51 protein-coding genes and 1 pseudogene (2 of these 52 cut by a window edge) are annotated in these 57,671 nt (G+C 63.7%); 26 read left to right on the top strand and 26 right to left on the bottom strand.

Annotated features, from left to right (window positions below):
- Together BM167_RS13200 and BM167_RS13195 are read right to left on the bottom strand one after the other, a co-directional pair.
- Positions 1-192, bottom strand: the 5' portion of a protein-coding gene (locus tag BM167_RS13200) for a gluconate 2-dehydrogenase subunit 3 family protein (RefSeq protein ID WP_245781365.1). 240 nt of this gene lie to the left of the window's left edge; 192 of the gene's 432 nt are visible here — the first part of the coding sequence; its start codon is at positions 190-192; the stop codon falls past the left edge of the window.
- Between the two features lie 205 nt (positions 193-397).
- Positions 398-1,273, bottom strand: coding sequence for a hypothetical protein (locus BM167_RS13195; protein ID WP_143095509.1), 876 nt, complete (start codon positions 1,271-1,273; stop codon positions 398-400).
- Positions 1,274-1,711: 438 nt separating this feature from the next.
- Between BM167_RS13195 and BM167_RS13190 the strand changes: the two genes are divergently transcribed.
- The 5 genes from BM167_RS13190 to BM167_RS13170 all read left to right on the top strand — a co-directional run bounded on the left by BM167_RS13190 (position 1,712) and on the right by BM167_RS13170 (position 6,983).
- Entirely contained in the window at positions 1,712-2,839 is a 1,128-nt protein-coding gene (locus BM167_RS13190; protein ID WP_143095508.1) for a polysaccharide lyase, read from the top strand.
- Between the two features lie 218 nt (positions 2,840-3,057).
- The gene (locus BM167_RS13185) at positions 3,058-4,158 is read left to right on the top strand and encodes a polysaccharide lyase (protein ID WP_092893190.1); all 1,101 of its coding nucleotides are present in this window, start codon (positions 3,058-3,060) and stop codon (positions 4,156-4,158) included.
- Positions 4,155-4,358: a hypothetical protein gene (locus BM167_RS13180; RefSeq protein WP_092893189.1), complete on the top strand. Its 204-nt coding sequence runs from the start codon at positions 4,155-4,157 to the stop codon at positions 4,356-4,358. The genes BM167_RS13185 and BM167_RS13180 overlap by 4 nt, the downstream gene beginning before the upstream one ends.
- 12 nt (positions 4,359-4,370) lie before the next feature.
- Entirely contained in the window at positions 4,371-5,069 is a 699-nt protein-coding gene (locus tag BM167_RS13175; RefSeq protein WP_092893188.1) for a hypothetical protein, read from the top strand.
- A gap of 150 nt (positions 5,070-5,219) precedes the next feature.
- Positions 5,220-6,983: a carbamoyltransferase family protein gene (locus BM167_RS13170; protein ID WP_092893187.1), complete on the top strand. Its 1,764-nt coding sequence runs from the start codon at positions 5,220-5,222 to the stop codon at positions 6,981-6,983.
- A 65-nt stretch (positions 6,984-7,048) separates the two neighbouring features.
- On the opposite strand, the gene BM167_RS13165 is transcribed toward BM167_RS13170, so the two are convergent.
- A complete protein-coding gene (locus BM167_RS13165) occupies positions 7,049-8,500 on the bottom strand; it encodes a flippase (RefSeq protein ID WP_092893186.1) in 1,452 nt (483 codons plus the stop codon).
- A 199-nt stretch (positions 8,501-8,699) separates the two neighbouring features.
- Between BM167_RS13165 and BM167_RS13160 the strand changes: the two genes are divergently transcribed.
- Positions 8,700-9,335, top strand: a complete 636-nt coding sequence (locus BM167_RS13160) for a metal-dependent hydrolase (RefSeq protein WP_092893185.1) — start codon at positions 8,700-8,702, stop codon at positions 9,333-9,335.
- Between the two features lie 63 nt (positions 9,336-9,398).
- Here the strand turns inward: BM167_RS13160 and BM167_RS13155 are convergent, their stop codons facing one another.
- Complete coding sequence (locus BM167_RS13155) at positions 9,399-10,334, bottom strand: hypothetical protein (protein ID WP_092893184.1); 936 nt, start codon at positions 10,332-10,334, stop codon at positions 9,399-9,401.
- A 131-nt stretch (positions 10,335-10,465) separates the two neighbouring features.
- On the opposite strand from BM167_RS13155, the gene BM167_RS13150 reads away from it, so the two are divergent.
- The gene (locus tag BM167_RS13150) at positions 10,466-11,281 is read left to right on the top strand and encodes a hypothetical protein (RefSeq protein ID WP_143095507.1); all 816 of its coding nucleotides are present in this window, start codon (positions 10,466-10,468) and stop codon (positions 11,279-11,281) included.
- Positions 11,282-11,336: 55 nt separating this feature from the next.
- Here the strand turns inward: BM167_RS13150 and BM167_RS13145 are convergent, their stop codons facing one another.
- Positions 11,337-13,517, bottom strand: coding sequence for a HEPN domain-containing protein (locus BM167_RS13145; protein ID WP_177213370.1), 2,181 nt, complete (start codon positions 13,515-13,517; stop codon positions 11,337-11,339).
- 193 nt (positions 13,518-13,710) lie between these two features.
- Between BM167_RS13145 and BM167_RS13140 the strand changes: the two genes are divergently transcribed.
- From BM167_RS13140 to BM167_RS13130, 3 genes are read left to right on the top strand one after another with little or no spacing between them, the layout of a single operon-like run.
- Positions 13,711-15,192 carry a DUF58 domain-containing protein gene (locus tag BM167_RS13140; protein ID WP_092893181.1) on the top strand — a complete coding sequence of 494 codons (1,482 nt, stop codon included), beginning with the start codon at positions 13,711-13,713 and terminating at the stop codon, positions 15,190-15,192.
- Complete coding sequence (locus BM167_RS13135) at positions 15,193-15,699, top strand: DUF8163 family membrane protein (RefSeq protein ID WP_092893180.1); 507 nt, start codon at positions 15,193-15,195, stop codon at positions 15,697-15,699.
- Entirely contained in the window at positions 15,696-16,607 is a 912-nt protein-coding gene (locus BM167_RS13130; RefSeq protein ID WP_092893179.1) for a DUF7982 domain-containing protein, read from the top strand. The genes BM167_RS13135 and BM167_RS13130 overlap by 4 nt, the downstream gene beginning before the upstream one ends.
- Positions 16,608-16,646: 39 nt before the next feature.
- Here BM167_RS13130 and BM167_RS13125 read toward each other — a convergent pair whose 3' ends face one another.
- The 9 genes from BM167_RS13125 to BM167_RS13085 form a co-directional block, all read right to left on the bottom strand.
- Positions 16,647-17,657 (bottom strand): AAA family ATPase, encoded by a 1,011-nt coding sequence (locus tag BM167_RS13125; RefSeq protein WP_092893178.1) that lies wholly within the window; start codon positions 17,655-17,657, stop codon positions 16,647-16,649.
- 124 nt (positions 17,658-17,781) lie between these two features.
- On the bottom strand, positions 17,782-18,684 hold the full coding sequence (locus BM167_RS13120; RefSeq protein ID WP_092893177.1) for a DUF4350 domain-containing protein: 903 nt from the start codon (positions 18,682-18,684) through the stop codon (positions 17,782-17,784).
- Between the two features lie 453 nt (positions 18,685-19,137).
- Positions 19,138-19,689 (bottom strand): metal-dependent hydrolase, encoded by a 552-nt coding sequence (locus BM167_RS13115; protein WP_092893176.1) that lies wholly within the window; start codon positions 19,687-19,689, stop codon positions 19,138-19,140.
- Positions 19,690-19,780: 91 nt separating this feature from the next.
- Positions 19,781-20,707, bottom strand: coding sequence for an NAD-dependent epimerase/dehydratase family protein (locus BM167_RS13110; protein ID WP_092893175.1), 927 nt, complete (start codon positions 20,705-20,707; stop codon positions 19,781-19,783).
- Between the two features lie 205 nt (positions 20,708-20,912).
- Positions 20,913-21,743, bottom strand: coding sequence for a fumarylacetoacetate hydrolase family protein (locus tag BM167_RS13105; RefSeq protein ID WP_092893174.1), 831 nt, complete (start codon positions 21,741-21,743; stop codon positions 20,913-20,915).
- Positions 21,744-22,106: a cupin domain-containing protein gene (locus BM167_RS13100; protein ID WP_092893173.1), complete on the bottom strand. Its 363-nt coding sequence runs from the start codon at positions 22,104-22,106 to the stop codon at positions 21,744-21,746.
- Between the two features lie 88 nt (positions 22,107-22,194).
- Positions 22,195-22,467: a DUF7521 family protein gene (locus BM167_RS13095; protein ID WP_394327243.1), complete on the bottom strand. Its 273-nt coding sequence runs from the start codon at positions 22,465-22,467 to the stop codon at positions 22,195-22,197.
- 29 nt (positions 22,468-22,496) lie between these two features.
- Positions 22,497-22,826 (bottom strand): hypothetical protein, encoded by a 330-nt coding sequence (locus tag BM167_RS13090; protein WP_092893172.1) that lies wholly within the window; start codon positions 22,824-22,826, stop codon positions 22,497-22,499.
- 1 nt (position 22,827) lies between these two features.
- Positions 22,828-23,172 carry a winged helix-turn-helix domain-containing protein gene (locus BM167_RS13085; RefSeq protein ID WP_092893171.1) on the bottom strand — a complete coding sequence of 115 codons (345 nt, stop codon included), beginning with the start codon at positions 23,170-23,172 and terminating at the stop codon, positions 22,828-22,830.
- Positions 23,173-23,404: 232 nt separating this feature from the next.
- On the opposite strand from BM167_RS13085, the gene BM167_RS13080 reads away from it, so the two are divergent.
- Positions 23,405-24,268 carry a CPBP family intramembrane glutamic endopeptidase gene (locus BM167_RS13080; RefSeq protein WP_245781364.1) on the top strand — a complete coding sequence of 288 codons (864 nt, stop codon included), beginning with the start codon at positions 23,405-23,407 and terminating at the stop codon, positions 24,266-24,268.
- Between the two features lie 33 nt (positions 24,269-24,301).
- Complete coding sequence (locus BM167_RS13075) at positions 24,302-24,520, top strand: DUF8141 family membrane protein (protein ID WP_092893170.1); 219 nt, start codon at positions 24,302-24,304, stop codon at positions 24,518-24,520.
- A gap of 371 nt (positions 24,521-24,891) precedes the next feature.
- Here the strand turns inward: BM167_RS13075 and BM167_RS13070 are convergent, their stop codons facing one another.
- From BM167_RS13070 to BM167_RS13060, 3 genes are all read right to left on the bottom strand, one after another.
- Entirely contained in the window at positions 24,892-25,671 is a 780-nt protein-coding gene (locus BM167_RS13070; protein ID WP_092893169.1) for an SDR family NAD(P)-dependent oxidoreductase, read from the bottom strand.
- 43 nt (positions 25,672-25,714) lie between these two features.
- On the bottom strand, positions 25,715-26,746 hold the full coding sequence (locus BM167_RS13065; protein WP_092893168.1) for an NAD(P)-dependent alcohol dehydrogenase: 1,032 nt from the start codon (positions 26,744-26,746) through the stop codon (positions 25,715-25,717).
- A gap of 551 nt (positions 26,747-27,297) precedes the next feature.
- Positions 27,298-28,092 carry an IclR family transcriptional regulator gene (locus tag BM167_RS13060; RefSeq protein WP_092893167.1) on the bottom strand — a complete coding sequence of 265 codons (795 nt, stop codon included), beginning with the start codon at positions 28,090-28,092 and terminating at the stop codon, positions 27,298-27,300.
- Positions 28,093-28,233: 141 nt separating this feature from the next.
- Here BM167_RS13060 and BM167_RS13055 point away from each other — a divergent pair, with 141 nt between their 5' ends.
- From BM167_RS13055 to BM167_RS13010, 10 genes are all read left to right on the top strand, one after another.
- A complete protein-coding gene (locus tag BM167_RS13055) occupies positions 28,234-29,334 on the top strand; it encodes an ABC transporter ATP-binding protein (protein ID WP_092893166.1) in 1,101 nt (366 codons plus the stop codon).
- A gap of 5 nt (positions 29,335-29,339) precedes the next feature.
- A complete protein-coding gene (locus tag BM167_RS13050; RefSeq protein WP_092893165.1) occupies positions 29,340-30,143 on the top strand; it encodes a creatininase family protein in 804 nt (267 codons plus the stop codon).
- 81 nt (positions 30,144-30,224) lie between these two features.
- The gene (locus BM167_RS13045; RefSeq protein WP_394327242.1) at positions 30,225-31,574 is read left to right on the top strand and encodes an ABC transporter substrate-binding protein; all 1,350 of its coding nucleotides are present in this window, start codon (positions 30,225-30,227) and stop codon (positions 31,572-31,574) included.
- Positions 31,575-31,583: 9 nt separating this feature from the next.
- The gene (locus tag BM167_RS13040; protein WP_092893164.1) at positions 31,584-32,522 is read left to right on the top strand and encodes a carbohydrate ABC transporter permease; all 939 of its coding nucleotides are present in this window, start codon (positions 31,584-31,586) and stop codon (positions 32,520-32,522) included.
- Positions 32,519-33,364 (top strand): carbohydrate ABC transporter permease, encoded by an 846-nt coding sequence (locus BM167_RS13035; protein ID WP_092893163.1) that lies wholly within the window; start codon positions 32,519-32,521, stop codon positions 33,362-33,364. Before BM167_RS13040 ends, BM167_RS13035 begins: the two co-directional genes overlap by 4 nt.
- Positions 33,365-33,433: 69 nt before the next feature.
- Positions 33,434-34,579 carry a hypothetical protein gene (locus BM167_RS13030; protein WP_092893162.1) on the top strand — a complete coding sequence of 382 codons (1,146 nt, stop codon included), beginning with the start codon at positions 33,434-33,436 and terminating at the stop codon, positions 34,577-34,579.
- A gap of 87 nt (positions 34,580-34,666) precedes the next feature.
- A complete protein-coding gene (locus BM167_RS13025) occupies positions 34,667-35,833 on the top strand; it encodes a mandelate racemase/muconate lactonizing enzyme family protein (protein WP_092893161.1) in 1,167 nt (388 codons plus the stop codon).
- A 129-nt stretch (positions 35,834-35,962) separates the two neighbouring features.
- Complete coding sequence (locus tag BM167_RS13020; protein WP_092893160.1) at positions 35,963-36,805, top strand: SDR family NAD(P)-dependent oxidoreductase; 843 nt, start codon at positions 35,963-35,965, stop codon at positions 36,803-36,805.
- Positions 36,802-37,476 (top strand): carbohydrate-binding family 9-like protein, encoded by a 675-nt coding sequence (locus tag BM167_RS13015; RefSeq protein ID WP_092893159.1) that lies wholly within the window; start codon positions 36,802-36,804, stop codon positions 37,474-37,476. Before BM167_RS13020 ends, BM167_RS13015 begins: the two co-directional genes overlap by 4 nt.
- A 31-nt stretch (positions 37,477-37,507) precedes the next feature.
- Positions 37,508-37,882, top strand: coding sequence for a Rid family detoxifying hydrolase (locus tag BM167_RS13010; protein ID WP_092893158.1), 375 nt, complete (start codon positions 37,508-37,510; stop codon positions 37,880-37,882).
- 419 nt (positions 37,883-38,301) lie between these two features.
- Here BM167_RS13010 and arcD read toward each other — a convergent pair whose 3' ends face one another.
- The 5 genes from arcD to hutU all read right to left on the bottom strand — a co-directional run bounded on the left by arcD (position 38,302) and on the right by hutU (position 45,818).
- Positions 38,302-39,777, bottom strand: a complete 1,476-nt coding sequence (arcD, locus tag BM167_RS13005) for an arginine/ornithine antiporter ArcD (RefSeq protein ID WP_092893157.1) — start codon at positions 39,775-39,777, stop codon at positions 38,302-38,304.
- Positions 39,778-40,383: 606 nt separating this feature from the next.
- Positions 40,384-41,958 (bottom strand): histidine ammonia-lyase, encoded by a 1,575-nt coding sequence (gene hutH / locus BM167_RS13000; RefSeq protein WP_092893156.1) that lies wholly within the window; start codon positions 41,956-41,958, stop codon positions 40,384-40,386.
- A complete protein-coding gene (hutI, locus tag BM167_RS12995) occupies positions 41,951-43,168 on the bottom strand; it encodes an imidazolonepropionase (RefSeq protein WP_092893246.1) in 1,218 nt (405 codons plus the stop codon). Before hutI ends, hutH begins: the two co-directional genes overlap by 8 nt.
- Positions 43,165-44,079 carry a formimidoylglutamase gene (gene hutG, locus BM167_RS12990; protein ID WP_092893155.1) on the bottom strand — a complete coding sequence of 305 codons (915 nt, stop codon included), beginning with the start codon at positions 44,077-44,079 and terminating at the stop codon, positions 43,165-43,167. The genes hutI and hutG overlap by 4 nt, the downstream gene beginning before the upstream one ends.
- Positions 44,076-45,818: a urocanate hydratase gene (gene hutU, locus BM167_RS12985; protein ID WP_092893154.1), complete on the bottom strand. Its 1,743-nt coding sequence runs from the start codon at positions 45,816-45,818 to the stop codon at positions 44,076-44,078. Before hutU ends, hutG begins: the two co-directional genes overlap by 4 nt.
- 86 nt (positions 45,819-45,904) lie before the next feature.
- Between hutU and BM167_RS12980 the strand changes: the two genes are divergently transcribed.
- The 3 genes and pseudogenes from BM167_RS12980 (at position 45,905) to BM167_RS12965 (ending at position 48,641) form a co-directional block, all read left to right on the top strand.
- Positions 45,905-46,549, top strand: a complete 645-nt coding sequence (locus tag BM167_RS12980; RefSeq protein WP_092893153.1) for a helix-turn-helix domain-containing protein — start codon at positions 45,905-45,907, stop codon at positions 46,547-46,549.
- A 331-nt stretch (positions 46,550-46,880) separates the two neighbouring features.
- Positions 46,881-47,238 (top strand): annotated as a pseudogene (locus BM167_RS18965) (type II toxin-antitoxin system PemK/MazF family toxin).
- A 308-nt stretch (positions 47,239-47,546) separates the two neighbouring features.
- Positions 47,547-48,641, top strand: a complete 1,095-nt coding sequence (locus BM167_RS12965) for a tyrosine-type recombinase/integrase (RefSeq protein ID WP_092893152.1) — start codon at positions 47,547-47,549, stop codon at positions 48,639-48,641.
- 52 nt (positions 48,642-48,693) lie between these two features.
- Here the strand turns inward: BM167_RS12965 and BM167_RS12960 are convergent, their stop codons facing one another.
- The 4 genes from BM167_RS12960 to BM167_RS12945 all read right to left on the bottom strand — a co-directional run bounded on the left by BM167_RS12960 (position 48,694) and on the right by BM167_RS12945 (position 56,662).
- A complete protein-coding gene (locus tag BM167_RS12960; protein WP_092893151.1) occupies positions 48,694-50,127 on the bottom strand; it encodes a cohesin domain-containing protein in 1,434 nt (477 codons plus the stop codon).
- Positions 50,124-51,989: a DNRLRE domain-containing protein gene (locus BM167_RS12955; protein ID WP_092893150.1), complete on the bottom strand. Its 1,866-nt coding sequence runs from the start codon at positions 51,987-51,989 to the stop codon at positions 50,124-50,126. The genes BM167_RS12960 and BM167_RS12955 overlap by 4 nt, the downstream gene beginning before the upstream one ends.
- A 408-nt stretch (positions 51,990-52,397) precedes the next feature.
- Positions 52,398-53,561 (bottom strand): hypothetical protein, encoded by a 1,164-nt coding sequence (locus BM167_RS12950; protein ID WP_218153799.1) that lies wholly within the window; start codon positions 53,559-53,561, stop codon positions 52,398-52,400.
- 344 nt (positions 53,562-53,905) lie between these two features.
- Complete coding sequence (locus BM167_RS12945; protein ID WP_092893149.1) at positions 53,906-56,662, bottom strand: bacterio-opsin activator domain-containing protein; 2,757 nt, start codon at positions 56,660-56,662, stop codon at positions 53,906-53,908.
- Between the two features lie 179 nt (positions 56,663-56,841).
- Between BM167_RS12945 and BM167_RS12940 the strand changes: the two genes are divergently transcribed.
- A protein-coding gene (locus BM167_RS12940; protein WP_092893148.1) for a hypothetical protein crosses the window boundary here: on the top strand, positions 56,842-57,671 show its 5' portion. It continues 148 nt past the right edge of the window; 830 of the gene's 978 nt are visible here — the first part of the coding sequence; it begins with the start codon at positions 56,842-56,844; its stop codon lies beyond the right edge, outside the window.

Here is a 57,671-nt window from a genome sequence, read left to right as displayed (position 1 = left end):
AGCGGAGAACGGACGCCCCCGCTCTCGTCGGGCGTGCGCGTCGAGCGATCGAACGGTGCGAAGGACGGCCTGCGTCCGCGGTCCGGGAAGTCCGCCGACGTAGTTCTCGACGAACTCGCCGGTCGGGGTCACCTCCGACGGATAGACGACGTCGGCGACAGCGACGAGAGTACGTACGTCGTCGCTTGCCATCTGCCCTCCGTTCGAGGCACCGGCGTCGTCGAGGGACATCCGAGAGATACCGATTCCCAGCCCACCACCGGCGAGAAGAGCACTAAGCGCGTCTCGTCGTGTCAACATCATGGCGAGTAATTCGGACACGCGGCATTAGGTTTAACGCCGATAGTGGGTCCAGACACTACCCGGCTTGGAATCGAGACGACGGCACCGACTGTCGCTACTGCGGTCGAACGGCGTTCCAACGATAGAGCATCGCGACGAGGAGTACCAGACACGCTGCACCGCCCGCCGCCAAGACAGTCGTGCCGCCCCGTCCGAACAGCCACGTCTCTTTGAATACGGTCAGCGCACCGAGGCCACGGAGGCGAAAGTGGAACCTCGGGACGAGCTCGACGGTTTGAAATCCGATACTGACGGTGCTCCCGACGAGAAACCACGCGAACGGAACCGCCAGAATTTCGAACCGGAACGCCCGGGTGGGACGCTCTGTCAGTTCGATAAGGGGCTGGACGCGCCTGAGAGAGGCGAGGAGTCCGTCCGTACCGGAGAGTCGCTCGAACGCTACGTACACCGCTCCACCGAGCGTCAGAGTAGAGAACAGTGCATCGACCGTGAAGAAGGCGAACGCCGGGAAGAACCGACCCCGCCCGGCCAGTTCGAGTCCCCACGTGGTGAGCGTGGCCGCCCAGAGCGATGCCGTCGCCGCGACGATAGCGAAGTGGAGGTACCTTCCCGCCGCGGTGTCACCGGAGTACGCAGAGCGGGCGCCGTGCCAGAAGACAACGACGAGCGCTCCGAGAAGCAGATAGCCAGCCGTCTCCCAGAGAGCGAAGACGCCGTAGACGAACTGGTAACAGAGGTAGCCGACGATTGTACCGACGACTGCGGCGGGGCCAGCGACGACGGCGCCCGCCGCGACGAGTCCCGGGAGCGGCTGGAACGTGAACGGCCCGACGGACGCCCACGTCACGCCGAACAGTTCCAACAGAACCAGCGTGAGCGCGCTCACCGCCGAGCCGACGACGACCGTTCCCACGATAGCTCTGAAAGAGACCGCCGAGTGTGCCGAGAGCGCCTCGTGACTCTCTGCCATCACTACGAGGGGTTCGACGGATAGGGTGATAGACATTTCGATGGGGAGGACGCTGGACCGAACGACACCGCATCGACGGAGTACGCTCGAAATCTCTCTCGGACGTACCAATGATATGTGTGGGAGTGAAAAGAGAGACTGATGCCCCTCTCTCGTCGTCAGTTCGGCGCGCTGGTTGCCCTCTCCGGCATGTCTCTAACAGCGGGTTGTTTCGGCCAGTCGGAGGAGTTAACGATTCAGTTAGAGGCGAACGACGTCGTGGTCACCACCGCAACGGGGAAAGTCCGCACCGTCAGCGCCGCGCCGACCGTCGCCCTCCAGTGGAGCGAAGTGAGGCCTACCAGTGTTGATCTCACCTGGTTCGTGAAGGGTCCTCGCGGTTCCCCGTGGACGCGTGTCGGGTCGGCTGCACGTGCGATCGACGAGTCTGAGAACGAGATGGTCGTGTCACAATCTCGGTTCGACCTGTTCGATAGAGAGACGCAGACGTCCCTCCCGTCTGCGAGTTCGTTCGACGTCGAACCGAAACGTGGGCGGGCCACGAAGACGGGCCGTATACTGCTTCACGCCGCTTTGCACGACGCAGAAGGGAACGTCCTCGCAGAGAACGACGCGAGCGCGTCCTTCGATGTAACGGTTACCCGTGACCCCTCTGTGAAATCCTCGTCGAACCGGACGCAGACCGAGAACGCGGGCGTCGAGAGCGACGCGGTGTCTGCGAACCTCAGAGCCGTTCCGATGAACGAAGGCGTTAGCGTTAGCGGCCTGACCCCGATACAACGGCTCTCGTTCGACGACCAACCGAAGTTCGGCGGAGCCTTCGATCCACAATCGAACTGGTCGTACGCCGACCTCCAACCGAAGGAACATCTCGAACTCGTCTCTGATGACCGCGCCCACCGTGGGCAGTCCTTACGTGTCGCGTTAGACGAGGGGAACCACAAGGGCTGTATCGCGGATTTCCAGTTCTCAGATACTGTCGGACATAGCCTCGAACGCGCTCACGCCCGGTACTACGTTCGATTCTCGGACGAGTTCGAGGTGATCGAAGCGGGGGGGAAACTCCCCGGATTCGGCGGGAAGTACGGATGTGGCTCCGGAGGAGACGGCCCGTGCGACGGGACTGACGGTTGGTCCGCCAGGGGCGGTTTCGACCGGCCCGAACGCCATGGGTTCGACGAAGACGAGGGCAAAATTCAGCTCGCGTACTACCTCTATCACGCGGACATGGAAGACAAGTACGGGAACAAAGACCCGTGGGGAGTCAACGACAACGCAGGCGCGATCGAACGGGGGAAGTGGTACCGACTGGACTGTTACGTCGAGATGAACACGCCGGGGAAGAACGACGGTATCCTCCGCGGGTGGGTCGACGGAACGTTGGCCTACGACCGGACCGAACTGAAGTTTAGGGCCGAGGGATACGAGAATATCGGTGTCAAAAGTTGGTTGCACGAGGTGTACTACGGCGGCGGGTGGCCGTCCCCGCGGGACCAGGCCGTATTCATCGACGGAGTCGAGATGTTCGACCGTCCATTACTCGATGCTGAGGGGGAGCGTAGTTAGACCTAGTTCCGGAACATCAGAAAACGCCTCGGATACATATTCGAGTTGACAATGTCGAGGTAGTTCCGTACCTCCCGGTCTCTTTTCTCTCAATCGGTTTCACGGGCGCTCGTGGCGACGATATCGACGAACAGTCTAGCTGCATAGTGAGTATTCTGTTGACAAACTCTATATTTACTTATAATTGATATGTGCGTGTAGGGGTGAGGTTGTGCTGAATGACTTTAAATCACGACTACGGGACGCCAGCAGAAGGGACAACTGACTGGCACGTCCCGCTGAACGAAAACTTCGCGTCGATAGATGCTGACGTCGAAGTCCGCGATACGGAGGATGCCTTGTCCCAATACGCGCCGAACGAAGGGGCGAAGTTCTTCGCGGTGGACACGGGACGGAGATATCTCGGAAACGGAACCGACTGGGTCGATATCCCCTCGCACTCGCCATCCGAGACTACCCTTCCACGGGAGACGGAAGACCCCGCTGACGCGCCCGTCGGTGCGCTGTGGTACCGAACGGACGTCGACGAGGTGCGCGCGCGCCTCGACTCCGGCGTCGTCACACTCGCCGGCGGACCGGCCCCGAAAACGAACGACGCCAAGACGCACGTCACGTTCGACGGCGACGCGTGGCGCAGCGCTTTCACGGGTATCAAGGACGACCACAACGACACCGTGTCTGCGCCGTCGCAGTCGGGGCGTGCCCTCCGCGTCCAACTCTACGAGGGCGAACGCACCGGAGCGAACATGCACTTTCGCTTCGCCGACAACTGGAGCCGACGGCCCGACACCGTCCACGCGAGATACTGGTTGTATCTCGGCGAGAACTGGGGCCTCGGAACGCACGATAAGCCGTGGGACGTGAACGGGGGCAAGTTGCCCGGATTCGCCGACCTCACGCACGGGTCGGCCCACGGCGGCGGGAGCGTCGATGATTCGTGGTCGACGCGGGGGTCGTTCCGGCCGCCCAAGAGCGGAGGCGACACTCGGTTAGGATGGTACAGCTACCTGCCGGGGAAAGATGGCGGCTACGGCAGTTCCGACGACTGGAACGAGAACGGGGAGATTCGATTCGGGCAGTGGTACCGCATCGACCAGTACGTCGAGGTAAACGACGTCGGAAGCTCGAACGGCGTGTTGCGGGCGTGGGTGGACGGAAAACTCGCTTACGAAGACACGTCGGTGCGCTTCCGAACGATGGACAGCGTCGCCGTCGGTGAATGGTGGCTGGACGTGTTCATGGGCGGCGGCTGGACGCCTGGTAACGATATGGCGCTGTACATCGACGACGTACAACTCTGGGAGAATCAGCAACTGTGATTCGCATCGCCTCGGACGAGAACCTCGAACAGGGGCCGCGTGAGGATGCCCACCAGGAGTCCACGACGGATATGGGTCTCGCGGAGACGGGGGTTGACGAGGAGAGCACCGACCGGGACGGGAAGCCGTCCCCAGCGAACAACAGGGCGTACTTCGACGAGAAACGGGTCTCGGACGAACGAATAGACGAGAACATCTGACTATACGAACCAATGACCGACAATCACAACTACAGCCTGCCTGAAAAGGGAGCGACCGACTGGCACGTACCGCTGAACGAAAACTTCGAGAAGATCGACACCGACGTCGAAATCCGCGACGTCGAGGGGAACACCGCCGAGTATACGCCGAAAGAAGGCGCGAAGTTCCTCGCGACCGATACCGGCCGACGCTTCTTGGGCGACGGTGAGCAATGGGTGGAAGCGACGCCGCAACCCCGACAGGACTTCGCCGTCGAATCCACGACGAACGACCCGACCGACGGCGAGACGGGTCGAATCTGGTACCGATCCGACACTGACACGTTGAAAGTGCAGCTAGACAGCGGCGTCGAGTCCCTCGCCGTGGGAACTGGTGGAACGTCCGACGGGACGGATAGTTCCTCAGATACCACGGACGGTTCGACCGCCACGACGGACGGCACACATCTACTGGAGATTGTCCCCGCAGACGGTGCGTCGTGGAGTACGTACAGGATAGTCATCGACGGCGAGTTGCTGAACACCACGAATCTCAACTCGGGCGACACCGTCACGACCCAAAGCGACGGAACTGTCCTAATCGAAGGTGGCATCAAAGGTGGTAAGCGACCTGAGACGTTCGAGTTCGATGGAACGCTCGCCAGTCTCTCACTACAGGTCGACGGAAGCGCGGTTCTGGACGGACAGACCATCGACCCGAGCGACTACTGAACCGGTCGAGTAGCCCGAATTTTTCGGCGTGAAACCGTCTCCGAGGCGTGCCGACGGGCGATTCGGGACCTATCGGCGCGGCTCCGGACCGACGAAACGGAGTGGTCGTCCGCGGTAAGTATTTTAATGACAACCGTATGTATAGAATTGATGACTCAGTACGTACTCTCGATAAACCCAGGAGTGGGGGGAGCGGGTTCGCACGATCCTGCCGCGGTCCTGTTCGAGGACGGCAAGCCGGTCTTCGGTATAGAGGAAGAGCGACTCACGCGTCAGAAGCACGCGATGAACACCTTCCCCCGCCAGGCCATCGGCGCGTGTCTCGACTCGCGAGATATCTCGCTTTCCGACGTCGAGAAGGTCGTCGTCCCGTGGAAGCCGTCGCTGTTTCCGCGGATGGTCCCGAACCTGGTCCAACAGATGGTCTCCCAGGACGGACCAGTGCTCGACCGGGCGAAACACGCCGGTTGGCGGGTTAGCTCGGAACTCCGCTCGGGAGTGTTCGGCAAACGGACCGTCGAGAGCCACCTCCGAGATGTGGACCCCTCACCGCCCCCCGTCGTAACGCGCGAACACCACAAGTCGCACGCGGCGAGCGCGTTCTACCCGACGTCGTTCGACGAGGCACTCGTCGTCACGATGGACGCCCGCGGCGAACGCGACGCGACAGTCGTCTGGTGGGGCGACGAATCGGGGCTCACACGACTCAAGACGCACGACTACACGAACAGCCTCGGGTACTTCTACGGAGCGGTGACCAAGTTCCTCGGTTTCTACCCGAACAACGGAGAGGGGAAGGTGATGGGACTCGCGCCGTACGGCGAGAAGAACGAGAACATCGAGAGAGCTCTCCGAAGCCTCGTCGAGACGGGAGCGGACTACGACATCACGGAACTCTCGCAGGGCTTCGAGTACGCGACGAGCCGTCTCGAAGAACTCTTCGATCGCCCGCGAAAGCAGTCGGCCTCGGAGTTCAGCCAATGGGAGAAAGACCTCGCGTTCACCGCCCAGTCGCTGCTGGAGGAGATAGTCGCGAACATCGTCGATACGTACTGCGAACGCCTCGGGGTTGGAAACGTCGCACTCGCCGGAGGAGTGGCGCTCAACTGTAAGATGAACAAGCGCGTCATGGAGCTAGACCGCGTCGACGAGTTGTTCATCCAGCCGGTGTCGAACGACGCCGGAAGCGCACTCGGTGCGGGGATGCTCGAATACCGTCCCGAGGACGTCCCCGAAATGAGCACGGTCTACTGGGGACCGGAGTACACGACAGAACAGATCGAAGCGAAGTTAGACGTCAACAAGATAGAGTACTCGGCGCCGGACGACGTAGAGCGGATGGTCGCAGAGCGACTCGCCGACGGCGCGTTGGTCGGGTGGTTCCAAGGACAGTTGGAGATGGGCCCGCGAGCCCTCGGTAACCGCAGTATCCTCGCCGACCCCCGAACGAGAGACTCTCTCGACCGGGTCAACGAGTTCGTCAAACACCGCGAAGAGTGGCGCCCGTTCGCGCCGTCGATGCTCGAAGAAGCCATCGACGACTACCTCGAAAACCCGGAACCGTCGCCGTACATGATAAAGACGTTCGACGCGAGAGAGGAGAAGAAAGACGACGTCACCGCAGTGCTCCACCCCGCGGACGAGACGACGCGGCCCCAGACCGTCCGAGAGGACCAGAACCCCCGGTACCACCGGTTGATCTCCGAGTTCGAGGATATCACCGGCGTTCCGGTCGTCCTGAATACCTCGTTCAACGACCACGGCGAACCGATCGTGAACACGCCGTCGGAGGCCATCAAGGACTTCTTCGGGATGGGGCTCGACCTCCTCGTCCTCGGCGACCGCGTCGTGGAGAAAAAACAGATCGACCGCGGAGAGGTTCGGCGCGAAGAGGCGGCGGAACCCGCCAAGTAAACAGCGACGACGGGGTTCTCCGCTCGTGACGCGAACGAGCGTGGTCTCCGATCGAGAGGGTCGCGTCAGTCGTCACCGTTCGTCGGGTCGGTCCGCGGTTGGTCCGACCGCAACAGTCGCGCACTGCGCTGTATCTGCTCGCGGAGCGGTGGCGACGCGAGGACGAATCCGGCGTAGGCGACCACTCCGACGCAGATGACGAACGCGAGTCGGACGAGAGAGTCAACGCGGACCGTAGACTGCACGACGAGAAGCACCAGCGTCATCCCGAGAGACGACGCGAGTACCCAACCGAGGTCCGTCCACGGAATCGTAACGTCGATGAACCGAGAGAGATAGCGGACGCAGAGGAGTGCGTTGACCACGAACGAGATGCCGGTCGCCACCGCGGCCCCGGCGATGCCGTACAACTGGATGAGCGGCACGTTCAAAGCGAGATTGATGGCGATGGCGATAATCGCCGCGCGGGCGGCGAGATTCGGGTAGTCGATGGCCTGAAGCGAACGCCCGGTGATATTGTGAACTGCTTGGAATATCTTCTCGCCCATCAGGATGATGAGCACCAGCCACGCGACCGTGTACTCCGACCCGAAGACGAGTCCGAGAATCTCTCGGGAGAACAACAGCGTGCCGAAGAACGCGGGGACAACCAGAATGAGCGACGGGAGGACCGTCCGCGGAATGAGCCGCTCGATTCGGTCTCTCGCTTGGTCGGCGTCCCACCGACTGACTTGCGGGAAGATGGTCTGGGCGATCGCCGTACTCCCCAACACGGCGACTGCGCTCACCCGCCACGCGGCCTCGTACGTGCTGACGTGAGAGGTGGTCAAGAACAGGCCGATGAGAGCGACGTCCATCCAACTGTAGAAGTATCCGCTTATCGCCGAAACGAAGTTGTAGCGAGAGTAGGAAACGAGCGAGTGCGCCTCGCCGAACGTCGGGCGGAGAAACGGCGTCGACCGGCGGTACATCCCCCACAGAAATGAGACCGCGTAGCCAGCGATCAGTCCGAATATCAGGCCGCGAACTCCGTATCCCTGCTCGACGAGAACGTATCCGGCGACTAACCAGACGATTTTCTGAGCGAGGCGGATGCCCGCCGTCTCGCCCACGCGCAACTCGCCGCTGAGAACGTCGATGCCGAGCTGAAACAGTTCGTAGCCGACGATGGCGACTGCGAGCCACACCGCGATGGTCTCGCCGACGTACCCGTTTATCCAGGGACGAGCTACGAGGATGGCGGTCACGACGATGGAGAGCGGGACGGCTTTCAACAGGACCGCCGTCGTCAGCATCTGACCGGGGTTCGAGCCCTCGCTTATCCGCTTTTGCAACGCGCCGCGGATACCGAAGTCGGCGGGGATGAATAGCATGCCTAAGAGCGCCTCGAAGAGGAAGAAGACGCCGAGTTCCGCCGGCGGGAGCAACCGCGCGAAGAGGGCTACGCCGCCGAACGTTATCGCCGCGCTTCCGCCGCTCGCGACCGCGAGTTTGACGCTCGATTTTGCGAGATTCATGTGGACACGTCCCTCGAGAGAGGCATCGACCGTACGGTCACTCGTGTAACCGTCCGAACACGTACGGGTTACCATTCAGGTCAGACTTAGTTCTACTGATGCGGAAACGGGCGAACAGCCGTGTGACTGTTGGTCGAAGAGGGGGCCATTATTTATTGATTCGGCGTCGTATCTACCGACGAGGAGTTCTCTGAGCACCATGTGGCCATCATCTCACTTAGCGATCGGTTACCTCCTGTATACGAGCTACTCGCACGCCCGCCTCCGACGGTCCCCGAGCGAGTTCGCGGCGGTGCTCGTCCTTCTTGGAACGCAGCTTCCGGACCTCATCGACAAACCGCTCGCGTTGGTCGGTGTCCTGCCGAGCGGACGAGCGTTGGGTCACTCGTTGCTGTTCGGACTCCCGGTAATCGCGATAGTCGGCGCGGTCGTCTACCGACGGCGGGGCGAGATAACCCCCTCCGTCGCGTTCGGCGTGAGTTACCTCTCGGCGCTGTTCTTCGACGGAGCACAGCAGTTCATCCAGGGGGCGCTCGTCACCGATATTCGCGAAGTGTCGTTTTGGATCTGGCCGCTGACACCCCCCGCCGAGCGGATAGTCGAGCGACTGACCGTGACTCCGACGGTCGAATACGTCGTCGCCAACAAGGCGTCGTGGACCGCGGCCAATCTCCCCACGGGGGAGGACCTAAAGACGCTAATTCGGCTGTTCGAGGTGACGGTCACAGCGGTCGCAATCGGTGTGTGGCTCTTCGATGGAGCGCCCGGATTGAGGACGTTTCGCGAGACGGTATCGTGGGCGCGGGGAACGATCGGAGGCGACGAAGGGAAGTAGTCTGTCGGTCGGAGACGAGACACTGACAGTCAGCGACGGTGACGCCAGCCGACGAGACAGTCGTTACTGGAGGTAGCCGAGGTTCCTGAGGTGGGCTTCCGCCTTCGAATCCAGCTCTTCTTTGTCCTTGCGCTCGTATTGGTCTCCTGTAGACTTCTCGGCGACGATGCGCTTTCGCGGTCCGTTCTCGTGGGCGTGCCACGGGACTTTGACCAGTTCCTCGCAGTATATCCCGGTCGGATGGCCGTACTCTTTGAACGGAACGGGGAAGACTCGGTCGCCGATGAGTTGGCCGTGGTCCGCCGTGACCACCGACCGGCCCGGAAGTGCGTGGAGGAGTTCTTCGACGCTCGGCATGGCGAGTCTGAGATTCTCCATGTACGCGCGCCACAGGTCGTCGTCGGATGCGTCGAGTCCACGCTGCCGCATCTTGCGCCAGACGAGTTCGTCATCGAACTGTTCGGATCCGAACTCGCCGATAAACGGGATGTGGGGCTGGATGAAGTGGACGACGAGTCGCTTCTGGGGGTACTCCTGTTGAATCTCCTGCACGCGCTTTGCCATCCGCTCGGGACGGACGCCCCACTCGCCGACGTCGATAGCGTCCTCCCAGACGTCGACGACGGCGTGCAGGTTGTGGTCTATCTCGTCGTTGAGCACCATGAGCCGATAGAGCATCGACGTCGCCGTGATGTAGACCGTATCGGAGAGGTCGCGTTCGGTCAAGTTGGCCCTCAGAAACTCGATGGTGCTCGCGCCTCTCGAATAGCGGTGACCGAACGTGCCCGGAAGTTCGAACTCGGGGAGGACCCGTTCGAACGCGTCGTGTCGACACGCGTCGAGGATGAGGAGGTTGTCCCAATCCTCGTCGAAGACGTTCGGAGCGTCGGTGTTGTAGTCTCTCGTTCTCCCTCTGGTGTAGTAGAGTCGATTGAGTTCTCGAAGAGCTAATGTAGGATCATCACGCACCTCTCTTAAGTTCGACAGCGAATACGTCATGTAGTCTCTTCTGGGATGTCTGCCAGTAGACAAAAGATTTTGGTTAGTGAGGTTTCAATTTGGAGTACAAACGATGCGTCCCCAGATAGACACAGGATCAGAGAACCAGACTACCGCGGCGGTTCAGAAAGATGACGTATGACGGCGAACCGGAGGCGAAATCGAGCAGGCGGGGATTCCTCGCCGGGTCCAGCGCAGTGGGCATCATCGGGCTCCTCTCGGGATGTAGCTCTATGACGCAACTGACGTCGGGAAATCAAGCGTCGGAGACGGATTCCGAGACCGTCGACGGGTTCGAGAAGTTCGGAAACCGCTGGGTCACGTTCGGCGAGGAGAGCGACTGGGGCCTCCGGTACAACTCCAGCACCAACGAACTCGAGGTCGTTCACAAACCCTTCGGAGCGAACCCGCGACGGAACATCCGCATCGAAGCCGACGAGAACGGCGACAAAGGAGATGTCTACGTCGACGACTCCCTCATCGTCAAGAACGAAGTCGAAGTCTCCGATGGGACAGTTCAGGACCCCTCTTATAACTTCGTCAACCAGAACGATACGGGGCTCTGGCGAGAGGACGGCGGAATCCTGGGCGTCTCGACGGCGGGCGAACCGACAGCGCTGTTCGACAACGGGACGACCCGCGTGGAGGGCGACGTGACGACGACCGGCGAGGTACCCCAGACCGTCTGGGACGGCGCTTCGGGTCACGCACCGAATCTCCCCGCGACGACGGCGACGGCGAGCGGTGACGGGTCGAAAACGACGTTCTCGCTGTCCCATCCCCTCGATACGGCCCCGAGAGTCGCGACGGTGACTCCGTCCTCGGCGGACGCCGCGGGCACGTTCTGGGTGAGCGATAAGACCGACGCGGCCGTCGAGGTGACCTACGGTTCTCCCCCGCCCTCCGGGTCGGAGAACCTCACCTTCGACCTCGTCGTCTCGTTGTGAAACGCTCGTGGCGCGACTGACCGGTCGGTGCGTCCGCACCGGCGCGGCGTGGCGGTCAGTTCCGTCTCGAATCGGACGGTCGCTCTATCTCCTCTAGCACGCGTGCGGCGTTCTCGAGCGCCGTCTGCGCCGTCTCCTCAGAACTCGTCTGCAGCGAGAAGGCGGCGCGCTCGTACGCCTCGGTCAACTGCTGGAGAGCGTTCGCGTTCTCGGCGGCGAGACGCGCCCTGTAGAACTGGACTAGCTCCCAGTGCGTCATCGGAGAGTCGCGGTCGAGGCGGTCCGAGAGCCGACTCCGTACCGCTTCGTACCCCGCGAGGACGGCCGCATCGGTGTCGCCGTTCGACAGGCGTTCGCGGGCGGTCGCCAAGAGCGACGCGTCGTCTCTGCTCGTCTGCGCGGGAACGGGGTCGGGGTCGGGGGTCTCGGGAGAGACCACCTCTCCGCCGTCCGAGTCGCCGTCGCCGAGTAGTCTCCGGAGCCACGACTCCGGCGCGAACCATCTCGCGACCAGGTATCCGAGAACGAGTATTCCGAGGATTGCCAGTACGACGGCCGCCAGGGGAAGAAACCGAGTCACGCCCTGAGAAGCGTCTTGGGCGCGTTCGGGTGGCGCTCCCGTCAGCCGAGCGAACAACGAGTCGATCTGATCGCTGATGAGTCCTCCGAGGCCTCCCGACTCCCCGGATGCCGTCGGCGAGAGTACGACCCGACCGCTCGCAGATTCGAGGTTCTCCCCCGCGCCTGCGTACGTCGCCGTGACCACTGCGGTATCCGAGGCGGTCACGGAAGAGGGGAGGTCGACGTCCGCCGAGAAGCGGCCGTCCGGTCCCGTCTCGACCTGTCCGACGGTCGAACCGTTGACGGATATCTCCACCTCGCGCCCGGCGACGAAACCGACCTCCGTCTCCAGTTGCCCCTCTATATGGGCGACGCGTCCGCCGGTTCGGTTGCCGTCGAGAGTGAGCCTCGTCGCCATCGACTCGACTCGAACCGGCGCGGACGCGTTATCCGCAGAGAGTGCGCGTCCCGCGAACGGTAGTTCCGCGACGGTTCGGGCGTCACCCGCGGAGACGTTCACCGGGACGGAAGTGGTGAGCGAGTACCCGCCCGTCTCGTTCGTTCGGACGGTTCCCAGACGCGCGCCACCGAGAGAGACCGCGACCGGAACGTCGTCGACTCCCCGTCCGGCGGCTTCGACGCGCCCCGAGACGGTGAGAGTGTCGTTGAACCTGACCGTCGAAGGGCGGTTAGTCACGGTCACCGTCCCCTCGACTCCGGTCACGTCGACGCTGATTCGGTCTCTCGACCCGCCGTACAGCGAGGCGTTCGTCGGGACGTACGTCACGTTCCACTCCGACGGGCCGACGAGTTCGGTCGTGGGTCGGTACTCGAACGAGAACCGCCCTCGGGCATCCGTCTGAGTCGCCACGGTTCCGTTTCCGACGTCGAACGTCGCCCGTCGGTTGGACACCGGCGTCCCGTTCTCGCTCAGCAACTGCCCTTCGACGACGAGCGGTGAACTGAACGAGCCGTCCGGTTCGGTCGCCTCGGCGGAGAGGGTGGTCGCGACGAGTTCCGCATCGCGAATCGCCGAGGCCGTCGTAGCGGTATCGTTCTCTATCTCGACGACCGCATCGCTGGCCTCCGACAGGTTACCGCTGGTCTCGTTGGAGAACGCGTCGTAGTTGCTCGTGGCGCGGTTCCCGGTTTGGTTTATCCTGCGACTCTGTTCCACGAGCCGGTGTGCGAGTTCGCGGGCCCGTCGGGAGTTGCCCTCCGCCTTCGCCTCTTCGTACTCGTCTTCGAGTTCGCGGAACGTCTCTACCTGCTCGGCGAATCTCTTTGCGTTCTGTCGCGTTTGGCTGAGGGTCTCGTCGGTTCTCTCGGTGGACGTGTCGCCGGATTGTCTCTGTACTTCGACGTACCGACCCGCCCACTCCGGGTAGTCTCGGTCGAGTCGGCGACAGGCGTAGGAGCTACCGTTTCGCACCTGTTCGGTGCAGTCGAGGACTGCCCCCGACATCCGATTGGCGAGCCACCTCTCTACGTCTTCGAGGTCGTCCGAACCGCTCGCGTTCCGCGGATTCTCGTGGACGACGGTCGAGTTGTTCCCCTGAGCCGTCTGCTCCGGGCGTTCCGTGGTCTGCTGCGGAAACACCCCACGGTCGCCGTCTGACCCGGCGACCGACGCGGCACCGGCGGGAACCACAGCGTAGACGAGTGAGAGTACCACTAACAGACAGACGGAGATCGCTACGACGCGTCCCTGTACTCGATCCCGGGGCACGACAGTATCATATCGAGTGACAGATTTAACTTATTCTTTCTCCTATCCTGAACGTCTCCGCCACCGTTCGTCCCGACTGCGTCCACCTGTCAGCCGTACCAACAATATTTACGTCACCCAGCAGAGTACTATTCACAGAATGCGCGCCACGACCCGATTTTGGGGCAGCGTCGCCCTCGGGGGGACGTTGACCGCTCTCGCACTCCTCCTCGACCGGCCGGTGTCGCTCGTGGGCGCCGCGGGCATCGGTGCGTGGCTCCTCGCGCGCCAGTCTCGGTTCGATAGGCGGACGCGACGGACGATGAACGACCTCTCGGTCTCTCAGACGAGTTCGCGCGAGCGTGTCGTGAAGGACGAACCGTTCGCGGTGACGGTGGAAGCCGCGCTCGACCGTCCATCACCGCTCGACGTGGAGATTCGATGTGACCCGGCTGTCAGCGTCTCCGGCGTCTCCGACGACGAACGGCGGTGCGAACTGTCGCGCGGCGAACGGAGCGCCACGACGACGATGACGGCGTCCGGAACCGTCGCCGGTCGGGTCACGTTCGGCCGCCCCGAAATACGACTGACCGACCCGTCCGGCCTGTTTTCGAAGTCGCTCGTCGCGGGTGAACCGGTCGAGGTCCACATCGAGCCCCGTACGCCGAGGCAGTTGCACGTCGGGGCGGGCGGAGAGCAACTGACGATAGGGTACGGCGAACGCGACACCATCCACATCGGGAGTGGCCAAGAGTCCACGGGGGTACGCGAGTACGTCCCGGGCGACGAGATGCGACACATCGACTGGAAGGCGACCGCCCGACTCAACCACCCGCACGTCCGAGAGTACGAACAGCAAACGCCGCGGCGGACTGCGCTCCTCGTCGACCATCGGGCGTCGATGGGAGTCGGCCGGCCCGGCGAACGAAAACTGGATTACGCGCGGGACCTCGCGCTCTTACTCCTCAGAGACGCCAGAGCGCACGAGGACCCGGTGAGCCTGTACACCGTCGGCGACGAGGGAGTGACCGCCCAACAGGAGTTCGGCACTGGCACCGAACACTACAACGAGTTGAGACGGCGTCTGCTCGACCTGACGCCGACTTCGAATCCCGAGGCGGCGGACGGCGACCAAGAGACCCTCACGCACACCGCGCGGGCGCGTCGGCTCGCCGACCGGTTCGCCGAGGGGACGACGCCGTTCGACCGGACGCTCCGACCGTACGTCGCAGAGCGGGACGCCTACGTCCGCCGACTGGGAACCCAACCGCTGTTCTCTACGGTTCAAGCGCACGCGGCGACACTTCGAAGCTCGACGTGGACGATACTCGTCACCGACGACTCGGACCGCGCAGGTCTGCGCGACACCGTGAAACTCGCGCGGCGGGGCGACGGGCACGTCGCGGTGTTCGTGACGCCGACGGTCCTGTTCGACGGCGCGCGGTCCGCCGACCCGAAGTCCGCGTACCGACGGTACCGGGAGTTCGAACAGTTCCGACAGAAGATCGCGAACATGGACGGCGTCACCGCGTTCGAGGTCGGACCGGGTGACAGAATAGAGGCGATTCTCAGTGTCGGTCGGAACGCAAGCGGGCGACCGACCGACGGAACGGGACGGCGTCGCGCCGGAGGTGTTCGGTAGATGTCCGCCCGCGTTCGGTCGTTGTTCGAATCGGAGACGGACGCCGGTCTCTCGTCGTGGCCGTCGACGGCGCTGGAGTGCCTCGGCGTCGGAGTCGCGGCGTCGGCGCTCGTACTCGGCGGCGGGGTGAGCGGAGTCATCGCGGCGGCGGGACTCGTCGTCGTCTGGGTCGTCCTCCCCGTCGAGTACGCGTTCGCGACGGGACAGGTCGCACTCGTCGTCGGCACCGAACCCCTGGCGTTGGGACCGTTTCTCGGGGTCGAGGCGGGGTTGGGTCTGCTCGTCGCCGGGTCGCTCTGGACGGCGGACGAGTCACCGGCGGTGAGCGCGGCTTGGCTCCTCGCGTACGTCGGCCTCGGCGGCGGCGTCTGGTACGTCGCGTCTGAAGGCAATCGACTCTGGTACGCCGCCGCGGGCCTGTGGGTCGTCGTCGCCGTCAGCGCGTACGTACTGCACAGGCGCGAACACGTCAGATTCGGGCCGACGGAGGGAGAACACCACCAATGAGCTTGACCGACGAGCGGGCGACTGAGCCGCCCGCAGACGGACGAAGCGAATCGAACGACGACAACGGAAGCAGGCCCGACGACCCGGCTACCGGCGACGAACGGGAGCGGCGGCTCGAAGAGTTACGCGCCGAGAACGAGCGACTCAGAGAGGACTACGCCCGCGGAAAACGGCTCCAGCACCGACAGACGGCTATCGCGTTGCTGGGCGTCGGGTTGGTCGGCATCGCGGCGGGTATCACGTTCCCCTCGGCGCGAACCGTCCTCCTCGCTCTCGGTTCGACCGGCGTCTTCGGCTCTATCCTGACGTACTTCCTCTCGCCGGATACGGTCATGCCCGCGACCGTCGGTCGGTCGGCGTACGACGCGGTCAGAGAGACCGGTTCGACCATCCGAGACGAACTCGGCCTCGCGGACGTGGCGGTGTACGTCCCCGTCGACTCGGTGGCCACCGAGACGAGAGCGCCAGTCCGCCTGTTCGTTCCGCAGTCGCCGGAGTACGACCTACCGTCCGACGACGACCTCCGTTCCGCGTTCGTCGTTCCCGAGGACGGTCGACGCCGCGGTGTCGCTTTCACTCCGACCGCCGGGCGGATGCTCGCGGAGTTCGAACGGACTCGCTCCGCCCAGGCCGACCTCCGACTCGACACGCGGGTCGCTCAACTCTGCGACGCTCTCGTCGAACAGTTCGAGTTACTTCGCGCCGCAGACGCGGAACTGGACGAGGAGATGCAGCGGATTACCGTCGGCGTTACCGGCGTCAGCTATCCGAATACGACGGGGTTCGACCATCCGGTCGCGTCCTTCCTCGGCGGCGGGTTAGCGTGCGGGCTGGAAACGCCGGTGACGGTCGAGGTAGAACGAGTCGACGATGGGGAATCCGACGTCCTGATTACTTGCCGGTGGTGAACGCGACAGCCGTACCGAACGCAGTCCCGCCCCGTCGGGCTATTCGTCACCGTCGGCGTTCGGATGCTCTCCGCCGTCGCTGACGGCTTCGGCCGACGGCGCTACGTCGTGCGTCGGAGGCGTGACCGCGCTGACTGCGTCTCCGACGACCGAGCGAGAGTCCAAGTCGCTGAGTTCGGCGTCCGTACTGAGCACGATTCGGTGGGCGAGGACGGGTTCGGCCAGGGCTTTCGGGTCGTCGGGGATGACGTAGTCTCGCCCTTCGACGGCGGCCCGCGCCTTCGAAGACGAGAGGAGGTGAATCCCCGCGCGGGGGGACGCGCCGTGCGCGGTGTCGGTGCTGTCTCTGGTCGATTGGACGATATCGAGGATGTAGTCTCGGATCGACGGGTCGACGTGAACGTCCCGTACCGTCGCTCTCGCAGCGTAGATGTCGTCGGCGGAGACGACCTGTCTGATCAGGTCGGGCCGCAGGTCGGGCGTCTCGTCGAAGCGTTCCAACAGTGCGCTCTCCAGTTCGCGTTCGGGTATATCGACGTCTATCTTGAGTTGAAACCGGTCGAACTGCGCTTCCGGGAGGGCGAACGTTCCGTCCATGTCGATGGGGTTCATCGTGGCGACGACCATGAACGGTTCCGGGAGCGGGTACGTTTCCCCCTCGATGGTCACCTGTCCCTCTTGCATCGCCTCGAGAAGCGCGCTCTGGGTCTTCGGCGTCGCGCGGTTTATCTCGTCTACGACGACGAGATTCGAGAAGATCGGTCCGCGCTTCGTCTCGAATTCGCCGGTCGTCTCGCGATAGATGGTCGTTCCCGTGACGTCTGCGGGCATGAGGTCCGGCGTCATCTGGATGCGCTGGAAGTCTAACCCGAGCGTCCGCGCGAACACCTCCGCGATGGTGGTCTTAGCGACGCCCGGAACGCCTTCGAGGAGAACGTGCCCGCCGGTGAGTAGCGAGACGGTGAGTTCCTCCAACACGGACTCGTTTCCGACGAGGACGGTCGCGGCTTCGTCGCGAATCGCCGTGTACAGGGTATCAGGTTCGTCCATGGTAGGGATAATTTGAGTGCGTGAAGATAATCATCTTATTTATTTGTAATTTCGGGTCTAGAGTAGATCCGCGGCGAGAGGACGCCACGGACCACTCGTGGCTCGCTCTACACGTTCGGCCGTGTTAATCGTCTCGGCGCTTCCGGCTCACAACCGCGATGGCTGCGATGCTCCCGAACCCCACGAGTGCGCGGAGCAGTTCCGACTGTCGGACGGCGACGGCCGCGGCGGTGAACGGCGGGAGCTCTCCTTGGTGAGAGTAGTCGAGGACGAGCGTCTCGTGGCCCGAAAAGAGCGACCGAGCGAACTGTTCGTTACCGGGGCGTTCGAGCATCGCGTTTATGAACACGCTCGGGTCAGAGACGACGACGACGCGGCCGTCGCCGACCGTCTCGAGCGTCACGAGGGGATAGGAGGTCATCGATTCGGTGCCGTCCAGCGAGCCGTTCCGATTCGTGTCGAGATACGAGAACCCGGAGCTGTTCACCAAAACGCGCGATTCGTTCGGCCGAAGCGCGGTTCCGTGGTTCAGCGTGAGTTGCGACGTCTCGCCGGTCAGAGGGTGTTCCTCCACGTCGGAGGCGACCACGATGTCGGGCGACCGGTAGTACCGGCGTTCGTCTCTGAGGAGTCGGCCGTCGATTCTCGTCTGAACGCCCAACTCGTCGAGAAGCGGATTCGTGTGCGGGCCGAAGTCCTCTGCGACGACGAGCGTCCCGCCCGCCCGGACGAACTCGCGGACGTCTTCGGCCTCCGCCGACGTGTAGGGTCTGTCGGGCGAGAGGATGACGGCGACACTCGACGTCGGATTCGCCTCCGCGTACTCGCTCGTGTTCGTGGCGACCATCGTCTCGACATCGACCGCCGACGCTTGGTCGCGGAGCGACGACGTCCCTTCCCACGCCGGGTTGTACGCGCCGAACGCGCTCGTGGACGTACTCATCAGAACGCCGACGGAGAGTAACGTGAGCAGTATCAACACGACGAGAAGCGCACGCGGCAGGTCGACGTCCGAGAACCGAACCATTCAGACATCCCTCTCGGAGAGTGAGTCGATCCCAGCGGACGAGTCGTCGATTCGGGGCCTGCACCACCGCCGACCGAGGAGAACCGCGAGTAAGCGCGGGACTCCGCAACTGCGTGAAAGATATCGGCGCTCGGTGCCCATACTCCGTTCCACGAACTGACACCATTAGAATCTACTGTCTACAGGCTGAGCAGGCCGAGTGCCTCGGGGCTTGACCCCGAAGCGGTTCACGTCGTCCTTCGCGTTCCCGTTCTCCGCCCGTTTCGGGGATCGAACGGGTACTAGTGACTGACCGTGGTCGAACGGTTACGGAGATAGTTCGCGCTCCTTCGACGATGTTCACGGGGACGGGGTGAAGCGAGGTGGAGAACGGCCAGAGCGCTATCGGATGCATTCGGTCGTCGGTCACCCGTCAATCTCGGTGACGACTAACGGGGGATGTTCGAACGACGCCTAGGCGCGTCGATGACCGCCACTTGGCGAGAAATAACGGGAGAGGAGCCACACGAGGAAGGCGACGCCGACGAACGCGAACTGTACGAGGATGTACGAACTGAACTCGAAAGCCGCGAGATGTTCGATAAACGAGCTATCGTTCGGATACGGCGGCGAAGGCAGTAGCGGCCAGACTAGATACGTCGTCCACCGGAGTTGCTCGACGTCACCGCGAAGCAGTCCGAAGATCACGTTCGGACCGAGGTCGGCCAAGCAGTGAGAGACGTATCCGACTCCGAACGCCACTGCCGCTTCCTCGCGACCGCGTCGTCGTCCCACCCAGTACGCGACGCCGATTATCACCGAAGCGGTGATAAGCGAGTGAGCGAGCGAACGACCGGACGGGAGGACAGCGAAACTCCACGCGAGAGGTTTGTCCACCAGGTCCGGGAACTGACTCCCCAAGCCGACAGCCAACAGCGCAAGCGACGTTTGCCTCCCTTCGCCGCGTAGCCTCACGAGAGCGGTGTAGCAAAGATAGCCGACTGCGAGGTGTCCCCAGGGCCACATTATCTTCTCTCAAAGACGGCACGACATGAATACCTACGCCAAGCGGGCAAACGAGGAACGGGGAGGTGGTCGCCTCGGATTCGGTCTCGATTCACCAGTCGCCGACGAGAGTCGCGAGACCATCACCTAGCGAGACGGTCGGTTCGTAACCCAACTTCCGGTTCGCGCGGGCGACGTCGGCGCGACTGTGTCGGATATCGCCCTCGCGGGGGTCGGTGTGAACGATAGGAGACTCCGACCCCACGGCCGCCTTCACCTCTTCGGCGAGTTCGCGTATAGTGACGGAGGTTCCCGTGCCGACGTTGTACGCCTCGCCGACGTCGTCCGTCGTCGCGGCGAGGAGGTTCGCTTGGACGATGTCCTCGACGTGGACGAAATCCCGCGTCTGTTCGCCGTCGCCGTAGACGGTGAGTGCCTCGCCAGCGCGCGCCTGTTCGAAAAACGCGTCGATGACGCCCGAGTAAGCGCCCGCGGACTGCCCCGGGCCGTAGGCGTTGAAATACCGGAGCGCGACCGTATCCACCCCGTACAGGTCGTGATAGCAGCGCGTGTAGTGGTCGATGGCGAGTTTGTCGATGCCGTACGGGGACATCGGGTCGGTCGGTTCTGACTCCTCTATCGGCGTACTCGTCGGCGGGCCGTATATCGCCGCACTCGACGCGACGACGACGCGCGCGTCGTGCGTCCGCGCCGCTTCGAGCACGTTCAGCGTCCCATCGACGTTCACGTCGTGGCAGGGAATCGGCGTCTCGACGGACTGAGAGACGTCGACGACAGCCGCTTCGTGGAAGACGACGTCACAGCCTTCGACGGCCGCCGCGACGGCGTCGGCGTCTCGGATGTCGGCTTCGACGACGTCACACGAGGGCGGAACAGTCGTTTTGGCGCCGGTCGAGAAGTCGTCGAGGACGGTGACGCTGGCGTGGTCCGCGAGCGTATCGGCGATGTGACCGCCGATGAACCCCGCGCCGCCGGTGACGAGGACCGACGCTCCATCTAGTTCTGATCCGAAACGCATACCGACTAGACAACTCACGAACACTTCCGTGTTTAGAGAATTTCCCCGCCCTGCGAGTCGCTCTCAAAATTCTGGATTCGTCGGGTCCTACCAGACGCATCTCGTCGCGGTACGACTCGCTCACCGGTACCACGGATTCGAAGGTTTACGCCACCGACGACGGAGAGCTGTATCCACCCCCGTTCGCCTACCGAGAAGAGTAGACCTACGAGGGTCCGACCACGTCGGCTTCGAGGACGCCGATACCGTCGACTTCCGCACGAACGTGGTCTCCGTGTTCGATGACGCCCGCGCCGGGCGTGCCGGTGGAGATGAGGTCTCCCGGTTCGAGCGTCATCACGCGAGAGTGAAACGAGACGAGTTCGTCCGGGGGGAACAACATCCCGTCGAGGTCGTTCTCGGCGACCACCTCGTCCTCGACGACGGTCCGAACCGTCACGTCCGCGAGTCGGTCGAGCGTCGCCGGGGCAGAGAGCCACGGGCCGACGACGATGGCGGTGTCGAAACTCTTCGCGCGCGTCAGAAAGCGCGGATTCTCCTCTAAAACGTCCTCGCAGGTCATATCGATCACGGGTACGAACCCGGCGACGACGTCGCCGAACTCGTCGCGGCCGACGTCCGAGCAGGCTCGGCCGATGACGACGCCCAACTCAGCCTCCGCGGTGACTCGGTCGCTCCACGCCGGGAGTCGAATCGGCCCGCCCGGCGCGGTGAGGGCGGTCCGCGGTTTCATGAAACTCGCCGGCGCGTTCGGCCGCATCTCGGAGAGGTCGGCCGCGTGGTCGGCGTAGTTGAGTCCGATTCCCCAGAGTTTCCCCGGGTCGAACGGCGCGCCGAACGTCAGCGACTCGCCCGGGACCCGTCGCGCGGGAGCGCTATCGACGTCGACGTCCGCGAGGGAATCGCCGCGCGAGGACAGCACCTCGGTCACGTCGTCGACGCCGGGAACGGCCGATTCGAGCGGGACGAACCCCGCGTCGTCGCCCACCCACGAACGCCCATCCACGGTGCGCGCGAACCGTCGGTCGGTCCCCATCTACTCCTCTCCCTCGTCTTCTCGGTCGGTCCAGAAGTCGAATCCGCGCCCCGGCGCGAACACGTCCAGGCCGACGGCGCGTTCGTCGCCGGTGTTCTCGACGCGGTGCGGTTCCCACGCGTCGAGGTGTACGGAATCGTGCTTCCGAAGGGTCACCGACTCGCCGTCCTCGGTGTACAGCGTCAACTCGCCCTCCAGACACAGACAGACCTGCTCGTTCTCGTGGTCGTGCATCGGCGAACTGTGCCCCGGCGGTTTCTCGAACCACTCGAAGGTGAACGCGTCGCTACCGGCGAGAGAGGCGCGCATCCACCCCTCGTCGGGTTCGTACGTTTCTGCGTCGTCGAAGGGAACGTAGTCCATACGGGGTAGTCTGCGTCGTCCGAGAAAAGTGATTCCGAACACCCACGCCGCCGCTTCCGGCGTCCCTCTCGGTCGGTGGTCGCTCGCGTCAGTCGTACACGAGCGCGTACAGTACCGCACAGAGTCCCGCGACAGTCACGACGCCGCGGGTGAGTAGAACGACGCCGTCTCCGGCACCCACCTGCTCTGCGACGGTGACCGCCAGAAAGACGCCGGCGGTCAAGAGGGCGATGCCGACGGCGAGCAACCGCATCTTCGGCGCGTCGTTGCGCCGGAATCCCCGGTAGGCCAGTGCGGCGACGAACAGACCGACGACGGCCGTCACCGCGCGCGACGCCCACGCGATGCCGTCGGGGGTCAGCAGGTCGGCGACGAGGGGAGCGAACGCGCTCACTGCGACCCACTCCCGTAGACGGCCCACAGGATGGACCCCAAGCCCAGTAGTTCGCTCCCGCTCACGAGAACGGAGCGACCGACGACGCCGAGACCGGTGACGGTCGGGAGTCCGATTCGGAGGAGTTCCGGCACGGTCGTCAAAAAGAGCAGTCCCACCGCCAGACCCAGCACCCTCGCGTTGCCGGCGGTGCGGCGGTACCCCCGAGCGAGTTGCACCGCGATGCCGAGAGAGAGCGCGATAGAGAGAAGCGAGAGTCCGATGACGGCGACCGCTACGGAGAGGTCGGTCCCGGTCGCGCGCAGTTGGAGTAGCGTCCAGACCATCTCAGGACAACCTCCCGAACAGGTCGGTAAAGCGGTCGGCCGGGTTCTCCGACGAGCGAGTTACCGTCACGTTGTACGTCCCGTCGTCGAACGTGACGGTCACGTCTTCGACGGTCGCGACGTACCGCTTGTAGTGGTGGCCGTCGGGGTCGATCACCTGCCGTTCTGTCACGAGGTCGGCCGCCTGTAGTCTATCGAGACGGCGGTACGCGGTCGGTTCCGACATCTCACAGGCGGCACAGAGGTCAGAGGCGGACATCGGTTCGGTGGTGAGTTCGGCGAGGATGGCGCGAGCGTACTCGTCGTCGAGTAACGCGAGGAGTTCATCGTCGCCGTCCTCGTCCATACGTTCTCCCCCGACCGACGAAGTATTAAAAAATCCCCACAGTTTCCGTCTCGGAAGCTCACCCCCGGTCGGTACGTCGGTGTCGGCCGTCAGTCTGGATATGTCCCCCGCTTCGACGACGGCCCGACGAGTATCGACCGCGCTCCGACAGGGGTGGCGGTGGTTCACGTGGCCGGTCTGGAACCGCAGACGACGCCGCCTTCGGGCGCCGGTGCGAGCGATACTACCCCTCGTGATCACGTTTCTCGCCCTCGCCGCGGTTCAGTCCGCGGTGAGAGCGCAGTTCGACCACCCGGTGGTGGAACCGGTCGAGGCCGTCGGGCTTTCCGTCGTCCTCGTCGGCGGCGTCCTCGTCAGTGCGAGACTGATAGACAGACGGCCGGTCGCCGAGTACGGTCTCTCGTTCGACCGTCGGTGGTGGCGGTCCGTCGCCGTCGGCGGAGCGATAGCGACGGCGGTCAACGCCGGTTCGTCGGCCGCGATGCTGGCGACCGGATGGGCGTCCGTCGCGGGGTTCGCCGAAGGGTCCGGGTCGCTCCCGTTCTGGCCCGCGATGGTCGTGGTGTTCGCCTACCTCGCAGTCGCGGCATCTTGGGAGGAGTTCGTCCTCCGCGGGACGATGCTGAAGAATATCGCCGAGGGCAGCGACGGCTACGTCCCGCGGTGGGCGGCCGTCGGATTCGCCGTGCTCGTCAGTTCACTCGTTTTCGCCTTCCTGCACGGCGGAAAAGTCACCCACATCGGCCAGTACGGGTACTACGTGGTCGCCGGCGTCGTTCTCGGCGTCGCGTACGTTCTGACCGGCGAACTCGCCCTCTCGATCGGATTTCACGCGTGCTACAACTTCACCATGAGCGCGGTGTTCGGACTCGGCGTCACCCAACAGACTCCGGAACTCGTCGTCCTCGACATCGTCGGACCGACTCGGTGGGTGGGCGAAGAGGGACTCGTCCATCTGCTATTCGCCGTCCTCGGCGGGGTGTGTTTGATCGCGTACGTCCGCCATCGTGACGGGTCCCTCCGACTCGACGGCGGTGTGACGCGGTGGACGCCGATATTCGACCGAGAGACCGCCCACGAATCGTCCAGGGAGTAAAAGTACAGAGACGGGAGAGACAGCATCCCCTCCATGTTCGGAAGTCTCTCCGGCTGGTTCGAATCGAAGCCCGTCCAACAGCAGATACTCGTTCTCGCCGCCGTCTTCGACCCGTTCGGGTTCGGGGCCGGCTATCTGCTCGCGCCCTCTCTGGGCGTCGACCCACTGATGGGTGGAGCGTACGGCCTCGTCGCCGCGAGTCTCCCGATGTCGCTGCTCGTTGCGCGGCAGGGGTCCCAACCCAGAGTCTGAGTGGAGAACCGGCCATAGCCCGGACGACGCCCGAAGCGCGTCTGGTCGATCTCCCTCACCGGTGCGATAGAGAGCTAACGATGCAGTCGCTGGGAGCGACGACAGCCCCGTCCGAGACGTGCTCCGCCGACCGAAGTAGAAGTCCTTAGATTTTTGACTCGATGGGCGGTCGGCGCGCCCGGATGGTCGGCGGATGTGTCTGTTCAGTATTAGAATTATATCGACATATACGAACGTGAAGTGTTTGGATCACCCTATTCAGTTGAAAAGTTACTGCTTAGTGCTGTGAATAGATATCATACTAGAATACCTGAGCAATTGACTGTTGGGAGAAAATACGAAGAAATATGTCTCAGTCTCGGTCGATGCGGTCAGCGGACCGTGTACCCGCCGTCGAGAACGACCGTCTCCCCGGTCATGTACGCCGACGCATCGCTGGTGAGATACACCGCCGTCGGACCGAGCATCTCCGGCGTCGCCATCTCGTCCATCAACATCTCGCCTTCCCACGTTTCGACGGCGTTCTCGGCGACCTGTGCGCCCTGGTCCGCGTTGTCGGTGGCGACGTACCCCGGCGCGAGGTTGTTCACGCGGATACCGTACTCGGCCCACTCCGAGGCGAGTTGGTTCTTGAACCCCTCCAACCCGGCCTTCGAGGCGTTGTACGCCACCTGTCGCTGCGGGTAGTTGGCGATGAACGCGGACATAGAGGAGACGTTCAGGATGACCCCGCCGTCGTCGTCCATCATCTCGCGACCGGCCGCGCGCGAGCAGATGAACGTCCCCGTGAGGTTCGTCTCGATGACCGTCGACCACTCGTCGAGCGACATCGTCTCGATGGCTTCGTGGACGACGATTCCGGCGTTGTTTACCAGTACGTCTATCCCGCCGAACCGTTCGACGGTGGCCTCGACCGTCGCCGCGACGGCGTCCTCGTCGGTCACGTCGCACTCCGCCGCGAGCGTATCGGCTCCCGTCGCGTCGGCAATCTCCTCGGCCGCCGCCTCTCCCGACTCTCCGTCGCGGTTCGCGACGACCACGTTCGCGCCCGCCTCCGCGAGAGCGTTCGCGATGGCGCGGCCGATGCCGCGATTTCCGCCGGTCACTATCGCCGTCTGTCCGTCTAAGTCGAACGCGTCGAGTACTGTCACGCTAGCACTACCGGCAGAGACCGACAAAAACCTTCGTCCCAGGTCAGTCGTCGAACGTGATCATCCCTTTGACGACGTCGGGCCGCATCGCTCGTTGGAACGAGTCGTCGATATCGTCGAGTGACGACTCGAAATCGACGATGCCCGCCACGTCGACGGCGTCGTCTTCGAGGAGGCCGATAGCCGCGTCGTACGTGTTCTTGTAGCGGAACGACCCGTGAACGTCGAGTTCGTTGTCGATGACGTCGAGGACGTCGAACGGGACGTTCGCTTCGTCCGCGAGTCCGACCAACACGACGGTGCCGCCGCGACGGACGACGTCGATGGTCGATCGTATCGACGGTTCCGCACCGGATGCCTCGATGACGACGTCGGCACCGACGCCGTCGGTGTACTCCTCGACTGCCGCTTCGAGGTCGGTCTCAGCGACGTTGACGGTCAGGTCGGCACCGCGTTCGCTCGCGAAGTCGAGTTTCTCCGAGACGACGTCGGTGACGATGACGTCCGTCGCGCCCGCGGCGAACGCCGTCTCCATGATCATCAGTCCGATCGGACCCGCACCGGTGACGAGAACGGTGTCACCGGTCCCCACGCCGCCCCGCCGGCACGAGTGGATACCGACCGAGAGCGGTTCGCAGAGCGCCCCCTCCGTCGTCGAGACGGACTCCGGTAGCTTGTACGCGAAGTCGGCTGGCCACGAGACGTACTCCGCGAACGCGCCGTCGTGCGGGGGCGTCGCCATGAACTCGACGTCCTCACAGAGGTGGTAGTCACCTCGCTTGCAGTGGGCGCACCGGCGACAGGGGACGCCGGGTTCGAGGGCGACTCGGTCACCGGGCGCGAGAGCGTCAACGTTCTCGCCGACTTCGACGACTTCGCCGGCGCTCTCGTGCCCGAGAACCAGGGGGTCTTCGACGACGTAATCGCCGATTCGACCGTGTTCGTAGTAGTGAACGTCGGACCCGCAGATGCCGACGTCCCGAATCGCGACGAGTACGTCGTCGGGGCCGGGGGAGGGGTCCGAGCGCTCTCGAATCTCGAATTCGGTGGGTTCGACCAGTACGGCGGCTTTCATACGCGTTTCAACGCGGGGTACTCACAAAAACGTACGGGTGGGTCCGATTCGCGGCGGCAAGGCGTTCGACGGATGCCACAGTGCGGTTCTCTCTCGTTCGCGACGAACGCCGCGGAGACGTTCGTCCTATGCGAATTGAAATTGATCGCACCCGGGAAGAACCGTCGCACCCGGACGAAACGCCGGTAGTGCCCCCCGCGTGGGACTTCGACGGCCGCGGCCGCACCAGTCGGAGCGTGATGTCCGTGAGAGGGGGCGCTCTCGGCGCTTCAGAGAATTACAGTTATAGAGATGTAATGCCTATTGGAGAGTCGAGTTAGAGAACGAACGGGAAACAGCTAGAATCGGGTGATTGAGGGCCCTCTGGCGGACGATTACCCGCGTTTCGGGTCTCAGGTGGTACGATGCGGGCATCGCCGACCATCTGATTTTGACAGTGTCAAATATTTGGGGCCGTGAACCCGGATTCCGGCGATGTTCGGGCGCTGTTTCGCTCTCGTCGAGGGACTGAATCGGCGGTGGGTCACCGCGAGAGATTTTTCGCGTCCGAGTTACAACTCTCCGCTGGCGGGGGGCGTCTGGAGGTTGACCTCGATGACGTTCGCCGAGTGGACGACGCGTTCGGGAACGGACTCTGAGAACTGCTCCCCGCGGATTCGACTCGTCGGTGCCGAGAGACTGATCGCCCCGTGGACGACTTCCTCGTGGACGATGGGCGCGGCGATGGCACGCACCCCGGCTATCTGCTCTTCGTCGTTCCGGGCGAACCCGTTTTCCCGCACCTCTTCGAGTTCCTCCCGCAGAGCGTCCTCTTCGAGGATGGTGTTTGGGGTTCGCTCGACGAACTCGTAGTCCGCCAGAATGCTGTCCCTGCGGTCCGGGTCGAGATGCGCGAGAATCGCTTTGCTGGCCGCAGAGCAGTGGAGATTCCGCCTCGGGAACCCTTTGATACGCGTGTAGAGGTCCTCGCCGACGGCGTCGGGTCCGAACTGTTCGTAAAGGAGTATCTCGCGCCCGTGACTCTCGACGACCAGGTGACCGGCTTCCCCCGTCTCCTGTGCGAGTTTGTCCACCTCCGACTTTCCGACCTGATACAGACGAGAGCGCGACCGGACGTACTCGCCGAGTGGGAGTGCGAACAGTCCGACGCCGTACGTGCCGTCTATGGACCGAACGTATCCTTGGTCTCGGAGCGTCGCCAGATAGGTGTGCGTCGTCCCCGGCGACCGGTCGATCTGTTCTGCGACTTCCGTGACTGTCGCGCCCTCGGCGTCCCGGAGCACTTCGAGTATCTCGAACGCTACCTCCACGGATTGAATCCGTCGCGGGCTTCGGTCGTCGGTCATACCACTCGCCTCGGTCCGAACCAGTATAGAGTTTGGCATTGTCAAACACATCCGGAGCTCGGCTGTGTGGGTCTCGGCGCGTCGAAACCGGTAATCGCCGATAGATTTTTTGCCCAGCGACACAGCGTCGTCTACATCACCATGAGTAAGCTGCGTCTCTCTGACGTTACGAAGGTGTACAACGACGTTCTCGCCGTCGAGGAGGTGAACCTGACCGTCCGAGACGGAGAGTTCCTCGTGTTGGTCGGTCCCTCGGGGTGCGGGAAGTCGACGACGCTCCGAATGATCGCCGGACTAGAGACCATCACGGCGGGGACCGTCGAGATAGGCGACGACGTCGTCAACGACGTGCGCCCGCAGGACCGCAACATCGCGATGGTGTTCCAAAACTACGCGCTGTACCCGCACATGACGGTGCGCGAAAACATGTCATTCGGGCTGCGACTCTCCGAGGAGTTCAGCGACGAGGAGATACGAGAACGCGTCGAGGAGGCGGCCGAACTCCTCGAGATTCCGGAACTGCTCGACGAACTGCCGAAGCATCTCTCGGGCGGACAACAGCAACGCGTCGCCCTCGGACGCGCCATCGTCCGCGACCCGGACGTCTTCTTGATGGACGAACCGCTCTCGAACCTCGACGCGAAACTCCGCACGCAGATGCGCACGGAACTCCAGCGCATCCAAGAGGAACTCGGCGTGACGACCATCTACGTCACGCACGACCAGACGGAGGCGATGACGATGGGCGACCGTATCGCCATCCTCAACGACGGCGTACTCCAGCAGATCGCCGAACCCGAGGTGTGCTACGACCGGCCGAACAACGAGTTCGTCGCGGGGTTCATCGGGTCGCCGTCGATGAACTTCTTCGACGTCGACGTCTCGCCGATCGACGACGGTGTCCGAATACGCGGCGACGGTTTCGAGACGACGCTCCCGATAGCTCTCGACGCGGGGGAGTACACTCTCGGCGTTCGGCCGGAGGATTTCACGGTAGTGGACCGAGACGGCCACTTCGAGACGGTCGTCGACGTCGTCGAGCCCATGGGTTCGGACAACTTCCTCTATCTGCATCCGCCCGGAGGCGAGGGAGAACTCGTGGCGCGCGTCGAGAGCACGTTCCGGCCGGAGGTCGGCGACTCGGTCCGTCTGGACTTCGCGGCGACCGACGCGCACTTTTTCGACCGCGACGGCGACCGAGTTTCGCTCGACGACGAATCCGAACCGGTAACCGCAGCCTGAAAACCATGATATACGAGTCCATAGGGTCGAGCAGCGCCGAATGGGCCGGGAAATCCTACCCGGCAATCAGAGAGACAGCGGAAGCCGACGGGTCGCTTCTCGTCGTTCCGGTCGGGAGCGTCGAACAGCACGGTCACCACTTGCCCGTGGCGACGGACACGATTCTCGTCGACGCCGTGGTGCACGGCGGGTCCGAAGCGGCCGGAGAGGACCTCCCGATACTGGTGACGCCGCCGGTCTGGAGCGGGTTCTCGCCGCACCACCTCCCGCTCGGCGGGACGCTGTCGCTCGAACTCGAACACCTCAAGGCGGTCCTCGAAGACGTCGCCCTGACGGGCGTCGAAAACGGGTTCGACGCGGTGTGTTTCGTGAACGGACACGGCGGCAACGCGTCGCTCATAGACGCCGTCGTCAGCACCGTCGGACGGTCGACGGACGCCGAAGTCCTGGGAACGACGTACTTCTCGCTGGCGACGGACGAAATCGAAACCCTCCGGGAGAGCGAGACGGGAGGGATGGCCCACGGCGGCGAGTACGAGACATCGCTGATGTTACATCTCCGACCGGACCTCGTCGCCGAGACGGAGGTGCGACGGGGGACGCCCGGCGACGAACACTACGAGTGGAGCGACGTCGACCTCCTCCACGGCGGACCGCTATCCGTCTACCGCGGCTTCGACGAATACTCCGAAACCGGTGCCATCGGCGCGCCGGAGTTGGCCAGCGCCGAAAAGGGAGCGCGCATCTACGATGTCGTCACGGCGGAACTGGCGGCGCTTCTCGTCGCGATTCACGAGCACAACGCCTGAACCCCTCCACTCGCCCGCAAGTAATAAACGATAATTAACAATCGGTACACTTTAATACTGAGGAGTGGTTGGTTCGTGCATATGCCTAGCATAGAGTCCGATTTGCTCGACGAGAAGAGTATCGGCCGGCGACAGATGCTCGGAGCCCTCGGGTCTGGCGGTATCATCGCCATCACCGGCTGTTTGGGTGGAGGCGACGGGGACGGTAACGGAGGAGACGGAGGCGGCGGAGGTGGCGGAGGCGGCTCCGACCAACAGACCATCCAGTTCCTGACGATGGGCGTCGGGGACAACATCAGGCAGTTCTTCGAGGAGAACAACGCCGCGTTCGAAGAGGAACACGACGTCAACTTGGAGTTCACGAGCGTGACGTGGGACAACGCACAGCAGACGGTCAACAACCGAGTGGACGGCGGCGAAGCGCCCGACGTCGCTCGGTGGCCCGCCCGGTGGATTCCCCAACTCGTCGGGAAGGACGCCCTCGTCCCCATCGACGACCTGATGGAGAGCGACTGGGGCGACCGGTTCTACGACGGGATGGCCGAGGGCTGCACGTACCAAGGAAGCTACTACGGCGCGCCGTGGGCCGCGTCGAACAAGTGCCTCTACTACAACAAGGACGTGTTCGAGGCGGCCGGTCTCGACCCCGAGAACCCGCAACTCGACACGTGGGACGACATGCTCTCGGCGGCACAGCAGATTCGCGACGAGGCGGACACGCCTCCGTTGGGTCTGGCGGGTGCCGACGCGATCGAAACCGGGTCGCAGTACTACCACTACCACTGGTCGTACGGCGCCGACTTGATCGACGACGAGGGGCAACCCGTCGTCAACTCCGGCGAAGCCGTCGATGCGTTGACGTTCTACTCGAACCTCCACTTAGAGCACAACGTCACGCAGTCGTCACCGCTGTCCTCGACTCGCCAGGACATCCGCCAACTGTTCGAAACCGGCGGGCTGGGCATGGTTATCGCTCACGTCTACACCGGCATCAACATCGACGAGGCGAAAGACAGCGGCAACGTCGACTTCGACTACGGCATCGTCCAAGTCCCCGAGGGACCGGGGGGGCGGTACAGCCTGAACACCATCGACGCGGTGTCGATATTCAGCCAGACGGAGGTACAGGACGTTGCCGAGGACCTGCTTCGGTTCTACTTCCAAGAGGACCGCCACTTCGAGTACGCAACCAGCAAGGGGTTCATGCCGACGATGGAGGCGGTGGGCGAGCGCGATTACTTCCAAGACTCCGAGAACTGGGCTCCCTACATCGAAGCCGGGCAGTACGCCCGCGCCCGGCCTAAACTCCCGAACTTCAACGAGTTCAACAACCGGATGGTCCAGGCGATTCAGGAGGCGCTCGGCGACCGAAAGTCCCCGAAACAGGCGCTCGACGACGCCCAATCGGACCTCGAAGACGCGATGGAGTGATCTCTGGCCATGGGCCTCGCAGAACAATACACCGACTCTCCACCCGATTCGCGTCTCGAACGCGGTCTGACGTACCTGTGGCGACACCGGCGCGCCTACCTGCTAATCGCACCGGCGGGGCTGTTCCTGCTGAGCGTCGTCGGCTACCCCATATTCGAGACGTTCCGACTGTCGCTGTACGAATCGCCCGCTAACTCGGTCGTCGAGACGTACGTCGGCCTCCAGCACTACGAGAGCATCATCGGCAGCGACATCTTCTATCAACTGCTCTGGCAGACGGGTCGCTGGGTCGTCCTCGGCGTCCTCGGGAAGACGCTGTTGGGGCTTCTCATCGCGGTGCATCTCAACAACGACATACGCGGACGGAAGTTCTTCCGGACGGCGTTTCTCATCCCGTGGGGAATCCCCTACGCCATCTCCGCCGTGGTGTTTCGGTGGATACAGCACCCGCAGTACGGCTACCTCAACGCCGTCCTGTTGAAACTCGGCGTCATAGAGCAAAGCATCGGTATCCTCGGCAACCCCGACATCGCGTGGCTCGGCGTCCTCGCCGCCGACGTGTGGATAGGGACGCCGTTCATGGCTATCATCTTCCTGGCCGGACTGCAGTCCATCCCCCAGGAACTCTACGAGGCGGCGGCGATAGACGGCGCCGAAAAGTGGCACCAGTTCCGCTACATCACGCTCCCGCAGTTGAAGCCGGTCATCCTCATCGCGACGCTACTCTCGACGATTTGGACGTTTGTCAGCTTCGACGTCATCTGGACGATGACCGGCGGCGGACCGATAAACTCGACGTCGACGCTCGTCATCTGGATCTACCAGGTGGGGCTCGAAAACGGCAACCTCGGCGAGGGCGCCGCCTACAGCGTCATCGGATTCGCGTTCCTCCTCGTGTTCGCCGTCATCTACCTTCGGACCTACACCAGCGGAGGTGAGGAACTGTGACGCTCGCCGGTCACGAGCAGTCCGGACTCCGAAAGGTCCGCGTCTACGGCGTCCTCATCGCCCTGCTCGGACTCATGATGTTCCCGTTCTACACCATGTTTTCGAGCACGCTCAAGACCGAGACGGGGATGTTCGCGAGTCCGCCGGCGCTCTTTCCCGCCGATCCGACGTTCGAGGCGTACCTCGCGGTGTGGACCCAGACTGACGTGCTGCTTTGGATAGCCAACAGCTTCCTCATCTCTCTCGGAACCGTCGCGCTCACCCTGCTGCTCGCGATTCCGGCCGCGTACTCGTGTGCGCGCAACGACTTCGTGGGGAAGCGAACGTTCCTCTTAGCGGTACTCGTCGTGCAGATGTTCGCCCCCGTGGTTCTCATCGTGGGGCTGTTCGACGTCATCACCAGCTTCGGGCTGTTCAACAGCTATCTCGCCGTGATAATCCCGGCGGCGGCATTCACCCTGCCGTTCAACGTCTGGATGCTGTACGGCTACTTCCAGACTATCCCGGTGTCGCTGGAGGAGTCGGCTCGCATCGACGGCGCCTCGCAACTGCAGATACTCACGAAGATAGTGTTGCCGCTCACGAAACCGGCGCTCGTCGCCAGCATCACGTACACGTTCCTCTACGCGTGGAACCGGCTGCTGTTCGTCCTGACGTTCCTGACGGACGACGCGAAGTACAACGTCCCGCGCGGCGTCTTCTCGATGGTCGGCGCACTGCAGACCGACTGGCGGATGATGCTCACCGTCTCCGTCGTCGGCATCCTCCCGCTCTTGCTACTCTTCGCGTTCCTCGAGGAGTACATCGTCACCGGCATGACGGCCGGGGCGGTCAAGGAGTAACGGACTCCTCGACTCCTCGTTCGGTTCGGCGCCCCGGAAAATTAACGTGATACGGCGCGAACGGAGCGCATGGACTTCGCTGTCTGGGGGTACCCCTGGGACGTCCGTGACGAGGGGCCCGACCGAGTCGCCGACCGTCTCCGCGGTATCGGCGTCGACGAACTGAATCTGGCGACGAACTACCACTCCGTGCAGGCGTTCGCACCGCACAACCCCGAACGTCGGACGCACTTCGCGCACGCGAGTTCGTATTTCCGGCCCGACGACGGATACGGACGCCTCGAACCGACGCCCTACGAGGGGATGGACGGCGACTGGACCGACGATATCGCCGCGGAACTCGCCGACACGGACATCTCGCTCACGTCGTGGACGGTCGGCTGTCACAACTCCAGACTGGGAATGGCGAACCCGGACGTCGCGATAGAATCCCCCCACGGGGACGACCTCGTCTTCGGTCTCTGTCCGACCGCGCCCGACGTTCGAGAGTACCTCGTCGCTCTCGTCTCCGATCTGGCCACTCGCGAGCAGTTCGACCGAATCGAGTTGGAGACGTTCGATTACTTCTACGGCACCGGGTTCGGCTGGCACCACCAGAAGATTCACGCCCGCCTCGGGTCCCTCGGCGAGTTTCTGTTCGGCCTGTGTTTCTGCGACCACTGCCGGGACGCCGCGGCGGACGCGGGAATCGACGCCGAAGCGGTCCGCGAAACCGCCGCGGCGACCGTAGACGACGTCGTCGCCGACCGCATCCCGCACGAACTCGACCCGGAACGGTGGCTTCGCTCTCGTCCCGCCGTCGCCGACTACGTCGACCTCCGGGAGGAATCGCTCGCCGAGTTGTACGCCGACATCGCCGCCGCCGCGGGCGACACGCCTCTCGGCTACTACGCCGGGATGCCCGACCCCGGGCGGGAGTGGATGGCCGGGGCCGACCTCGAACGCCTCGCAGAGCACGTCGATTACTACTGCGTTCCGGCCTACGAGTCCTCCCGCGCGGACGTCCTCGACGCCTACCGAACCGTCGAAACACTCGCGCCCGACGTTCCGATTCACGTCGGCGTCCTCCCCGGACACCCCGCCGTCCACGACGAGGCGACGGTGGTCGATATCGTCGACGGACTGCGCGACGTCGGCGTCCCGCGGGTGTCCTTCTACAACTACGGTCTCCTCACCGAACGGTCGCTCGACTGGATAGCGTCGGCGACTCGGTGAGGCGACGACTCCGAACCGAGAGCCGAGACGCGAGTCGCCGTTCGCCCAGGCGGTACCTTCTTTGCACCGCACACACCACCCAGAGCCATGCAGATAACAGACGTGTCTGCGATGACTGTCGACGTACCGCTGATCGAACTCGACGAACGCCTCGGTATCGGACCGTACGTCACCAACCACGGACAGGTCGAGTCGATGGAACGCGTCCTCGTCCGCGTCGATACGGACGAGGGCATCTCGGGGTGGGGGGAGATGCGAACCTTTCTCTCCGCCGCGGCGACGGAGGCCATCATCGAAGACGGCGTCGGTCCGTTGATAACGGGACAGTCGCCGTTCGAACTCGAACGCCTCCGGCGGCAGGTGTTCATCGAGTACACCAACGTCGAACTGTTCTTCGCCGCAGTCGAGACGGCGTGTTGGGACATCGCCGGCAAAGCGCTCGGAAAGCCCGTCCACGAACTTCTCGGCGGCGCGTCCGCCCCCGAGCAGACGGCGGCGATGAACGCCGACGCGGCGAACGCGGAGTCCGCGTCCGGCGACGAAGTGGAGTTCGCGTTCTGTCTCGGCATCCTCTCCCCGGAGGAGTCGCGGGTCAAGGCGCGCGAAGCGCTCGATGCGGGGTTTTCCGTCCTCAAGACGAAAGCGGGGCGCGACTGGAAGCAGGACGTCGCCCGCATCGAAGCGATGCACGACGAAGTGGAGGGGCGACTCGAGTTCCGACTGGACCCCAATCAGGGCTGGTCGCTCGACCAAGCCGTCCGCGTCGGGGCCGCCCTCGAAGACGCCGGAATCTACCTCCAGTACATGGAACAACCCATCCGGGTCAACGCGCACGATTCGCTCGCGACGCTCCGACAGCGACTTCGACAGCCGATAGCCCCGAACGAGGACACCTACATCCCGAACAACCTCAGGTCGCTCATCGACGCGGGAGCGATGGACGTGGCCGTCCTCGATTTGACCCCCGCGGGCGGCATCGCCGGTCTCCGACAACAGGCCGCCATCGTCGAGGACGCCGGCGTCCCGTACACGCACCACTGCGCGTTCGACCTCGGCGTCCGAACCGCGGCGATTCTCCACGCTGTCCACGGGCTTCCGGGGTTCTCGCTCCCGCCGGACACCACCTACTACGCGTGGGAGGGCGACGTAATCGCGGAGCCGTTCGAACTCACCGACGGGCGAATGAGAGTCCCGAGCGACCCCGGTCTCGGCATCGACGTCGATATGGACGCCGTCGAAGCGTACCGAGTCTGACAGAGGAGTCACAGAGACGCGAGCGTCGAGCGACTCCGTCCGCCAGCCGTCGGTCCCGTCGCGGGAACGTCCGCCGACCCGACCGGCGAGGGGAATCTTCTTTACACCCACCCGAGTACCGGAAGTTGCATGATCGAGCTCTCTCTAGCCGACCGCCCGGCAATCGTCACCGGCGCGTCCAGAGGTATCGGCCGTCAGATAGCGACGACGTTCGCCGCCGCGGGGGGTGACGTGGCCATCTGCGCTCGCTCCTACGACGACGTCGAACCGGTCGCAGAGGAGATTACGGCCGAACACGACGGGCGCGTCGTCCCAGTCGAGTGCGACGTGACCGACGCGGAGGACGTCCGCGAGTTGGTCGACACCGCAATCGACGAGTTCGGCGGCGTTCAGGTGTTGGTGAACAACGCCGGCGGCTCTGTCGAGTCCGCCGACCTCCTGCATCGCTGCGACGAGTCCGAGTTCCAGTCGATGCTCGAACTCAACCTCAAGGGGCCGTACCTGGTGGCTCGCGAGGTGCTTCCGGCGATGATAGCGTCGGGGGGCGGGTCGATGGTTCACATCGGCTCGGTCAACGGTCTGTTCGGTATCGGGCTGACCGGCTACTCCGAAGCCAAGAGCGGCCTTCTCGCCCTCTCGCGCAACGTCGCGACGCACTACGGCCAACACGGCGTCCGGTCGAACGTCATCTCGGCGGGGACCATCGAGACGCAGAACCGCAGAGACGAGATGGAGAGCACGGAGGAACGCTCTGAGGGGACGAGCGCGCGCGACCGCTGGCTCGACCAGTATCCGCTCGGGCGCTTCGGTCGCCCCGAGGAAGTCGCGGACACCGCCCTCTTTTTGGCCACCGAACGCGCCGGGTTCATCACCGGCGAGAACGTCGTCGTAGACGGCGGCCTCACGGTCGGACTTCCCACCTCGTTCGAGAACGAAATCTACCAAGCCGACGAGCCACCGACCGAGCGATGAAGCGGTGTCGGGTCGTCCGAGTCGACGAGACCGTTCCGCTCGACGGCGTCGTCGAGGGGACGCCGTGGGAGGCCGCCGAGGCGGTCGAAATCGACGAGTTCCCGTGGGGACCGTCGGATGCGGAGCGGTCTGCGGTCGTTCGGTCGCTGTACGACGAGGACGCCCTCTACCTCCAGTACCGCGTCGAGGAGGACCGCGTCCGCGCGGAGACGAGCGAACTGAACGGCCCGGTGTGGGAGGACAGTTGCGTGGAACTGTTCGCCACGCTCGAACCGGGTCGGCGACCCCACTACGTCAACTTCGAGGTCAACTGCGTCGGCGCGTTCCGTCTCGGGTTCGGCCCCGACAGAGACGACAGAGAGCTGATATCGCCCGAGTTGGCCGACTCGGTTCGCGTCGCCACGTCCGTCGATGGTTCGATGACGGGGTCTTCGGGCGTCGGTCGGTGGTGGGTCGCGGCGGCCCTCCCGTTCGAGACGCTTCGGGCGTTCACGGGCGTTCCGACCTCCCCCGAGGAGGGGACCGTCTGGCGCGGGAACTTCCACCGTCTCGGCGACGGTGGCGATGCGCTGTACGCGACGTGGAATCCCGTCGATGCGCCGACTCCGGACTTCCATCGGCCGTCGCAGTTCGGCGAACTCGTCTTCGGACGGGCACCGGACGAGCGATAGATTCAATGGCGAGTTGTGAGATAGCCGAGATATGGAGGAAATCGAGACCGAGAGCGCGCCGAGTGCGCTCGGACCGTACTCCCAGGGTATCAAAGACGGTGACCGCGTGTACGTATCGGGCCAAGGACCGGTGGACCCCGAAACGGGCGACGTCGTCGCGGACGACGCGAGCGAACAGACCGCACAGACGCTGGACAACGTCTCCGCGATTCTGGAGGCCGCGGGAGCGTCGCTCGACGACGTGGTGAAGGCGAACGTCTACGTCACCGACATGGACGACTACGAGGCGGTCAACGACGTGTACGCCGAGTACATGAGCGAACCGTACCCCGCCCGGGCGGCCGTCGAAGTGTCGCGACTCCCGATAGAGATACGCGTGGAGATAGAAGTCGTCGCCCGAGTGTGACCGGTGGACTCGCGGTGACGGCGGCCAGTCAGCCGGCGCGCCCTCGATAGCGACGAGATCCGAACTACGTATTTCGGGCAAAACCGCGGTGGCTGTCGGAGGCATCGATGCCGTCATCGGCGTCTAGTCGGCAGTGTATATAGACGACTTCGAAAGAAGATAACTACGAAAGAGGTGGGGTTACTTTTCCTGTACAACGGCAAGCCAGAGACCTACCGATGCCAGCACCGAGATATAAATCCCGCGACCAGAAGGTAGACACAAAGAGAGCTATGCAGTTTGTAAATTTCTATATATCGAGCGCAGTTCGAGGCCGTCAGCCTCGGCTTGGGGAAAATCGCGTCGGCGTGAGGAGATTGAAAATCGACTCGCAGGTGAGCTACCTGAGTTCAGAGAGGTTCTGTGGACAGCGGTTCGTATCAGTCCTCGCCCGGCGCCGCCGATTCGACGCCACCGGTCGGCGACGGTTGCCCCGCGGTTTCGGCGCTGTCTTTGAACGTGATCTGCCAGCCGGTCAGGCCCATGACCAGCAATATGAGCGGCGAGAGGAAGCCGAAGAAGTAGTAGGGAGCGTACTCGAGCGTGGGCACCCCGAGCGTCCCGGCCATGAACAGTCCGCCGCTGCTCCACGGGATGAGCGCACTCGTCGTGGTTCCCGACGCTTCGATAGCGCGCGAGAGGTTCTTCGTCTCCAGTCCCTGTTCGTTGTACAGGTTTCCGAGAGTCATCCCGGGCACGACGATGCTCGCGTACTGCTCGGCCGCGAGGATGTTCATAGAGATTGCCGAAAGCGCGGTGACGCCGGTGAGGCTCGCAACGCCGTGACAGAGCCGTCCGAGATGATGGGCGAGAACCGCGAGAACGCCAGTCCGGTCGAGCATCCCACCGAGAGAGAGGGCGGCGATGGCTATCGTCACGATCCACGCGCCGCCGATCAGACCGCCGCTCTGCAGTAGCCCGTTCACGAGTTCCATCCCGGTTTCGGGAGCGGTTCCCGACTGTGCGGTCGCCCACGCCGCGCCGAATCCGGACCCCTGAACGAGTATCGACGTGCCGACCCCAGCGAAGACACCCGCCCCGAGGGCGGGAAGCGCGGGGATGCCGTACAGCGCGAGCCCGAAGGTGAGAATCAACGGGAAGAAAACGACCGGCGAGACGGTGTAAGCGCCTTGGATGGCCGATTGAATCGCTTCGATGCGCCCGGCGGGGATATCTCCGGCGGCGCTCAAACCGAGGGCGGCGTACAACGCGACCGCAATCGCGAACGCGGTGAGCGTCCCGGCCCGCATCGCGTTGATGTGTTCGTACAGGTCGGTGTTCGTCACCGCCGCAGCGAGGTTCGTCGTGTCCGAGAGTGGCGACTGCTTGTCGCCCGTGTAGGCCCCGCTGAGAATAGCGCCGACGGTCATCGGTGCGGGAATGCCGAGTCCCGACCCGATGCCGATGAGAGCCACACCGAGCGTCCCGGCCGCCGTCCACGACGACCCGACCGCGAACGCGGTCACAGCCGAGAGGACGGCCGTCACCGGGAGGAACACCGCGGGAGTGAACAGATCCAGCCCGTAGTACATGAGACTCGGGATGGTCCCCGCGTGAATCCACGAGGCGATGAGGGCGTAGACCGTGAACATGATGAGAATGACCTTCATGCCCATCAGGAGGCCGTCCGAGATGCCCTCGTACAGATCCGCCCACGACAGTCCGAGGTGGTAACGGGCGAACAGGCCGGTGAACGCGATGCCCCAAAACAGCGGGAACTGAGGGTCCAGATCGAAGGCGACGATACCGACGCTGAGGAACACGATCATCCCCGCAATCGGGACCAACGCCGCCGCGAGCGAGGGGCGTTCGGCCGGGTCGATATCGTCGAACAGACGGGGTTCGAATCCGACCATCAGCGCGCCCCGTCGATAGCGACGTCTGAGGCGACGATGCCGACAGACGGTGGCCGAAGACGGACTGGCTGAGTGCTCTCAGCCGATCCGACCGCTCGTTCTGGCGGACGGGATACGTCGCCCGGTCGTTCTGGAGACGGTGATAGCTCTCGTCTCCGTGGGCACGCTACGACGCGACTTATCGGGGCACCCGCACAACGTCCGTGTATCATACGTCTATGAACAATCACCATAGATAGCTGCAAATAGAAAAGGTTTCCATTTGGACAGGGATTTAAATGCTAGCCTCGGTGTGCGTGGATTTCGAAGGGACGTTCGGTTCGAAAATCGTGCTGTTGAATCCTCACAGTGTATCCAGCACGGTATCTCGGTTTCTACAGTTCCTTCGCACAGAGAGACCACGGTACGTCGGGTTCCGGTGATTCTGTGCGTCGGATATTTAAAAATGTACAGATATATCTGTCGTCCGGACGCGAACCGCGAGGGCGTTGAGCGTTCGGAAGTAATCGGATTCGACGAGCACTCACGGAGTCGGGGTCGGTCCGTACAGCCCGACTGCGTGGTCGAGTTTGTCGGGTTACCGAAGGCCCGAACGGGCGTTCGCCCCTACGTCAACGGTTCGTCGAGTGCCGCCTCGACGGCGTCGAGCAACGTATCGGAGCGAAGGAGCGAAAGCACGGCGTCGATATCTCGGTGGATCGGTCGGTCTTCGTCGAGGTGAGGGACGCGTTCGCGGACGGCCCGATAGGCCGCGTCGGTCCCGACGCCGGGGCTGCAGTCCTCCACGAAATCGAGCGCCTGAGCCGCACAGGCCAGTTCGATACCCACGACGCGGAGCGTCGATTCGACGGTCTCTCTCGCGGCGTAGGCGCTCTGTGCGCTCATACTGACGTGGTCTTCTTGGTTCCCGCTGACGGGGATGTTGTCCGTGGACGGCCGCCCCTGCGAACGGTTCGTGCTCACGAGGTCTGCGGCCGTGTACTGAGCGATCATGTATCCCGATCGAAGACCGCTCCCCTCGATCAAGAACGGGGGCAGATGCTCTTCTTGCACGTTCGGGTTCAGCATTCGGTCCATCCGGCGTTCCGAGATAGACGCGAGTTCCGCGAGACCGCTCGTGACGTAATCCAATCGCAGGGCTAGCGGTTGTCCGTGGAAGTTCCCGCCCGAGAGAACGGCGGCCCGGTCGGTTCCGCTCGCGCGGTCGTCCGCCTCTTCGGCGGGGAACACGAGCGGATTGTCCGTCGCGCTGTTGAGTTCCGTCTCGACGGCCTCGCGGAGGTGTCGGATCGAGTCCCGAACCGCGCCGTGCACCTGCGGCAGACAGCGCAGCGAGTACGCGTCCTGCACGCGGTCACAGTTGCGATGCGACTCGACTATCTCCGAATCACGGGTGAGTCGGCGAACGTTCTCCGCGCTCTCGGTCTGCCCCGGATGCGGGCGAACGCTGTGGATACTGGGATGCGAACTGGCAGTCGTGCTCATCGTCGCTTCCGTCGTCATCGCACCGGCGACGTCCGCCGCACGCATCGCACGCTCGGCATCACAGACGACAAGCGAGGCCAACCCGACGGTCAACTGAGTACCGTTGATGAGCCCCAATCCCTCCTTCGCACGGAGCGTTACCGGTTCGATGTCCTTCCGCTGCAGCGCCTCAGCGCCCGGAAGCCGCTCGCCGTCCACGGTCGCCTCGCCCTCGCCGGTGACGACAAGCGCGAGGTGCGCGAGAGGGGCGAGATCTCCGCTCGCACCGAGACTCCCCTTCGCTTTCACCACGGGGTGGACAGCCTCGTTTATCATCTCCACGAGGACGTCGACGATTCGTTCTCGGACGCCGCTGTAGCCTTTCACCAGCGCGTTGAGTCGAGTGAGAAGCATCGCTCGGACCGCTTCGGAGGCGAGTTCGCTGCCCGTCCCGGCGGCGTGACTCCGCACGAGGTTCTGCTGGAGCGTTTCGATGTCCTCCTCGGGTATCCGCTCTTGGACGAGTTCACCGAACCCCGTGTTCACACCGTAGACGGCTTCCCCGGACTCGACGATGTCGACGATGCGCTCGCGCGACTCGCGAACGCGCTCGCGAGCGTCCTCCGAGACTCGAACGGAAGCGCCGCGCCGTGCGACCCGCTCTACGGCGCCCGGCGTGAGAGACTCCCCGTCTACGACGACCGGTTCGTCAGTCACGGCGGACCACCTCCCCGCGCTTTACGACCGTCTGGACGTTCTGCACACCGAAGTTGTACGGGAGGTGCTCGTAGTCCGGCACGTCGGCGACCACCAAGTCGCCGAGCGCTCCCTCTCGAAGGGTCCCCGTGCCGTCCGTCCGGTCGATGGCGTTCGCAGCGGTGACCGTCGCGCTACGGACGGCCGACGCGGGTGTCATGCGCATACCGTTGCAGGCGAGGTCGATGGCGAACTCCATGCTCTGTGAGTAGCAGTTCGGGTTGAAGTCGGTCGCTATCGCGACCGGAACGTCCGCCGCCTCGAAGGCAGACGCGTCGGCGTAGTCGGTCGCGAGCGTGAACGCGGTTCCCGGGAGGAGAACGGGTGTCACGCCCGCGTCGCCGAGCGCCTCGACGTCCGCCTCGGTCGACTGAAGCAGGTGGTCCGCGCTCGTGGCCCCGACGTCGGCGGCCAACTGCGCCCCGCCGAGTCGCTCGAACTCGTCGGCGTGAATCTTCGGCTTCAGTCCGTGTTCCGTCCCGGCTTCGAGGACGCGGCGAGACTGCTCGACCGAAAAGACGCCCTCCTCGCAGAAGACGTCGCAGAACTCGGCGAGGTCGTTCTCCGCCACGACGGGTACCTGCTCGTCGACGACTCGGTCGACGTACTCGTCGGCGCTCGTGTCTTCGGGCACGGCGTGAGCGCCCATGAACGTCGGCACCACATCGATCGGATGCCGACCGGCCGCCTCGTCGATCGCTTCGAGCATCTTCACTTCCGTCTCGGCATCGAGTCCGTAGCCCGACTTCACCTCCACCGTCGTCGTCCCGTGAGCGAGCATGACGTCGAACTGCGCGAGGAGGTTCTCGACGAGGCGGGTGCGGGACGCATCGCGCGTCGCCCGAACCGTTCGTAAGATACCCCCGCCCTCCGCGAGGATGTCTTGGTAGTCCGCTCCGTCGAGTTTCGCGCTGAACTCGTCGGCGCGGTCACCGGCGAACACGGCGTGCGTGTGCGGGTCGACGAACCCCGGCAGCACCGTCTTTCCGGTGGCGTCGACGGCGTCCGTCGCGTTTTCCGGAGGATGGTCGCGCGTGACCTCCTCGGTCGGTCCGACTGCGGTGACGACACCGTCGTCTATCGCCACGGCACCGTCTTCGATCACCACCAACTCGCTGTCGTCGGTCGGGGTCGCGACCTGTGAGGCGTCGTGGACGACGAGGTCGGTCACGCCGACCACCCCGAGAGAAAGTGCGCCACGGTACGCGCTGCGGCATCGACGGTTCGCCCGTCGGTATCGAGCGGCGGCGCACACTCGACCAGTTCGAAGCCCGCGATTCGCTCGTCGTCCGCGAGGAGACGGACGAGTCGGAACAGTTCGCGCGGCAACAGCCCTCCCGGCGTCGGCGCGCTCGAACCGCCATACACCGCATCGAGAACGTCGATATCGACGCTGCAGTAGATGCGGTCGACGTCGTCGAACCCGGAGAGAGCCCGGTCGACGGCCTTCGGAAGGTTCTCCGCGACCTCCTCGGCGGTCACGACCGTGCCGCCGCGGTCGCGCACGTAGTCGTGATAGGTCGTACTCGTCTCGAAGTGTCGGGCGCCGAGACAGGCGTAGCTATCGAGTCCGGCCTCGTGCAACTGGCGGTAGGGCGTCCCGCTGGTCGGCCCGTCTCTGACTTCACGGACGTCGAGGTGAGCGTCGACGTTGAGGACGCCGACGCTCGAATCGTCCAAGAGCGGAGCGACGTTCGGGACGGTCAGCGAGTTGTCACCGCCGAGAAAGACCGGAAGCGCGTCGAGCGCGTGAACCGATTCGGTGACCTCCCGAACCGCCTCCTGTACCTCGGCGACCGACCCCGCGGGGAGGTCGATATCGCCGAGGTCGGCGACGCTATCGACCGCGTCCGTCTCGAAGTGGTGGGTCTTGACGCCCGCCAGCGCGTCTCTGAGGGCGTCGGGACCCTCGGCCGCGCCGCGCCGGGAGATGACCGCACCGTCGTACGGTTCGCCGACGATGACCGCGTCGAACGCGTCGGCAGCGTCGAGGTCAGTCGCGTTGACGACGTCGCCGAACTGCTCGTCTGCGGGGTCCGACGACGGCCCCGACCAATCCGGTGGTGCAGTGAGATGGCTCATCGGTCCTCTCGCATCGGAACGTGAACGTTCGAGGTCGTTGCTTCGTCGAGCGCTTCGTCGTACCCGGCGTCTGCGTGCCGGATGACGCCCATTCCGGGGTCGGTCGTGAACACGCGGCGGGCTTTCTCGGCGGCGAGGTCGGAGCCGTCGAGGACGACGTGGTTGTTGGTGTGTAGGGAGTTCCCGATGCCGACGCCGCCGCCGTCGTGGACGCTGACGATGTCGGCGCCGGCGGCACAGTTGAGCAGGGCGTTGAGGATGGGCCAATCCGCGACGGCGTCCGACCCGTCTTTCATCGCCTCGGTTTCCCGGTTCGGGCTGGCGACGCTCCCGGCGTCGAGGTGATCGCGCGTGACGACGACCGGCGCCGAAATCTCGCCGTCGGCGACGAGTTCGTTGATTCGGAGCGCGAATCGCGCACGCTCCGTCAGCCCGTCGTCGCTCTGGTATCCGAGCCAGCAGACGCGACTGGGGAGCCCCTGAAACGAGACTCGTTCCTGTGCGAGGTCTATCCAGCGGTGCAGTTGCTCTTTGTCCGGGAACAGTTCCTTGACGGCGGCGTCGGTCCGGTGGATGTCCGCTTCGTCTCCCGAGAGCGCGACCCAGCGGAAGGGACCCTTCCCCCGGCAGAACAGGGGCCGAATGTACGCCGGGACGAACCCCGGGAAGTCGAACGCGTTCTCCACTCCTCGGTGCTCTTCGACCTGTCCGCGGATGTTGTTCCCGTACTCGAAGGCGACCGAACCGCGCTCTTGCATTTCGAGGAGGCCCTCGACGTGACGTTGCATCGTATCGAGACTCTCTTCGACGTACCGGTCGGGGTCGGCCTCGCGTAGCGCGTCGGCCTCTTCGACGGTGTGTCCCGCCGGGTAGTAGCCTTCTAGTTCGTCGTGTGCGCTCGTCTGGTCGGTGACGATGTCCGGGACGAAGTCGCGTTCGAGCATTCCCTCGAACATCTCGGCGGCGTTCGTGTGAAGCGCGATGGAAAGCGGCTCACCGTCGGCCGCGGCGTCCTCGGCGAGTTCGATCGCCTCGTCGATGTCGTCCGTCTTCTCCATGCAGTAGTCCGTCTCGATTCGCCTGTCGATCCGGTGTTCGTCGACCTCGGCAGCGATACACACGCCGCGGTTCATCGTCACCGCGAGCGGTTGGGCCCCGCCCATCCCACCGAGACCGGCGGTGACCGTAATCGTCCCTTCGAGGCCCTCCCTGTCGGGGAAGTGTTGACGGGCCGCCTCGGCCAGCGTCTCGAACGTCCCCTGGATGATGCCCTGCGTTCCGATGTACGCCCACGACCCGGCGGTCATCTGGCCGTACATGATGAGCCCCTTCGATTCGAGTTCGTGGAAGTGTTCCCAGTCGTCCCACGCGCCGACTAAGTTGGAGTTCGCGATAAGCACCCGTGGGGACCGCTCGTGCGTCTTGAACCGTCCGACGGGCTTTCCGGACTGGACGAGGAGCGTTTCGTCGTCGTCGAGAGTTCGTAGCTCCGAGAGAATCGCATCGTACGCGTCCCAACTTCTGGCCGCACGGCCCGTGCCGCCGTACACGACGAGGTCCTCGGGGTTCTCCGCAACCTCCGGGTCGAGGTTGTTGTTGAGCATCCGAAGCGCCGCTTCCTGTCTCCACCCCTCGCACTCGATGTCCGTTCCCCTTGGTGACCCCTGATAGTCGAGCCACTCCGAAGAGGGACCGTCGGCTACATCCGCCGAGTCGTCGTCCGCCTGTTGGTGTTTCATGCGTACGTATACCATCGGCTGGCAGACTGATAGGCTGGGTTCTCCCTTTGGAAATGATTTTAAATAATCGGGAGGAACGAGACCCCATGTACAAGGCGGTGTTCCGGATCAAAAGCGACAGTCCGTACGCGGGAGCGACGTCGCAGAACGACACCCGAATCGAACTGTGGTGTAACGACCACTGCGACCTGCTGCATATCACCGGCGAGCAACGAGCGGACGTCGTAGAACACGTGAGGTCGAAAGTCGGCGTCCGCGAACGGATCGAAAACGGCGGCGAACAGACCGTCATCACCGAGGACTGTCTGAAAGAGTACGGAGACGACTATATCGAGGCCCACCTCGCGGCCAACGACTGTCTGCTCCTCCCGCCGCTTCGATACGAACACGGAGCGAAAGTGGTTCGCGTTCTCGCACTCGACCCCACGAACCTTTCGACGCTCTACAGCGGTATCTCGGCGGAACACGAGGTGACGGTCGAATCCAAACAGGAGTTGACGACCGTCAGGTCAGAGACGCCCGTGCTGTCGGTCGGTACGTTTCTCCCGACTCTCTCCGACCGCCAGCGAGACGTGTTTCTGACCGCGTTCGAACGGGGCTACTACGAGATACCGCGCGAGACGACGACGAGCGAGATTGCCGACATCGTCGGAGTCGGGCGACGGACGGCAGAACACCACCTGCGACGCGCCGAGGAGAAACTCGCGAACGCGTTCGCGGAGTATCTCTAGGACGACTCGGACGCTCTCACACGAGAACGACATCGCTCACGCAATCGCCCAGTCATCGTCCCTAATATACTTCCTCGGCAGGATGCTCACAGAATGCGGGACTGCCGTCCTCGAAGCGCACTCTGTATTCGTGGTTTTCTGGATCCGCGTAGCCCCCGTTGCGAACGAGAACGTCACCGTCGAAGAGTGAGAACTCGAACGTTTCAGACTGGGCTCGTTTCAGCATACGTTCTGTCGGGTCGAACCGTGCGTGTAGGGATTCAGCCATGGGATGTCGAGTTACTCGGAAGTGAACGCCTCGTTCGTCGATGGCGTGCTCCAACACTTGTCCATGTCCTCCTCACCGAAGCGGTCGTTGGCTGCTCGCGTACTCTCGACCAGATGCTCTGGTGAGGACCCGTCCGAAGGCGCAGAGGACGCACGTCCGTGGGCGATTCTCTCGAACCGCGAGGGACGTTCGTTCCACGGCGAGCAGTATATCGCACTGACGCTCACGACGAGGTCACGGATGACGGGTTGATCGACATTCCCGAAGAGACTGGGTGCGCGGTGGGATGCCAAACGAGAGCCGAATCGTTCCGTGGAGCGCCCAGTCGCTTGTTCGTGAAGACATCGACTTCTGGCAAGGTCGACTCCAAAATGATCTCGTCGAGGAGGCTGTGACGGCACTCGTCGACGAAATCCACTAGGGAGATTGGTTCTGCTAAATTCACGCATCAGAACCCCTCTATGTGGGGTGCAGTCTCAACTATAGCACGGCGATTCTGTATAGCTATATATGATTTATTCACGCGTGTGGCGCGCTGGATGCCAGATATTCGGGGAGAGAAAGGCTGGGAAGCGAGAATTTGTGTTCTCGGGTTCTACTTACGTGTAGGTGCATACACGTAAGTAGATTCAAGGGCCCCCACGCTGTACCCTCATCGCATCCGATGTCATCCACGAAATCACCGGGTTGCAACCATCGAAACGGCCATCTAGCGGCGGGAGGCCCGCGGTGAGCGTCGACGACGCGACCGAGTTCACCGAGACAGTCGATCGATACCTCCGTTCCAGCGGCGACTCCACCCAGTACCGAGATACCGCCGAGACGGTCCTCGGGCAGTTCGAGACGTGGCTTCGGCGCCGCGACCTCGACTCCTTCGAGCACCTCGAACGCGACGGCGAACAGATCATCCGGCGGTACGCCGACCGACTCAACCAACGCGTCGATGCGGACGGCATCGCTGCTTCGACAGCGCAGATGTACTACAACGTCATCAGTGGGTTCCTCGGGTTCTGCGTCCGCGACGGCGTCCTCTCGCGGAACCCGGCGACGACGGACCGCGCCCGCGAACCCTTGCCTCGCGACGACCAAGACCGCACGCAGCAGTTCTGGACCCCGGACGTCCGCCGTCAGCTAGTCGAATACACGAACGACCGAGCGTACGAGGCTATCGAGAACGAGGGCCTCGACGCGACCGAAACGGTCCGAGAGCGAGCGTTCGTCCACGTCCTCGCGTACACGGGCGTCAGAGGTGCAGAAGTCCTCCGAGTGAGCGGCGACGACCGCGAGGGCCGACAGGGGCTGACGTGGAATCGGGTGGACCGAGAGTCGTGGACGTTCCGAGTCTGGGGGAAATCGCAGTCGTGGGAAGACGTCTCCGTCTTAGAGCAAGCGCGCGACGCTATCGAAAGCTGGTACCGCGTACAGGACCCGCCGACGGACGAGTGGCCGGTGTTTCCGACCGCCCACGCCCCCTCGAAGTACGCCGCCGTTCGGGAGGCACGAGAGGATGCCGAGGACTTGCTCGCGGACGCCGACGTGGAGTCGGTTCTTCGGGAGTGCGAGATTGCGCCGCCGGCGATCACGACTCACGGTGCCCGGACGGTACTGGCGCGAATCGCCGAGAACGCCGGCGTCGAGGTGGACGGCGAGGCTCCGAAGTTGCACGGTGCCCGCCGCGGACTCGGCGATACGTTGTTCCGGAAGGATCGTGGACTGGCGTCGGACATCCTCCGACACAGTAGCCTCTCGGTCACGAAAGAAGCGTACTCACACATCGACGCGTCCGAACGGGGAGATGCGGCGAGTGAACTCCTCGACGAGTAAAAAAAAACGCTGCAAAGGAGAACGACCGTTACGAGGGCTGTCTCGACTCGCCTCAGTCGTTGTCTCTGCGCCCGACCCATCCAAGGAGGGTAGCGATAGCGACGGCGGCGAGAGCGAACCCGAATCCGGGCATCGACTCTACGGTTTCTCCGCTCGACGTGCCGTCGGCCGCAGTCGAGGCGGGGCTATCCGTGTCCGCAGGTGCCTCCGCATCGGACGGCTTCGACGTCGTCTGCGGCGTCTCCGTCGCCGTGGACGACGGGGTGGCCGTCTCCTCTTGTTGGACGGTCACGTTACCGACGGACGTGTCGGCAACCGCGACCGAATACGTCCCGGGCGAGTCGAACCGAAGCGAGAGATTCACTCGGCGTTCTTGGCCAGCATCGACCTCGACGGTCTGATTCGCGTCGGTCGCGTTTTCGTCGACGTAGACCTGCAGGTCGAACTCGCCGGAGGCGTCACCCGTGTTTTCGACGAGAGCCGACACGGTCACCGGGCTACCGGGTTCCGGTGACGACGTGTTGAGACTCGCCTCCGCGATGGAGAACGACGGTTCGGCGGGGTCAGATGCACCGCTGTCTCCGTCGTCGTCGTCATCGTCGTCGTCGTAACTACTGCTTCCACCGCCGCCTCCACCGCCTCCGCCGCCTCCGCCGCCACCAGTGTTAGCCGGTGCCGCAGTCTCGGTCGGAGTAGACGTCGCCTCGTTGTCCGGCGTGGACGTCGATTCGTCCGTATCGTCCGGCGTGGACGTCGTCTCGTTCGTACTATCCGGTGTGGATGTCTGCTCCGCCATGCCATCCGGCGTGGATGTGGAGTCTTCAGTCCCGTCCGGCGCTTCAGTCGCGGTTTCGGTCGACGCTTCCGTCTCCGTCGCCGTTTCCGTCTCGGTCGGCGCGTCCGTCTCCGTCGGTGTAGACGTCGCGGTTGCCGTTTCGGTGTCAGTCGGCGTTTCCGTCTCCGTCGGAGTGGACGTCGCCGTCGAACCTTCGACGGTCAGTTCCACGCTCTCGTACGACCCCGGCGAGAACGTCTCACCGTTTCCGTCGGCGAACGTCGTGTCGTCCCCGACGAACGAGATTTCGGTGGCGTCGCCCGCATCGCCGGTCACGGAGAACGTTATCTCTGCCAGAACCGGGTCAGTCGTGTCGGACGCCCGAATCTGGTTGAACGCGACCCGTCCGTCCTCATCGTTCACGACGGGGTCGTCGAAGTCCTCCGAACCCGAGACCGATTGGACGTCGACGACGCTCGAATCGTAGGTGACCGCCGTCTGATAGCCGCTCACGCCGGTGGCGTTCGCCCAGACGGTCACCGTGACCGTTTCACCGGGGTCCGCGGTTATCGTCCCGTCCGAGTCGGCCGCGACGTCCTCGCCGAGATGTATCCCCGTCGCGGTTCCCGTCTGCGCTGAACCGGCCGCGGCCGGGAGACCCACGGCTAGGACGACGAGAGCACACGCCAGGACGACGCGCGCGTTCCTCATGCGCCGTCCCCGCTCAGATTCCGAATCGAGACGGCGTCACCGACGTCGACATCGCCGTCGCCGTCGACATCGGCGGCGTCCTCGTCGATATCGACATCCTCGCCGGCTATCGACCGCTGGACTGCGTCCACGTCGTCGCTGTCGACGTCGCCGTCGCCGTCGGAGTCGCCCGTAACCGTCTCGGGTGCGGTGTACTGGACGGTCAGCGTCGGCGGGGAGTCGCTCTCCGCGGTTCGGATGTCCCAGCCGTCGTCGCCGAGTGGGAGAAGCGCCCACCCGTTGTTCGCCTTGCCGTTCGCCCACGCCTGTACGCTCGCTGTGACATCCACGTCCGTCTGGCCCGGGCTGACCGACCCGGTCTGGGCCGCGGCGTCGGACGTCGCTTGGGACCCGTCCGCTCGCACGCCGCCGTCAGTCGACTCCCACGTGTCGTCTTCGGTCCACCCCGCGAGCATTCGGTGGACCGCCGCCCCGTCGCCTCCGTCCGCAGTTTCGAGGGTGAGGGTGGCTTTTTCGACGTTCGCTCCCGGCGGTAATCGCCCGTCTTCGGTCCCGACGAGTCCGTCGAACCGGAGAAGCGCTTGCACGGCGTCCCCCGAACCGTTCGGGTCGTCGGTATCGACCGCCGCCGTCGATTCGGTCCCGTAACTCGTGTCTGGGTCGGACTCTCGGAGGGTGGTATCGACCGTTCCGTCGTAGCCGTCCGACCCCTGCTGGAACTCGACCTGCGGCGTGTCCGGGGACGACGGCGACGACGACACCTCGAAGCGTTCGTCGAAATCGAGGTCGAAGCTAAACTCGCTGTTCTCGTCGTCCTCGACGTCCCCCGTACCGGGCGAGTAGGTTCGGACCTGTATGCGGTCCGGGTCGCCGCCGCCCGGATGGAACTCGATGCGCCGGAGCAGGCCGTACCCCCCCTGGGTCCGGAACTGGTAGTTCGCCAGCATCTCGTAGACCGGGAGTTCGGCCTCGTTCGTCGAAACCTGGTGGGCTTCGCCCTCTTTGGTGTCGTGCCAGTGACCGCTCAGCACCATGAACACCTGCGGGTTCTGCGAAACCAGATCGTTCCAGATCGTTTCTGCGTGGTTGCCGTCGCCATCGGCCTCTTGGATTTTCTCCGCCCGCCGAGTCGGGTCGTCTCGGAGATACGAGTGCGTGGTGAGTATCGTCGCTCGGTCCGGATGCTCGTCGAGGACTTTCTGTGCCCATCCCAGAGGCGTCGACGGGTCGTCGACGCTCCCCGGAACCTCCCACTCTAACGCGAGGTGGAGGAAGTCGTATCCGCCGGCGGAGAACAGTTGGTAGGTGTTGAGGTTGTCGCGGTTCTCGTCGCCGTTCGTCGGCCCCGCACCGCCGAACCAGTCGTACTGGTCGTACCGCTTCGGGCCGAAGTAGTCTTTGTAGCCTGCGACGGAGGAACTTCGGTCCCACCACGTCCGCCAGTCGTGGTTCCCCGTGACCGTCGAGTAGGGTACCTTGCCGTCGAGCCTGGACATCACGTCGTCCATGAACTCCCACTGCGCGTCGATTTTGTCGGCGTTCTCCTCGGGCTTCTGATAGCCGTCGATTACGTCACCCTCGTGGGTCACGAAGACGATATTCTCGGAATCGCGGTTCTCGACTATCCACTTTGTCTGGTCGTGCGCGTACTGCGCCACCTCGGGCTTCCCGCTCAGTTTCGCTTCGGCGTACTCCTGTGTGTCCGGAAGGGCGACGACGGTCCAGTAGTCCGAATCTGAATCCGCGGCGGCACCAGTGGTCGCGCCGAACGTCGTCAGGCCGACGCCCGCACCCAGTGCGCCGAGAACGCTCCGCCTCGTCGGGGCCAGTCGGTCCCCGGATATATCAGTATCTCTACTCATCGTTTCACGTCCTCGTAGACCTGTTCGGACCGTCGGTCGGTCGCGAGAGAGCGCTCGTCGGTCGGGGAATCTTCCGTCGTCTCACACGCCTGTTGAGACGACATAGAACCGCTCTGTGTCCGTTCCTGTCGCTGTCTGCTCCGGATCTCCTGTAAGTTGTACATCGAAATTAGTCCTGAGAGAATGGTCTTCGCGGAGCGTGGATAGTTATATATCTGTTAAATTGCAGATGGAAATTCGGGAGACGGGACGGCGAACGCCGTCGTCGCGTCGGCGTCGTCCCATCGGATGCCGAGACGCTGTCGAGGGTTACCGACGCGCGGGAAACGGGTCGTTGAACCCAAGAACTGTCGAAGAGCGACTCCACGGCCGGTTCGCGGACGGCGGTAAGCGCCGCCGAACTAGAAGTTAGTCGGAGGACGCAGAAGCCTGTCGCCGGGTTAGTTCGTCGTTTGTGTCGTCTCGGTCACCGAACGAAGACACCATGTCCACCATGGCGGCGTCGAGACCCGCCTCGCCCCAGTCGGCTTTTCGCGGGACGCGCGCGCGGTAGACTCGCACGTCATCGAACAACTCCCGGAAGACAGAGCGTTCCTTCTGTACGACCTGGTCCAGCGTCTCGACCATGTCTCCGCCTTCGACCAGAGCGTCGTACGCGTGGAAGTACTCTCGGAGTCGCCCGTCCCACTCGAAGTTACAGATGGCGGTGACGCCGGACATCGCCTCCTCGGTCGTTATCTGTTCGACCGAGATGTTGTCCGCGTCCGGCGCCGCTTGGAGGAACACGACGTTGTCGACGGTGGATTCTTCGACGAAGTCCGCACCGGGGTACACCGACGTCACGTCGGTGAAATCTCGGTTGCTGCTGCCGAGAAGGGTGTCATTCAGGAAGGAGATGGCCGTCTCGGGCAGCGAAGCGCCTTTCTCGACCTGTTTGTCGATGAACTCGTGGGCCTCGTGGCGGATGCGGTCTTCCGTCGTGTCGTGTTCGACTTCGATTTCGGGGAACGACCCGATGTTGTACGGCCCGAGGTTCACGCCGAGCGGATAGCCGAGCGCGGACCCGTCCGCGCCGACCCAGAGGCGGTCGTCCGACAGGAACCCGGCGCCCTCCCGCAGTAGCGAAAGGAGCGTGTTCGTCTTGCCGCCGCCCCGCCACGCCGGAAACAGCGTCGTCTGGCCGTCGAGAGAGACGCCGGACGCGTGAATGAGCGCCTGCTGTCGTTCGACCTTCGCCTGCCGAATCTTCAGCTCCATCGGGTAGATCAGGTAGAACGGCTCGAATCCCGGAGTCACGTCGATGTGGTTCCAGCCGGGTTCGACCGCCATGTAATCGTTGCTGTAGACCACGAACTTCTCGCCGGTCCATCCATAGTAATCGTTCGGGTCACCCAAGACGACGTCCGGGTCCACCTCGTCCGTCGTCTCCCGGATGACCATATCCGGTTCGCGGTCGGGCGACCGGACCCGGTAGTGGTCGAACATCTTCCGGAACTGGACGTCGGTTCGGCCGTCCTGTCCGACGACTTCGACCAACAGGTCACCGAAAAAGTCGTAATGATACCGAGTCATGCGTCTCCACTCGCCCCGTGGATAGTGGTCACTTTCCAGTAGTTCATCATGCGTCGGAGTAGAGGTGACGCACATATTGTTATATAACATAAAACATGTCAGGGCAGTCGTTCGAATCCGCAGGTAGAGTCCCTTCTTTACCCACTAGGAGGCGTTTTAGCACGCCTATACCTGTATCTCGATATTGGATATCTCGTCAGTAATAGTATGCATTTCTGTATTTCTGTGTTCGGAGTCATTCACGGTAGGACGGGAGGTAGAACCGCATTAAATCAGTCGCGGTCGGCAGGAGAGCCGGTTCGAATCCCAACCCTCGGTTCGCACGACTCGGTGACAGAACGGCTCTACTCGCCCAACAGGTCGTCGAGGAGTTTCTGTTCTGCGACCCGGAGGTGGCGAGAGAAGGTTGGTTGAGAGACGCCGAGCGAATCTGCGAGTTCGCTCGCCGTCCGGTCGCGCGGCCACTGGAAGTACCCCGAGAAGTAGGCGGTCCGAAGCACCTCGAACTGTCGGCTCGTCAGGTTGTCGCGCACGTTCGCTCGGAACGATTGCGAGGTTTCGGCGGACTTCTCGCTGGTCCGCTTTGCGCTCAGTTCGGTCCCCGGGTACGACTCTTGGAGCGTCTCGACGAACTCGCGGACGTCCGACTGCGGGGGGAGTTCCACGGAGACGTCGAGGGACTGCTCGGAGGACGTGAGACGCTTGACCGCGGCACCCAAATCCGCGAGTCGCGACGGGAGTGTGTCTGCGGACAACTGCGCTTCCACCAGCGTCTCCTCGTCCCGTTCGGCTATCACGCGGACGTCCTCGACGGCCGTCAGCGAAGCGAGAGCGTCGGCGTCCATCTCGGCGTCGACGATCGTCATGTAGACCAACATCGCGCCGGAACTCTGCCGGACGCTCCCTTCGAGGCGTATCTCTCCGCCGACGCTCTGTGAGATACGGTGCAGCGGAGAGTTCGGACTCGTCACGCTGACGTCGAGTTCGATTATCGATTCGGTGTGAAGCGACTCTTTCGCGTCGGCCCCGTTGATGGCGTTGGCCGTCGTGACGCCGAGTTCCTCGAACATCAGTCGGGTCTGTTCGTCGAAGGCGTCCGGTTCCGTCGCGTAGACGGTCAACACGCCGTACCCGAACTCGTGGTACGTGAGGGGGATACTCGCGACGGAGGCGAACTCCCGAGTGAGGGCGTCGCGCCGCCAGCCGTGACGCTGGATGTGCCGACCGACGTTGTCGACGACCGTCGTCTCGCCCTCTCGGGCGGCGACGAGGCTCGGTTCGGTCGAGAACTCCTCGGGGTCGGCGGAGAGACAGTCGAGATAGCCCCGTTCGCTTCCGGCCCACGCGCGCGGGACCATCGTCTCCTCGCCGCGGTCGAGTGCCCCGATCCACGCGAAGGCGATGGACGGACCGTCGACGAGTTGTTCACAGACCGCCTGTTCTATCGCCTCGCGGGTGTCCGCCTCCACGAGGACGCGGTTGACCTCCCGTAGGAGTTCGTTGAACCGGTTGAGACTCGTCAGTTCCTCGTTGCGCCGCGAGAGTTCCTCCTTGCGGCGTTCGAGTTCGACCGACCGGCTCACCCGGTCGAGCGCGGCCTCCGCGTTCGCGGCCAACAGATTCGTCAGGGTGGCCTGCCCCCGCGTCATCCCGTCGGGCGAGGAGACGGTGGCCAACAGGCCGTGTTCGCCGAGCGGAACCGCGACGCTCCCGCCGGACGCTTCATCGGTGTCGTCCGCCGATTCGAGCGCGTCCCACTCGCAGTTCGCGGGGTCGCTCACGTCCAGCGAAACCGACGTGCCGTCGACGAAGCAGTTCCAGAGGGCCCCGTCTCCGGGCCCGATGGTGGGGAGGTCGACCGGACCCCCGCAGGCGACGGGGTCGAGGCGACCCGCCCCCTCGTCGTAGAGGTAGACGACGACCGAATCCAGTTCGAGAATCTCCGTCGCCGTGTCGAACACGATGTCGCCGACGCCGTGCTTCGTGTCCGCGGCGAACAGTTCGTGCGCCGAACTGTTGAGAGCGTGGAGTGTCCGTTCGTAGCGTTTCCTGTCGCTGATGTCGCGGATGACGCCGACCGAACCGTGCGTCCCGTCGGCGAACTGGAGCGCGGAAAAGCGCGTCTCGACGGGGATCAGGTTGCCGTCTGCGGTCCGTAGTTCCACGTCGAGTCGTCCGTCGTCCTGCCCGCCGGTCAGGATGTCTTGGATGACGGTGTCCGCCTCGGCTATGATCGACTCGTCGGCCAGCATCGTCGCGAACGACCCGACGAGTTCCTCGCGCGAGTACCCCGTCATCTCGACGACCGCCTCGTTCACATCCGTGATGCAGAAGTTGTCGTCGAGCGTGTAGATGCCGTCGTCGATGGTCTCTAAGATGCGCTGGTACTGGTCGAGTGACTCGCGCGTCTCGACGGCCTCGGTCACGTCGCGGTATCGGAGTGCGACGCCGTCGTCGAACGGGACCACGCTCACGGTCGCGCGTCGGCCCTCGCCGACTCCCGTCTCGAACTCCTGCGACGTACCGGTGAGAACCGCCTCCCAGCAGTGTCGCTCGACGGGAGAGGGGTCCGAGTGGACGGTCCAAAGAGAGAGACCGTCGGCCGCGGGCCGCGGAACGTCGAACAGATCGTCGAACGCCGCCGTCGAACGCCGCACCCGCCACCGGTGGTCGAGGACGCAGACGGCGTCGCCGAACGCCGAAGCGGTGTCGACTGCGTCCGACGTGTCGAGGGCGTCGGCGACGACGCCCCGCCCACCGGCGACCCACGCCACCTGCCGCGGTAGTCTGTCGCTCGATTCGACGACGCTCGTCGCTCCCGCCCGGTACGCACGCGCAGTCTGTTCTCTGTCTGGGTCCGCGAGAGCGACCACGACGGGCGTCGTCTCGTCGCGTCCGCAGACGGCCTCCGCAGAATCCGCGCTCGTACAGACTAAACAATCGGTTTCGTCGGTCTGGCCCGGTTCAGATTCGGAACCGGGCGGCTGAACGTCGAGAGAAGCGTCGTTCCGCAGAAGGACGCGAACGGTCTCTGCGTGCGAATCGTCGCCGACGAGACTCACTCGAATCTCGGACGACTGCGTAGCAGACCCGGTACTCATGGAGAGAGCCTATCCTCTCACGCGAGATAAGTTGCTAGTAACGAGATATCGCAAAAGTCCCGGATTCTGAACTGTATCCGCGGGGAAGTGTTCACACAACATATAGTAATTCCATACATTCATCTAATTCATAATATTTATTGAGAAGATTGATATATTATGACCGAATTAAGCCAAGTATGTCGGGGAGAGCAGCATACCACGAACCGTCTTCGCAGCCAGGTAACAACCGTATAGAGTGCATTCGAGAGGTAGAAGGGACCGAGCTACCTCCGTCGGTCGTCGAACTGTCCGAGGAGTACGACCGCCGAGTCGGCGAACGGAGCGAGTTCCTCTGGAAGTGGATCCATAACCTGTTCGATGCGTTTACGCTTCCGTGCGTTCCGTCGGAGTCCGTCGAGACGGTGAAGGAGACGAAGACCATCTTTACGATGTTTATCACGGTTCTTGACGACCTCGCGGACCGGCCCAGCGGAGGCGAGACGTTCGAGCAGGCGCGACGGATTCCGTACGCGATCGACGCCGTCGACTACGACGCCCCGGGCGTCGAGACGGAAGTGCTCGAGTTCGCGGAACTGCTCTGGAACCAGGTTAACGACCTATTAACCGAGGCACCGTGCTACAACGAGCACCGCGACGTCTTCCGCTTCGACCTCAGACAGGCCATCAACACGATGGGGTACGCGCAGGTGCTCAGCAAGAACCGCGAGATGACGAACCTCGCCGAGTCCCGTCACTACGGTCCGTTCAACATGGTGATGTTCCCCTACGCGGACATCGACCTGATGTGGACGCCGCGGTTCGCCCGCACCGAACTCGGCAAGCTTCGAAGCCTGCTCTTGGACCTCCAGAAGATGGCCCGCATCGGAAACTGGGTGACCACCTGGGAACGGGAACTCTACGAGGACGACTACACGGCGGGCGTCGTGGTGGAGGCACTCGAACGAGGCATCATCTCCTACGACGACGACCCGGAGACGGCCATCGAGGCGATTCAGAACCACGAGAT

The organism is Halopelagius inordinatus, assembly GCF_900113245.1.
GTDB classification, from domain to species: domain Archaea; phylum Halobacteriota; class Halobacteria; order Halobacteriales; family Haloferacaceae; genus Halopelagius; species Halopelagius inordinatus.
This window is presented reverse-complemented; position numbering and strand designations above follow the sequence as displayed.

What these genes read in the sequence shown, in the direction of transcription:
- BM167_RS13195 (WP_143095509.1), bottom strand. Translation starts at nt 1,273, where the DNA reads ATGGCAGAGAGTCACGAGGCGCTCTCGGCACACTCGGCGGTCTCTTTC.
- BM167_RS13190 (WP_143095508.1), top strand. Translation starts at nt 1,712, where the DNA reads ATGGTCGTGTCACAATCTCGGTTCGACCTGTTCGATAGAGAGACGCAG.
- BM167_RS13185 (WP_092893190.1), top strand. Translation starts at nt 3,058, where the DNA reads ATGACTTTAAATCACGACTACGGGACGCCAGCAGAAGGGACAACTGAC.
- BM167_RS13175 (WP_092893188.1), top strand. Translation starts at nt 4,371, where the DNA reads ATGACCGACAATCACAACTACAGCCTGCCTGAAAAGGGAGCGACCGAC.
- BM167_RS13170 (WP_092893187.1), top strand. Translation starts at nt 5,220, where the DNA reads ATGACTCAGTACGTACTCTCGATAAACCCAGGAGTGGGGGGAGCGGGT.
- BM167_RS13165 (WP_092893186.1), bottom strand. Translation starts at nt 8,500, where the DNA reads ATGAATCTCGCAAAATCGAGCGTCAAACTCGCGGTCGCGAGCGGCGGA.
- BM167_RS13160 (WP_092893185.1), top strand. Translation starts at nt 8,700, where the DNA reads ATGTGGCCATCATCTCACTTAGCGATCGGTTACCTCCTGTATACGAGC.
- BM167_RS13155 (WP_092893184.1), bottom strand. Translation starts at nt 10,334, where the DNA reads ATGACGTATTCGCTGTCGAACTTAAGAGAGGTGCGTGATGATCCTACA.
- BM167_RS13150 (WP_143095507.1), top strand. Translation starts at nt 10,466, where the DNA reads ATGACGTATGACGGCGAACCGGAGGCGAAATCGAGCAGGCGGGGATTC.
- BM167_RS13140 (WP_092893181.1), top strand. Translation starts at nt 13,711, where the DNA reads ATGCGCGCCACGACCCGATTTTGGGGCAGCGTCGCCCTCGGGGGGACG.
- BM167_RS13135 (WP_092893180.1), top strand. Translation starts at nt 15,193, where the DNA reads ATGTCCGCCCGCGTTCGGTCGTTGTTCGAATCGGAGACGGACGCCGGT.
- BM167_RS13130 (WP_092893179.1), top strand. Translation starts at nt 15,696, where the DNA reads ATGAGCTTGACCGACGAGCGGGCGACTGAGCCGCCCGCAGACGGACGA.
- BM167_RS13125 (WP_092893178.1), bottom strand. Translation starts at nt 17,657, where the DNA reads ATGGACGAACCTGATACCCTGTACACGGCGATTCGCGACGAAGCCGCG.
- BM167_RS13120 (WP_092893177.1), bottom strand. Translation starts at nt 18,684, where the DNA reads ATGGTTCGGTTCTCGGACGTCGACCTGCCGCGTGCGCTTCTCGTCGTG.
- BM167_RS13115 (WP_092893176.1), bottom strand. Translation starts at nt 19,689, where the DNA reads ATGTGGCCCTGGGGACACCTCGCAGTCGGCTATCTTTGCTACACCGCT.
- BM167_RS13110 (WP_092893175.1), bottom strand. Translation starts at nt 20,707, where the DNA reads ATGCGTTTCGGATCAGAACTAGATGGAGCGTCGGTCCTCGTCACCGGC.
- BM167_RS13105 (WP_092893174.1), bottom strand. Translation starts at nt 21,743, where the DNA reads ATGGGGACCGACCGACGGTTCGCGCGCACCGTGGATGGGCGTTCGTGG.
- BM167_RS13100 (WP_092893173.1), bottom strand. Translation starts at nt 22,106, where the DNA reads ATGGACTACGTTCCCTTCGACGACGCAGAAACGTACGAACCCGACGAG.
- BM167_RS13090 (WP_092893172.1), bottom strand. Translation starts at nt 22,826, where the DNA reads ATGGTCTGGACGCTACTCCAACTGCGCGCGACCGGGACCGACCTCTCC.
- BM167_RS13085 (WP_092893171.1), bottom strand. Translation starts at nt 23,172, where the DNA reads ATGGACGAGGACGGCGACGATGAACTCCTCGCGTTACTCGACGACGAG.
- BM167_RS13075 (WP_092893170.1), top strand. Translation starts at nt 24,302, where the DNA reads ATGTTCGGAAGTCTCTCCGGCTGGTTCGAATCGAAGCCCGTCCAACAG.
- BM167_RS13065 (WP_092893168.1), bottom strand. Translation starts at nt 26,746, where the DNA reads ATGAAAGCCGCCGTACTGGTCGAACCCACCGAATTCGAGATTCGAGAG.
- BM167_RS13060 (WP_092893167.1), bottom strand. Translation starts at nt 28,092, where the DNA reads ATGACCGACGACCGAAGCCCGCGACGGATTCAATCCGTGGAGGTAGCG.
- BM167_RS13055 (WP_092893166.1), top strand. Translation starts at nt 28,234, where the DNA reads ATGAGTAAGCTGCGTCTCTCTGACGTTACGAAGGTGTACAACGACGTT.
- BM167_RS13050 (WP_092893165.1), top strand. Translation starts at nt 29,340, where the DNA reads ATGATATACGAGTCCATAGGGTCGAGCAGCGCCGAATGGGCCGGGAAA.
- BM167_RS13045 (WP_394327242.1), top strand. Translation starts at nt 30,225, where the DNA reads ATGCCTAGCATAGAGTCCGATTTGCTCGACGAGAAGAGTATCGGCCGG.
- BM167_RS13040 (WP_092893164.1), top strand. Translation starts at nt 31,584, where the DNA reads ATGGGCCTCGCAGAACAATACACCGACTCTCCACCCGATTCGCGTCTC.
- BM167_RS13030 (WP_092893162.1), top strand. Translation starts at nt 33,434, where the DNA reads ATGGACTTCGCTGTCTGGGGGTACCCCTGGGACGTCCGTGACGAGGGG.
- BM167_RS13025 (WP_092893161.1), top strand. Translation starts at nt 34,667, where the DNA reads ATGCAGATAACAGACGTGTCTGCGATGACTGTCGACGTACCGCTGATC.
- BM167_RS13020 (WP_092893160.1), top strand. Translation starts at nt 35,963, where the DNA reads ATGATCGAGCTCTCTCTAGCCGACCGCCCGGCAATCGTCACCGGCGCG.
- BM167_RS13015 (WP_092893159.1), top strand. Translation starts at nt 36,802, where the DNA reads ATGAAGCGGTGTCGGGTCGTCCGAGTCGACGAGACCGTTCCGCTCGAC.
- BM167_RS13010 (WP_092893158.1), top strand. Translation starts at nt 37,508, where the DNA reads ATGGAGGAAATCGAGACCGAGAGCGCGCCGAGTGCGCTCGGACCGTAC.
- arcD (WP_092893157.1), bottom strand. Translation starts at nt 39,777, where the DNA reads ATGGTCGGATTCGAACCCCGTCTGTTCGACGATATCGACCCGGCCGAA.
- hutG (WP_092893155.1), bottom strand. Translation starts at nt 44,079, where the DNA reads ATGAGCCATCTCACTGCACCACCGGATTGGTCGGGGCCGTCGTCGGAC.
- hutU (WP_092893154.1), bottom strand. Translation starts at nt 45,818, where the DNA reads ATGAAACACCAACAGGCGGACGACGACTCGGCGGATGTAGCCGACGGT.
- BM167_RS12980 (WP_092893153.1), top strand. Translation starts at nt 45,905, where the DNA reads ATGTACAAGGCGGTGTTCCGGATCAAAAGCGACAGTCCGTACGCGGGA.
- BM167_RS12960 (WP_092893151.1), bottom strand. Translation starts at nt 50,127, where the DNA reads ATGAGGAACGCGCGCGTCGTCCTGGCGTGTGCTCTCGTCGTCCTAGCC.
- BM167_RS12955 (WP_092893150.1), bottom strand. Translation starts at nt 51,989, where the DNA reads ATGAGTAGAGATACTGATATATCCGGGGACCGACTGGCCCCGACGAGG.
- BM167_RS12950 (WP_218153799.1), bottom strand. Translation starts at nt 53,561, where the DNA reads ATGACTCGGTATCATTACGACTTTTTCGGTGACCTGTTGGTCGAAGTC.
- BM167_RS12945 (WP_092893149.1), bottom strand. Translation starts at nt 56,662, where the DNA reads ATGAGTACCGGGTCTGCTACGCAGTCGTCCGAGATTCGAGTGAGTCTC.